The following is a 55,105-nucleotide window of genomic DNA, read 5'->3' on the forward strand; positions in this document are numbered from 1 at the left end:
GTTCCTAAACTCTTAAGTTGTCCAGGTTCTGCTCCTCCACTCCCTTGTAAGGAGTGTCAGGCGCTGCGATCTTGCGATCGCTTCTAAAACCTACAACACCAGCGGATCGCTCCTCTGATCTTGTAAGCACCCACTGACACCTCAAGCTTTCGCCATCAGCATCGCGTGGCCTGCGCTACAGGACTCAGCCCTTTGCGCAGTCCAAAAACATAGCCCATTTCATACCCCTTACGCAATCGTTTCTCAATCGCTCCCATCTCCATAGTTGCTTCCACTGTTGGTCAAGGCTCCCATCACTAGCGTTTGGCAAATGCATTGCAAATCAGTCCATGGCCGGACGCTTAAACCAGCAAAACCAGAGGGTTCGTCCCAACTCCAATGAAGACCAGGTGGTGCAGCAGGTCAAGGAGCATTTCGAACGCACGCTGATCGAAGTAGGCGGCACTGTGGCTGGCAGCGTGGCGGCTCTTGAGCATCAGCCCCATAACAAAGCTCTCAATTACGGCGAGATCTTCCTGCGCGACAACGTGCCCGTGATGATCTACCTACTCACCCAAAAGCGTTACAAGGAGGTGAAGCAATTCCTCAGCGTTTGCCTAGATCTGCAAAGCACCACCTATCAGACACGCGGGGTGTTCCCCACCAGCTTCGTTGAGGAACAAGGCGAGCTCATTGCTGACTATGGCCAGCGCTCAATCGGCAGGATCACCTCTGTGGACGCAAGCCTTTGGTGGCCAATTTTGTGCTGGCTCTATGTCAAGCGCAGCGGCGACAAGAACTTCGGCACAAACCAAAAGGTCCAACGAGGTGTGCAGCTGATGCTCGATCTCGTGTTGCATCCCACCTTCGAGGGCACTCCAGTTCTATTTGTGCAGGATTGCTCATTCATGATTGACCGCCCCATGGATGTTTGGGGGGCACCACTTGAAGTGGAAGTACTGCTCTATGCCTCCCTACGCAGCTGCATCGAGCTGATGGAACTGAGTCGCAAGAATAATGTCAGTCGGCTTCTCGACCAACGTCTCTTACTGACCCGCCAATGGGTGCATGACCTACGTCAATTCCTGCTCAAGCACTACTGGGTCACCAGCAAGACAATGCAGGTGCTGCGGAGAAGACCCACAGAGCAATACGGCGATAACCAGCACCAAAACGAGTTCAACGTTCAACCACAGGTCGTTCCCGACTGGCTTCAAGACTGGCTTGAAAACCGGGGCGGCTATCTCATCGGCAACATCCGCACCGGACGACCTGACTTTCGTTTTTACAGTCTCGGGAACTCCCTGGCCTGCCTCTTTGGACTACTCACCGCCCCACAACAGCGCGCTCTGTTCCGACTGGTGCTTCACAACCGACAGCATCTGATGGCTCAGATGCCAATGCGCATCTGCCATCCGCCCATGGAAGGGGCGGAATGGCAGAACAAGACAGGTTCAGACCCGAAAAACTGGCCATGGAGCTATCACAACGGTGGACACTGGCCCAGCCTGCTCTGGTTCTTCGGAGCCTCAATCTTGCTACATGAACGACGTCATCCTGAGGCCGACGTGCTGCTGATGGGTGAAATGCGCGCCCTGCTGGAGGAGTGTTACTGGAGCCAATTAAACCAACTGCCGCGTCAAAAATGGGCCGAATACTTTGATGGACCAACAGGCACCTGGGTAGGACAGCAGTCAAGGACCTACCAGACCTGGACCATGGTTGGCTTTCTACTTCTCCACCACCTGCTACGCGTCTGCCCCGACGACGTGTTGTGGTTGGATCTCGATGAACTTCTGCCAAATCATGAGGTGGAGCCAACAAAAAACCCGGCGTGAAGCCGGGTTGATTGCAGCAAAGCTTGACTTTTAAAACCCGTTCAGAACAAACCCAGAGTTAGCGACTTGTCGATGGGAAGACAAGCACCGATGCCAAGATAAATCGTAATCACAGTTCCGAATAGAAAGAAAGCCATAGCAATCGGCCTGCGAAATGGATTCTGATACTTATTAAAGCTTTCGATGAAGGGAATAAGCATCAACCCGAGAGGAACAAGGGTCTGCAGAGCGATGCCAAGCAGCTTATTAGGAACGACCCGAAGAATCTGAAACACCGGATAGAGATACCACTCAGGAAGAATCTCTAGAGGCGTTGCAAAGGGGTCTGCTTTATCACCCAACATCGCGGGATCAAGCACGGCAAGACCAACAAGGCAAGCAAACGTTCCCAGAATCACTACTGGGAAAATGTAAAGAAGATCATTCGGCCAAGCTGGCTCACCGTAGTAGTTATGCCCCATGCCCTTGGCCAGTTTCGCCCTCAATTTTGGATCAGAGAAATCTGGCTTCTTAAGAATGTGCATGGGATTTTGGCCGAATAGTTAGCGAATGAAGTAGGTGCTGAACTGAGATATAAAAACGTGAAGTGGGGTAATGAGGATGAATGATTGACGCTTACAACGGGCCCGAAATGCCCTGCTTCCTGATCATCAGGAAATGCATGAGCATGAACACTGCAAGTAGCCAGGGCAGCACAAAGGTGTGAAGACTATAAAAACGCGTCAGGGTGGACTGCCCGACGCTCTCGCCACCGCGAAGCAATTCGACCATGAAGTCTCCAACCACGGGAATAGCAGCAGGCACGCCTGAAACGATCTTCACAGCCCAGTAACCGACTTGATCCCAAGGGAGGGAATAACCGGTGACACCAAAAGAAACGGTAATCACAGCCATCACAACACCGGTAACCCAGGTGAGCTCTCGAGGACGCTTAAAGCCGCCGGTGAGATACACGCGAAAGACGTGCAAGATCAGCATCAACACCATCATCGAGGCGCTCCAACGATGCACAGAACGAATCAACCAGCCGAAACTGACATCTGACATCAGGTAGCTCACAGAGCTATAGGCCTCAGCCACAGTGGGCTTGTAGTAAAAGGTCATCGCGAAACCTGTCGCGAACTGAACCAGGAAGCACACCAGCGTGATTCCGCCTAAGCAGTAGAAAATATTGACGTGTGGAGGCACGTACTTGGAGCTGACATCGTCAGCTATGGCCTGAATCTCAAGACGTTCCTGAAACCAGTCGTAGACAGGTGAGGAGTTCGTCATGCAAATGAGGGTCCGGATTGCGAGAGTCTACTTAACGTCCTGCATGGACAGCGCCCGGGATGAAGCCAATGTTGCCGACTACTAATTCCCGATCACATCCGCTGAGGCGCCTATGGCTTGCGTTGCTGAGCCTGGGTCTTTGCTTGCTGCTGATGGCGACTCCAGCCATGGCATTGAATGATGCCCAACAACTGATCGTTGAAAGCTGGCGCCTCGTCAACCAGGCATATCTAGACCCAGCCAAGTTCGATCAGGTGCACTGGCGAAGGCTCAGAGAGCAGGCATTAGAAAAAGCAATCAACAGTAGTGACGAGGCCTATGAGGCCATCGAAGCCATGCTGCTTCCGCTTGAAGATCCCTACACAAGACTATTGAGACCACAGGACTACACCGCCATAAAAACGACCAATTTGGGCAGCGAGATCAACGGCGTTGGCCTACAGCTGGGGGCACGCGCTGAGGATGGCCAGGTTGTGGTTATCGCTCCTCTTGAAGGCTCCCCTGCGGCCGATGCAGGTGTCACAAGCGGCACGGCCCTACTCAGCGTGGATGGCCAGTCTCCACAAGGCCTTGGACTCGAGGCCACAGCTGCAAGGCTGAGGGGAGAAGTGGGCTCACAAGTTGTAGTAAAGCTGCAACCTCCAAATGGATCCAGCGAAGAGCTCACCCTGGAGCGACGCAGTGTGGACCTCAGACCAGTACGTACTCGCCGTCTTAGAAGTGCCAAACACACCCTGGGCTACCTACGCATCACCCAGTTCAGTGAAGGAGTGCCCGAACAGGTCAAAGAAGCGCTTCAGGAGCTGTCAGAAAAGGAGATTGAAGGCCTTGTTCTAGATCTTCGCAATAACTCCGGTGGGTTAGTGAGCTCCGGTCTAGCTGTAGCGGATGCCTTCCTGAGTGGCTCCCCAATCGTGGAGACACGCAACCGAGAGCGGATCAACGAAGCAATCCCTTCTGCAATTGAAACCCTTTATGACGGTCCGATGGTGACACTGGTCAACGGCGGGACTGCCAGCGCGAGCGAAATCTTGGCTGGTGCCCTCCAGGACAACAGCCGGTCACAGCTGCTTGGCAGCCGCACATTTGGCAAGGGTCTGATCCAAACACTCACCAACCTCAGCGACGGTAGCGGCCTTGCAGTGACTGTGGCCGGATACATGACTCCAAGCGGCCGAGACATTCAAAACCAGGGCATCGAGCCGGATCGGATTCTTGATCCTCCGGAACCCCTCAATCCTGGAGGGGAAGAAGACCGTTGGTTGCATGATGCTGAACTCTGGATGGAGGCCCAAATCGACCGCGATCAGGAGGCCCAGTTAGAGAAAACAGAAGATGTTCAGCTGGATAGTGCTGAAGATGTTCAATCCAAGACTCAGCAGAATCGTGATGATTCATGAGTGTGCGCACATATCACGACCCTCTCCATCGCGGTATCACCCTCAATGCCAGCGATGCAGCAGAGGCCATGGTGATGCAGTTGATCGATGCGGCGCCATTCCAGCGGCTGCGGCGCATCCGTCAGCTTGGACCAGCCTTCCTCACCTTTCATGGAGCTGAATCCAGTCGCTTCACCCATTCCCTTGGGGTCTTCCATCTCGCACGCCTTGCTCTGGAAAGGTTGCTGCAGTTCGACTCAGGCCTACATGAACATCGCGGACTGCTCTATGGAGCAGCACTACTGCATGACCTTGGCCATGCCCCACTAAGCCATACCGGAGAGGAAATATTTGGTCTGGACCATGAGACCTGGTCGGCGCGTGTGGTGAGAGAACATCCCGCCGTGCGTGCGCCACTTGAGGCCTACGCCCCGGGCACTGCTGATGCAGTAGCCGATCTTCTCGAACGGGGAAGTACACCCCGCAGCGTGATCAAGGCTCTAGTTAGTAGCCAGCTGGACTGCGACCGACTCGACTATCTCTTACGAGACAGCTACAGCACAGGCACCCATTACGGCCAGCTCGACCTCGAGCGAATCCTCTCCGCCCTAACCCTGGCGCCTGATGGAGCCATGGCCATTCATCCAAAAGGCCTAATGGCAGTTGAGCACTACCTGGTCGTACGCAACCTGATGTACCGCAGTGTCTACAACCACCGTCTCAATGTTGTTTGCAACTGGCTACTTGAGCAGGTGGTGCGCACCGCTCGCCAACTCGGAGCTGCTCATGTTTGGGCCGACAAGATCATGGCCACCTGGCTCTGGAGCCTCAATCAACTCGACCTCGACACATTCCTCGCCAATGATGACCTGCGCACCGGCTATCACCTACTGCGTTGGCAAGACGAGGGACCTGCACCTCTGGCCGAACTCTGCAAACGCTTCCTCAATCGCCACCTACTAAAAGCCCTTGCAGTGGAGCATCTGAGCCATAGCAACCAGCTAGAGGTACTCACTCTGACTCGGCAACTTGCTGAACGCCAAGGCTTCGATCCAGCGCTCTGCTGTGGATTACGCCATCAGCAACAGCGCGGTTATCACCCTTACAAAGGAGGGCTACGCCTTTGGGACGGAAAGCAATTGCGAGCCCTCGAGCAAGCCTCTCCTCTCGTCGCCAGCTTGATTACCCCAGCCGACTCTTCATGGTTGATTTATCCCCGAGAGATCCATGGGGAGCTTCAAGCTGAGCTGGCAACCTAGACAGACGGACTGACTGGCCTAGCCTCCTCATCTGACCAGGGTCATGGAGATAAAGGTGGGCGAGCCTGAAACACAACGACTCACACTCCCCTGGTGCCGAGAAGCACATTGGCGAGAAACATTGCCGGCCAAGCTCAATGAACTTGACCTTGGGCCCACCGAACTCGATTGCCGCGACTGGCAACTTGGTTGCCGGGACCTGCATCAGCTGACGGAGCTGCTGAACAGAGCAGGGGTGACGCTGACCAGAATTCACGCCAACTTGCGAGAAACCCTTGTCAGCGCTGCTGCTCTGGGTTATCCAACGCATATGGCCTCTCCACAGGGACACAACTCCAAAACACGCTCGGGCGATGCACAACCCAAGCCCAAGACACCCCCAAAACTGCTCTTCCACCAAGGCACTCTGCGATCAGGAGACCATCTGAGCGCAGAAGGAGACGTGCTGCTACTCGGGGATGTCAACCCCGGCGCACGCATATCAGCTGGAGGCGACGTGATGGTTTGGGGCCGACTACGCGGCATTGCTCATGCCGGACAGGACGGTGACACAAAAGCAAAAATTGTGGCCCTACAACTCAGGCCACTTCAGCTGCGTATTGGCGACGCAGTTGCTCGAGGCCCTGAAGATCAACCCCAACCTGGCTTAGCGGAAGAGGCCCGGCTTGAGGGAGGCGCAATCATGATCGAGCCTGCTAGGGCTAACAGATTCAACGGTTAATTCTTCAGCATCAAAAGGCAAACACACTGAAGAATGATGCCTCCTGCTAACGCCCCGTTGAACAAAGCCCATTTGTTCCATTGCAAACCTTGGACCATTTCACTTGGGCCTATTACCTACGCCACTTAAGCTGACCGAACTTTTCAATGGCCCGTGGCGCCAACGACACGCACCATTCTGATCTGCTCAGGGAAAGGAGGCGTCGGCAAAACCACCCTCACCGCCAACCTGGGCATTGCTCTTGCCAAGCTTGGAGTTCACACCGTTGTGTTGGATGCCGATTTCGGCTTGCGCAACCTCGATCTACTACTGGGCCTGGAGAACCGAATCGTCTACACCGCTCAGGAAGTGCTCTCAGAGAACTGCCGGCTTGATCAGGCTCTGGTGAAACACAAGCAAGAGCCAAACCTCTCCCTTCTACCCGCCGGAAACCCCCGCATGCTCGAGTGGCTCAAACCTGAGGACATGCAACGCATTGGCGCGATGCTGGCCAAGCAATTCGACTATGTATTAATTGATTGCCCCGCGGGGATCGAAGACGGCTTCAAAAATGCTGTTGCTGCTGCCAAGGAAGCAATTGTGATCACAACCCCTGAGGTTTCGGCAGTGCGCGATGCCGATCGTGTCATCGGCTTACTGAACACCCATGGTGTGCACCCTGTTCAACTGGTACTCAATAGGGTGCGTCCAAAGATGATGGCCAATCAAGAGATGCTGGCTGCAGACGATGTGACCGACATCCTGGCCCTGCCCTTGCTTGGTTTAGTCCTAGAGGACGAACAGGTGATTGTGAGTACCAACCGCGGTGAGCCGCTCACCCTCAGTGCCAACAACTCTCCAGCCGCTCGTGCCTACTCCAACATTGCGCGTCGCCTTCAAGGGGAAGATGTTCCTCTGATCGATCCGGCCAAGGAGGGACTTGGACTACGCGAAAAGGTGTGGCGTTTGATGCAAACCAAGATCTTTTGAAGTAATGGCAACCACTCTGCGAGACATCCTTGACAAATTGCTGGGCCGCCAACCAGCCAGTGCCAAAACGGCAAGGGAGCGCCTTCAGCTGGTGCTTGCCCATGACCGCAGCGATCTAAGCCCTGAACTGCTCGATCAAATGCGCCGCGAGATCTTTGAGGTCGTTGCCAAGTACGTGGAGATTGACATTGAGGGAGGGGACGTAAGCCTTGAAACCGAAGATCGCATGACGGCCTTAGTGGCTAACTTGCCGATCAAACGTTCCAAATCCAAAGCTGTCAGCAGCCAAGAGATGGCTATCAGCAGCCAAGAGAAAGCTGTCAGCAGCCAAGAGAAAGCTGTCAGCAGCCAAGAGAAGGTTTCCAACAGCCAAGAATCCGTCTCAACTCCTGGAGCAATGGAATAGGACGGAGAAGAGGGGGAATCCTTAAGGAAATTGCTTTGCTGCTATGCAGCCAAAAAGTCAATCAAACTCTTTTCCATTGCCTCCATCAGCTGAACCGCAACGACTAAGCCCAGCGGAGCAATCCGTGGTGACTTTGTTGCTTGAGGGTCTCAGTAACAAAGCCATCGCACAAAGACTGATCCTTAGTCCACGAACGGTGGAAAGTCACATCAGCCATGCCCTCGCCAAAACCGGCTGTCAAAGCCGACTCGAACTCACGTTGTGGCTGATTGCCAACTATCAGCCAGAAGCACCCACATCCGTCGTTACACTTCCGGGATTGCCGGCTTAGCTCAGTGGTAGAGCAGCGCTTTTGTAAAGCGAAGGCCATCGGTTCAAATCCGTTAGCCGGCACTTCAGAATGATGAATGTCAACAGCCAAGCTGCCAAACAAGAAGATCAAGGGAGCACAAGAGCCCTTCCTTTTTGACACACTTGTCGAACTTCCTGTCCTAAAGAACTCTTCAAACCTCTCAACCATCAGCCTGATCCTTCACCTTCCCTGCGAGCAACCAAGCTCCAAGCAGCAACAGCACCCAACCGAGACCCCGTAATTCAAAGATCGGTGTAGTAATCACAGTCGCCTGCTCTAACAGCCAATGGAAACTGGCCTGAAGAAGCAATACCAAGCCGATCAGCCAGAGCATGTGGGAGAAGGCAATTTAGGCATCAGAGCCACTTTTAGGTGACTGGCAACATTGTGAAGAGTTGATGGTAACCATCGTTGAACAACAGACTAATTTCTATTCGCCACGATCAAAGCACCTGAAGCTTACAAAGAGGTTGTAACCCTAAGCTCGCGGGAATGCCACCACCCAACCAGAAGCATCGGCAGCAGTGAACATCTGGGCAACGACCAAAACAATTGCAAGGAGACCTTGGCAAGCGGAAAAGATGCAATAGCAAAACATGAAAGCAAACAAAATACAAAACAGCCGCTGAAGCATCTATAAGGTCAGTAAAGCTACACTGCTACAGGAGATTGCTCAATCCCATTTAATGAGAGGGAAAGGTTTCAACGCATATAAAGCTGAAGATCTTGCTTCTATCAGAAGACAGTCATCCCTTCAATGGTGAAAACAAAGTTTATCAATCTGCTGCCTATGCAGCAGCTAAGAAGTCTAGCTATCAATAAAGTTCTATCTCCTTTAAGAGATGCGAGATCACTACGGAATACTAACTACTTCTAGCCAAGCACTTTCAGGTCCACATCTTCTGAAGCTTGCATTTGCAATCACCAAGCCACATCAGCAGTTCCAACAAGACCTAGCCATCCAAAGACCACTGGCTGGCTACTTAGCAAGCCCAATGTGAAGTTCCTAATCTTATATGAATCAGATAAGTTTATGAAATCTACCTATCAAGCATCAGCCAATGTGCCAAACTACTCCTTGACATCAAGTAACTCTTTGAAGCAATTTCAGAATTAAATCTTGAAAAAGACTTAATCACTAGCGAAGCGCTAAGGCGATCACAAAAACAACACAGATGGATGAAAAACAAACATTGAGGGTTCCCAATCAAGAGCTCAATCATGCTTCTCGTCGGATCAGAAGCTGTCTACTGAAAAACGTCAAAGGATTGATGGCCCCAATGGTATTTGGGCCTAATAGAGAAGCTATTGCTAGGATCATGCTAAAACAAGAGACAAGGCAATGAGATTTATAGAATTCCTGGACCAGCGCTTCTGCAATTCACAAGAGATTAGAGAGATTAACCATCGAGGCATATCTGCAGGATTTGACGGCTTCAGAGAAGTATGGGAACTCGATTATCTTTACGAGCATTTTGAAGCCGATATCCATGAGATAATAGAGGAGACTGGATATATAGACTCTGACTTGAAAGACGAATTCGACAACGAAGAGACACTTAGGATGAAACTCGTATGGTTTGCAGTGAGCACATATTGCCTAAGTAGAACTGATGCTCTTGTCGAGGTAAAAGGTCAAGGAGTTGAGCAATGATTGGCCAAGGGAAAGTTGACAACATACCAAGCGATTACTCTGAGAACAATGAAATCTCAACAGCCAGTGCAAAAACTATTGCCACTGAAATTCACGACTACTATATCCATGAGATTGTCGTCGCACTAGGTTGCTTACTGAGATGGTCAAGGCCAAATAAAGGATTGAGCGAAGTAGTTAAATGGATTGCTTCAGGCAAATACGCCTTGTCGAAGATCAAATCGATTGCAGTAAGCAAAAAAGATGACGTATCAAGTTTACTAACTGAGTCAATCAGAGAAACCCAATCTCGCCTTGATGTCACTGCCATCAAAGCTTCTATACGAACATTACTTCACTCATCCCAATCCAAAAGGAATGATCTAATGAAGTTTGTTGAGGCTATTCTTGCGGGTGACCCAAGTCAAACAGGTGCAGTAAAGACGTTGAGAGATGATCTAATGAAGAAAACAATCGAACTTGGCTACCCAATTCCAATAATGCCCCAACCTACAAGTGCACAAGTTGCAGAGATCAACAAACAGCAAAAGGATCCTGTCAAGCTTCTGAGTGTTACTGCAACCATCCGAGAACTGGCAATAAAGCTGAATCAAGGTGAGCTGGTGTTCGACAAGCAAACTTTTGAGCTTGGCATCAAAAATGAAGTTTTGAAGTTTTTTACTGAAGAAGAGACTAAGAAGCTGGGCGGCTTATTCCCCAAGCATCTTCAAGAAGGAATCACCTTAGGCTTTCTTAACTTTGGCCTTTGCCGAAAAAATAACGGCTGGCGCAAAGATTCAAATGGTCGGGATATTGTTGATCTAAACAATTCAAGACCTGAATAAAGAGCGCAGGAAAACATTAAAAAAGCCTGATCATCAATCAATCTCACTGTGCTTTACAAGCCTCGCCAACAAGCGGAAAATGAAGGGAAAAGATCAATTCAAAAGGCACACTTTGCCTCTTATTGCATTAGTTAGGCAACATACACCAGTTAATCAGGGCAATTACCCACTGATCTGACGATGCGCTTAACGAAATCAAATAATTCAATGAGCCTTGCGATAAGGTTTCGCAACAGTTAAAAAATGTAGCGATTGTTAAGGTCGTGGCAATTCGGCGCTGGTATTTCTATGTTTAAACATCACATCAAGGTATTGGGTGAAGCTCACAAAACTCTCTCAATCAGAGCTCGATAGAGGCTGTGAGCTCAACAATGTCTTAAAAGAGTGTTGGAAAGCTTTTTACAGCCTGACAGCTCAAATGAATAATGTGGAGACAGATAGCACAAAATATCTTCAACTAGACAGGCTTCGCCAGACTTGTGAAAGAAATATCGGCGAATTCAAGCACGAGCTAGATGAGCTCAACTGGCTGATACGAATAGGGATTCGTGACTAGGCATCAGAGCAGCAAAAGCTTTATAGCCAACCAACAACGGCTCTTCCTAAGCAGCAGCCTGAACAAATCACCCCCTTTGAGACGAGTTTTTTTTACATCCCTCAAGTTGTCTCTGCAATGCACCTCTTATCCGGCGTTGGTTAGACCATTGGAATCGCCATGCTCTAGTGATCGCGCGATTCATTCAAAGCTCAAGCACCACTGCACCACGTCGCAACTCATGCCAACGCCCGGCCCCTTGCCAAGCCAACACCGTGCTGGCCAAACCAGAAGGCGTCGGCCATGGCAATGGCCCCAATAATGGCAATCCTGGGAAGCAAGTAGTAGCAGCCTCTGCAGAGAAAGTGGGAGCAGCACCAGACAAATTGGCGCTCGTTGTGGCTAGCGGCCCGCTCTGCTCCAGCAAGCACCTAATCACTCCACAATCCGGTACTCGCAACCCAAGCGTGAAAGCTCCGGGATTAAGAGCCTCAACAAGCACACCCGAAGCCGGTACAACCAAGGTGAGGGCCCCTGGCCAATAGCGCCTGGCCATCGTCCAGGCATCCTCCAAAGCAAGCGGCGAAGCATGCGCAAGTAACTCTTCAGGATTAGCTCCCATCAGAATCAGAGGTTTATCGGCCGACCTCTGCTTCATGGTCCATAACTGTGCAGCGTGAACAGGAGAGGCCGCCAAAGCTGGCAAGGTGTCTGTGGGCAATAAGGCCGCTGAACCAGCCTCCAATCTGGATGCCAAGGCACTGGCGTCAAGAACAGCCGAAGGCAGAAGTGCCATGGTTCAAAGACTCGTGATGTTCAGGATGCCGAGCAATGGCAAAGCGCCTTACCCCCAGTAAATCTGACTTGTACTCCAGATTCTCCAAACCCTGCTGACGCATCAAAGCCAGCACGGCATCGCTCTGGTCATGGTGGTGTTCCAAGAACAGCCAACCACCAGGCGCTAAGGCCTGCATGGCACCAGCAATGATTTGACGAGTGGCCACCAAACCATCGGCTCCCCCGCATAGAGCCAAATGCGGCTCATGATCACGGACCACAGGTTCAAGTTGAGCCATTACAGCTTCTGGGATGTAGGGAGGGTTGACCAGCACCAAGCTGAACTCTCCCCACCAAGGCCGCAAAGGCTCCCACCAACTGCCCTGATGCAGCTGCCATAAGGCATGGGGCGCAAGCCTTTGCAAGTTCCGTTTCGCCAAAGCCAAGGCCTCGATACTGCAATCCACTGCATGTCCGTGCCAAACAGGTAGAGCGCGAGCCAACGCCACAGCTAGTGCTCCTGAACCTGTCCCCAAATCGGCCCAGCGACCAAAAGGTTGCCGAGCCAATGCTTGCAAAGCAAAATCCACCAACAGCTCAGTCTCCTGACGGGGAATCAATGCCGCCGCACTGACCTCCAGCTCAACGTCCCTCCAAGGGCAGCAACCGATCAAGTGCTGAAGAGGAATGTGATGATCAAGATGTTGCTTCCAGATCATTGCCAGTTGATCAAGGGGTCGCTCAAGCAGCAATGAACGTCGTGGATCGAGATAAAGCTGCTGAAGATCGCTCCAGCGCAAACCTCCACCCAAATCAAGCAACCAGTCAAAATCAACAGCACGGCCTCCTCCCGCCAACTGCAAACGACGCCAGGCCAATAGCTCTGCTGCGGAAATCTCCAGCAATGCCATCGAAACAGGCTAGGCCAAACGCCAATGCAATCCAGGCTCTGCCACCAAAACCCCCTGCAACTCCAACTGAAGCAATTTTTCTGTCAATCGCGCCGAAGACAGATTCAGACAGGTCATCAAATCCTCCAAGGACGCCCCATCGCCAATAGCCTGCAACAGTGCTGTATCGCCATGCTGGCCGGCTCGTGAGCTAGATCGAGAACCAGATAAATCACAAGCAACCGACGGAGAAGGAATCGCCAGCGGACCAGTACCAAGTTGTTTTACAAGAGCTTCAGGGCTTAGCAAAGGGGAAGCCTGATCCAACAACAAAGCATTGCTGCCGAGGGCCGACCATCGCCTTGCATCTCCGGGCACGACCAACAGCTGACATTGCTGCTCTATTGCTCGCCGAGCTGTAATCAAGGCTCCACTTCTCTCGGGGCACTCGACTACGACCACAGCCTTTGCCAAGGCCACCAATAAGCGATTACGGGCTGCAAAACAACCCCGCTTGACCAAAATCTCACGAGGCTGCTCCGTGACCAGCAGCCCTTGAGCCGCGACCAAAGCTTGAAGGCCCTCATTCTGCCGGGGATAGACCTTCTGCAAAGGTGTTCCCAGCACGCCCACTGGCGCACCACCGCCTTCCAAGCAGCCGCGATGGGCAGCCGCATCAATCCCTTCTGCAAGGCCACTGATCACAGGCCAACCCGCTAGTGCCAAAGCACGGCCCAATGCTTCAGCCATACGCAAACCATGGTTCGAAGGCCGTCGTGTGCCAACAATTGCTACCGCCCTATGAGCCCCAAGGCTTACCAAAAGCTCCTGCCGGCCCTGCCAGAAAAGCGCCAAAGGGGGGCGCTTCAAGGCACGAAACCCTTCCGGCCAAAGCAAATCCACAGGCAACAGGACATCCTCCGGCACGTCGACACTTGGACAAGTTCCCCACTTGCTGCGGTGGATGCTCAAGTCTGTGAACAAGGCTGTCGGCCAGGAGAGCACCTTGCGCAACCTTTCCTCAGGCCAAGTCCATAGCTCAGCCAGACTGACCTCGTGAGCATGGCCTACCGCCTCGAGATCCCCCATTCGAGCAACTCCAATCCCTGGACAGCGGCTCCAGAGCCACCACCAATACCGACATTCCACAAGTAAAATGGTACATATGAACCATCAATCTTACAGGTGCAGCTCTGGCCCCTTCTGGAGTTGCCGTAAAGCACTCGCAAGAGGCTCTGGGGGTTGACGTAGAACCCGCCGCCTCAAGTCCATGACATTGACCAGGACAAGATCCACCTGAGCATCAGCGACCCGATCCCCTGCCTCCGTTGCGAAAACTGTGAACCAGGGCCATCGCACCCCATCGCACGGCAGAGACCAACTCTCCAGCACTACCACCTCACCATGGCGAAGCGCACGACGATAGTGAATCTCAAGACGCACCACAGGCATCTCCAATCCGTCTGCCGAGATGCGGTCATAGGGCAAGCCTGCCTGCGCCAAAGCCTCCACTCGAGCCTCCTCCAGCCATGCCAAATAGGCCCCATGCCACATCACGCCAGCGTGATCTGTGTGCTGCGGCAACACCCGCTTACGCAGCGTCCAAGGCTGAGTCTTCTCACTCTTAATCAGCATGCCGAACTCCTAGCTAACTCGCCATAGGCTGCTGCAAAGCCTGGTACAGCTTGCACAAGAACCTAATGACCAAGAACTAACTCGAAGGAATGCTGAAAATGCTCTACCCGAACTGACCTTCCCAAGTTCAAAACAGCTGTTATCTGTCGTCTAAGTCTGATTACTGAAAGCTGTCCAGCTAGATAGCGCAACCCCACCAAAAGAGTTGTGGCCCATTCCCCGCCGAAACATTGGCAAGGTAATGAGAATCAGCCCCAACGCAATCGAAACGCCCATAAAGCAGGGGAGAACCAAAGCGAACGTGGCCCAGATGGTGGTTGAAGTGAACGCAGATCTAGTTTCAATTGCTTAGGAAAGTCGCCAACAAGAACTGATCAAGGGCCTTTTGGACCTCGACAAACTGGTTGGGAGTTCCGGTGAGCAACTTCACCTGAGTTGATGAAACCGCTTCAGTCCTGATTGACCAGGACCAAGAACCCAGTTGAAACTGGCAAGCGGATTGCCTTCAAACCGGCAAGAAGTTGATCAGCTTTTGTTGCTGTTGGTCTGGATATAAAGACCAATCAGAAACAACATCGGAACCGCTACGAACAGAAGGGTGGCTAGGAAGCCGAAGTTGTTTACAGGCATGGTCGCAGAGGATTACTCCGGGAAAGTATCACCCGCAAGCTACCCAAACTGCAATCTGCTCAAGCCTCGTCACCGGGCGTAGCAGCCCACGCCCTTTCAAAACAAGCTGAGATCACACCATCAACCCCTCTGATTCGAGGGGATAGCTGGCCCCTTAAGACAGCTTTTGCGCACGTGCAGCCTCAAGACGACTCTTGGCATTGAGCAGAGTTTCCTGTGGTCGAGTCACGACGATCACTGACGACATGACAATGGTCTGACAAGCAAGGCGCCAATTCTCAGGACGACGCCTGAGCTTGATTTCCTCAACCTCAGTTCTTGGTGAAAGCGCTCCAACTTTGCTCTCCCCCTCAATTCCAACAAAACAAGTAATGCACTGACCACAACCTCCACAGTTCCCCAGCTTTCCTTTCAGCCCGTAGAGCTCCATTCCCTCGCGCAAGGCAACCTCCCTGAGATTTTCGCCCTGCTTGCACTCAACATCTTTGCCTTCCCTAACAAAGCGAATGATGGGCATGGATCTGGAACGCAAAAGACAACCCATTTTGTCTCAAGCGTGGCATTGCAGTTTGTAACCAAACCTCCACATCAGCCAAACCTCACCTTTGCCAAATCGGCAACCCGTTACAACCGCTCCATAAGAGCCGTTCCTGTATCACTACACGTTGCAGCTAGCGACAACCTTGTCCACACTTAATGCTGAACGTCTTACGATCTGCGGGTCTGTCTGCATCAGCAGCTTCGTTTCGTTCCCCCGAACCTGACCCATGGGATTGCCCTGGTATCGGGTGCACACGGTCGTTATCAACGACCCCGGCCGACTTCTGGCCGTGCACCTCATGCACACAGCCCTGTTAGCCGGCTGGGCCGGCTCCATGGCCCTCTACGAATTAGCCATCTTCGATCCTTCGGATCCCGTCCTCAACCCCATGTGGCGGCAAGGCATGTATGTCATGCCGTTCATGACCCGCTGCGGAATTACTGGCAGCTGGGGGGGCTGGAGCATCACCGGTGAAACCGGCGTTGATCCAGGCCTCTGGAGCTTCGAAGGTGTTGCTGCCGCTCACATCGTCTTCAGTGGCCTTTTAATGCTGGCCGCGATCTGGCATTGGACCTACTGGGATCTTGATCTTTGGCTAGATCCACGCACTAAAGAGCCTGCATTAGACCTGCCAAAAATCTTCGGCATCCACTTAACCCTTGCTGGGTTCCTTTGCTTCACATTTGGAGCCTTCCATCTCTCCGGCCTTTGGGGTCCTGGGATGTGGGTCTCTGATCCATATGGACTAACAGGTCATCTGGAGAATGTGGCGCCGGAATGGGGTGCTGCAGGATTCAACCCCTTCAGCCCAGGCGGCATTGTGGCTAACCATATTGCTGCTGGCCTTTTTGGATTCCTTGGTGGCCATTTCCAAATGCTCAACCGCCCACCAGAACGGCTCTACAAAGCCCTTCGAATGGGCAATATCGAAACAGTTCTAGCCAGTGGCTGCGCGGCTGTTTGCGCTATCGCCTTCATCGTTTCAGGAACGATGTGGTACGGATCTGCAGCAACGCCTGTTGAACTGTTTGGACCTACCCGTTATCAGTGGGACCAAAATTTCTACAGAACTGAAATCAACCGTCGTGTTCAGTCAGCCATGGATGACGGCGCTACTCAAGAGGCGGCTTATGCCGCTATCCCTGAGAAGCTTGCCTTCTACGACTACGTAGGTAACAGCCCTGCCAAGGGTGGTCTATTTAGAGTTGGCGCCATGGTGAATGGCGACGGCCTTGCTACTGGCTGGCTCGGCCACATCACTTTCAAAGACAAGGCAGGCAATGATCTGCAGGTACGTCGAATTCCCAATTTCTTCGAGAACTTCCCTGTATTACTCGAAGATCAGAACGGCGCCGTGCGTGCTGACATCCCCTTCCGCCGTGCTGAAGCAAAGAATTCCTTTGAACAGCAAGGCGTGACGGCAACCATCTATGGCGGTTCCATGGATGGAAAAACCTTCACTGATACCGCTGATGTGAAGCGTCTCGCTCGCAAGGCTCAACTTGGTGAGGCCTTTACATTCGACCGTGAGACCTATGCTTCAGATGGTGTTTTCCGAAGCTCACCTCGGGGCTGGTTCACCTTTGCTCACGTCAACTTTGCGCTCTTGTTCCTGTTCGGCCACTGGTGGCATGCAGCTAGGACCTTGTACCGCGACGTGTTTGCCGGTATCGATCCTGACCTTGGCGACCAGGTTGAATTCGGTGTTTTCCAAAAGTTGGGCGACTCTTCTACTCGTCGCGTTCCAGGGCAAACTTAAGCCCTCCACAGGAGCTACACCTTCAGCTGATCGACCCTACGGAGACTCTCAATGGATGCTTTTGCTTACACCCTCTTAATGACCCTGGTGGTTGCCACACTGTTCTTCGCGGTTGCATTCCGTGATCCGCCGAAAATCGGCAAAGACAGTGGCAAATAAAACGCCAATCTCTTCAAAGCCCCGCTTCGGCGGGGCTTTTTTTTCTCTTTAAGCACTTCTGCTGCCAATCTCGTTGATCCAAATAATCATGCAGTCTCATTGCCTCGCAAAGGATTTACAGCACTAACGCCTGAGAATGCAGATCAACAGGTCCTTCTCAAGGCTCGAATTACTGTCTAGACTTAGTTCACTACCTTTGGAGTCTTACGGGCATGCAATGCCCCTCCTGCCAAAACACTGATAGTCGGGTACTTGAATCCCGCGCTGCTGATGCCGGGCGAAGTGTAAGAAGGCGCCGTGAATGCTTACATTGCGACTTTCGCTTCACTACCTACGAACGCGTCGAAACTGTGCCAATCACAGTTTTGAAGCGTAATGGCAATCGAGAGACTTTCAATCGCAGTAAAATCCTTAATGGCCTTACCTTGGCCTGTGAAAAAACCGGTCTCGAGCAAGACAGACTTGAGTCAGTGGTGAATGAGCTTGAACTGCAGCTCCAACAACGAAGTGGGCGTGAAGTTAATAGTGCTGAAATCGGTGAAATGATTTTGGACCAACTATCCGAAATGAGCGAGGTCGCTTACGTACGCTTTGCGTCGGTATATCGTCATTTCCGTGGAATTAATGATTTCGTAGCAGCACTTGAAGGCATTCATGCCAACAAAGAACAGCTCGCAGCCGTTCGCTGAGATTAAGAAGTCAATCTGTAGAGTGATCGATTAATTCCGAAAGGTCGGCGGGCCACTCGGATTTCCCTGCGCACTGCCATAAGGCAGACCGCCATCCAACAATGTCTGCGACTCCAACTGAACAAGTTCAGGACTCTGCTGCTGAAAGCTCTAGCAGCGAGCAGCTAATAGATACCGCTTCTGAGACAGCCGAAGCTGCTAAGCAAGCCTTGGCTGAAGAAGACCTGAGCATTCCAGAGGATGTCCCAACAGCCGACGACCCGAGCAGCCGGGCAGCCAAAAATGACCTGAGTGGAGCTGGATTCACCCTTGATGAATTTGCATCGCTACTGAGCAAGTACGACTACAACTTCAAGCCCGGTGACATTGTCAACGGCACGGTGTTTGCCCTTGAATCAAAGGGCGCAATGATCGACATTGGGGCCAAGACCGCAGCCTTCATGCCCCTTCAGGAAGTGTCGATCAATCGGGTCGAAGGACTCAGCGACGTCCTCCTACCCGGAGAGATCCGCGAGTTCTTCATCATGAGTGAGGAGAACGAAGACGGACAGCTCTCCCTTTCAATCCGCCGCATCGAATACCAACGTGCATGGGAACGGGTAAGACAGCTGCAAAAGGAAGATGCCACCATCTACTCCGAAGTATTTGCGACAAATCGCGGGGGTGCCCTGGTAAGGGTGGAAGGCCTGCGAGGATTCATCCCCGGATCACACATCAGCACCCGCAAACCAAAGGAAGAGCTTGTCGCTGACTTCCTACCTTTGAAATTCCTGGAAGTCGACGAAGAACGCAATCGCTTGGTACTGAGCCATCGCCGTGCTCTTGTTGAAAGGAAGATGAATCGCCTCGAGGTTGGCGAAGTCGTCATCGGCGCCGTTCGCGGCATCAAGCCCTACGGAGCCTTCATCGACATCGGTGGCGTGAGTGGCCTACTTCACATCTCCGAAATTAGTCACGAGCATATCGAGACCCCCCACTCGGTTCTCAACGTGAATGATCAGATGAAAGTCATGATCATCGATCTCGATGCGGAGAGAGGGCGAATTTCACTATCTACAAAGGCCCTTGAACCCGAACCCGGAGACATGCTCACCGATCCCCAGAAGGTCTTTGACAAAGCTGAAGAAATGGCCGCCCGTTACAAGCAGATGCTGCTCGAGCAGGCCGAGGAAGGCGAAGATTCAGAAGTTGTCCCCCTCGACTAATCCTGACAGTTAGCCCATGCCTCAACTGTTGCTGAGGGGGACGCCCATCGGCAAGATCCAAGGGGTGCTGTTCGACAAGGATGGCACCCTTTGCCATAGCGAACCCCACCTTCTCACTCTGGCGAAGGGAAGAATCGAACAAGCCATTCTTAGCTTTCACGGGGGGAATGCCAGCCTCAGTGAGATTTCCAAAATTCAGGAGCTTCTCTCTGCTGCCTATGGACTCAACGCTGAAGGACTCGATCCAGGCGGAACCATCGCCGTAGCGTCAAGGCATCACAACCTAATCTCCACAGCAACGGTGTTCTGTCTGCTCGGAGAAGGCTGGCCACAGGCTCTTGCTCTGGCCAATGAAGTGTTCGCAGCTGTGGATGCTCTTGAGAATGAAGTGCCCTGCCTAGCAACAACCAGAACTCTGCTACCAGGTGCCCTTTCGCTCTTGGAATCGCTGCGACAACAAGGGGTGATCTGCGCCGTGATTAGCAATGACAGCGCCTCAGGGATTGAAACCTTCCTGAACCAAAACAATCTTCATGACACGGTGACCGAACTCTGGAGCGCTGAGCATCAACCAGCTAAGCCCAATCCAAATGCCGTCAAAAGACTGTGCCATTTAATGGGATTAGCCCCGGCCCAGTGCGCCCTCATTGGTGATGCCGATTCCGATTTACAGATGGCTCGCCAGGCTGGTATAGGTCTCAGCCTTGGTTACATGGCCGGCTGGAATCAACCGCCAACATTAACGAACTACCACCACCTCATCCACCACTGGAATGATCTAGTCGTCAAGGCAGACCCTAAAGTTACGCATAACTTCAGTTCTCCATGAGCCGTTACGTCTTCACCTCTGAGTCCGTCACAGAAGGGCATCCCGACAAGATCTGTGATCAAGTGAGTGATGCCGTTCTCGACGCCCTACTCGCTCAAGACCCCAGCAGCCGAGTGGCCTGTGAAACAGTTGTCAATACAGGGCTCTGCCTCATCACAGGCGAAGTGACCTCAAACTCCCAGGTTGATTTCATCCATCTAGTTAGAGACGTGATTCGCGAGATTGGCTATAGCGGTGCTCGTGCAGGTGGGTTTGATGCCACGAGTTGCGCCGTGCTCGTTGCCCTGGATCAACAATCACCAGACATCGCCCAAGGGGTTAATGAAGCCGACGACCATTCAGGTGATCCTCTTGACAAGGTGGGAGCCGGAGACCAAGGGATCATGTTTGGCTACGCCTGCGACGACACCCCTGAGCTGATGCCCCTACCCATCAGCCTCGCCCATCGCCTTGCCCGTCAACTCGCTGCAGTCCGTCATGACGGGTCTCTGAACTACTTGCTACCTGATGGGAAGACCCAAGTCAGTGTGGTCTACGAAAACGACCGTCCTGTCGCGATCGACACGATTGTGATCTCAACTCAACACACCTCGGAGGTAGAGGGCATCTCGGATGAGAATGGAATCCGTGAGCGGATCACTCAAGACCTCTGGACCCATGTCGTAGACCCAGCGACTGCTGACCTCCCCCTCAAACCCAATCGTGAGGCGACCCGCTTTTTAGTCAATCCAACCGGTAAGTTTGTGGTCGGAGGCCCACAGGGGGATGCTGGCCTTACTGGCCGAAAGATCATCGTAGATACCTACGGCGGCTATGCCCGCCATGGTGGGGGAGCCTTTTCCGGCAAAGACCCAACCAAAGTGGACCGTTCTGCCGCCTACGCCGCACGATTTGTGGCCAAGTGTCTTGTAGCAGCAGGCCTCGCTCAACGTGCAGAGGTGCAACTCAGCTATGCAATTGGCGTGGCTAAACCTGTCTCGATCCTCGTCGAATCTTTTGGCACCGGAAAATTGACAAATGACGAACTTACAGCCTTGGTGCAGGAACATTTTGACCTGCGACCTGGTGCCATCATCGAGCAATTCAAGCTGCGACAGCTGCCTCAGCAACGCGGAGGACGCTTCTACCAAGACACTGCTGCCTATGGCCACTTCGGCCGCCCTGATCTAAATCTTCCCTGGGAAGACGTTACGGACAAGGCCTCCACCCTGCTTCAGGCAGAGGCCCAGCAACAAAAGCAGGGAAGTAGCCTCTAGATACCCCATGCCTAACTCGTCCCTGGCGCTCGGCATCGACCTTGGCACCAGCGGCGTACGCCTTGCCGTTCTCAACGAGCAAGGACAGCTGATCCACACAGGCACAGCGGACTATCCAAAAGGGCTTGAGATTCCTGAAGACTGGCAAACCTGCTGCACAGAGCTGATTCGGGCTTTGCCCACCAACCTGCGGCTGTCCCTGAGGGCAATAGCCGTGGATGGCACATCAGGAACTCTGCTGGCCTGCGACCGCACTGGGAAAGCCCTTAGTAGAGCCCTTCCATACCATCTGAGCTGCCCAGAACAAAGGCAAGCACTCATCTCCCTTGTATCCCATGAAGAACCAGCCTCAAGTGTGAGCAGCAGCCTGGCAAGGGCTCTACGACTGATCAGCAAACATGACGACACCGTTCTGCTACGCCATCAAGCGGACTGGATCAGCGGCTGGTTGCTAGGCAATTGGTGCTGGGGAGAAGAAGGCAACAACCTGCGCTTAGGCTGGGATTTGATCAATCAAGCCTGGCCTGCCAGCTTTGCCGAAACAGCCTGGCGGGCAGCACTTCCTGAGATCGTAAGCAGCGGCAAAATATTGGGTTGTGTGTCACCTGAGCAGACCCAAAGCCTTTGCCTACCGAAACAACTCCTCGTAGTAGCAGGAACAACCGACGCCAATGCTGCTGTTTTAACAGCTAATCCAGGTCCCGACGACGGCATCACCGTGCTGGGTAGCACCCTTGTACTGAAACGTTTTACAGAAGGTCCCCTCCGGGGTGCTGGCATCACCAACCATCGAGTTGGCGGACGATGGCTGTGCGGCGGAGCCTCCAATGCAGGTGGCAACGTCCTTCGACAACTGTTCAGTGATGCCGAGCTGAAAGAGTTAAGCCGTCAGATCAACCCAGAGTTCGACAGTGGTCTAATGCTGCGCCCTCTTCCCGGCCCCGGCGAACGCTTCCCAATTGACGATCCCACACTCGAACCACAGCTGGCTCCAAGACCTGTGAGCGATTCCCTCTACCTCCATGGCCTGCTGGAAGGCCTCGCACACATCGAATTCCAAGGCTGGCAACGTCTCAAAGAACTTGGCGCCCCCCCTCCCAAGCAAGTGATCAGCCTGGGAGGGGGGGCCCGCAATCCCCAATGGCGTCGATTAAGAGAACGGATCCTTGGCGTACCTATCAAGACTTGCACCAACCCACCAGCTGCCGGAGTAGCCCGTCTTGCTTTGAAAGCGATCTCTCCACAACACAACTTGGTTAGTACCAAGCAAGAATCGAATCACCAGCTCTGAATGGTGCCAACGAAATGACACAACCACATTCTGACTGGACTTTTTGTCATGAAGATGAGTTCAATGGGCTTCAATTTGATCAAACTACAGACAATCCCTTCTTTAGCAGCGCTTTGACTAACTCCTATTGGTAAGAGCTAACTGCAGTCTCTCCAATTTCTAATCTCAACATTTCCAACACCACTGCTGATGAGCTCCGACCCCCTCACCCCTGATGTCAGTAAACGCATCTGTAGGCACATGAATGACGACCATGCCGACGCTGTTATTAATTATGCGCGTTACTACGGAGGAATTAAAGATCCCCAAACAGCCAAGATGATTTTAATCACCTCGGAAACGATGGAACTTGAAGTGGATGGGGACGTCTTAGAAATCAAGTTCGACCACACCCTTACCGATAGTGAAGATGCCCATCACACTCTGGTGGCCATGCTGAAAGCCATGCCGAAATCATCCTGCTGAGATTGCCTCACAAGAGAGCCCTGCCATAAGAGCGAGGGGAATCCTTGTTTCAGAAGCTGAACTGAATTGCTTGCATCAATAATTCGAGCAGGTCATGACCTGCTCATGCAACCCCAGTGCCCTATCTGCAGGGCAACGATTACCTCAGAGGCCGAGTCTTCAAAGCCTTGCCCGAACTGTTGCATGAAACTCGATCTACCAGCCGATGGGTTAATAGGCCTCAGTCCCCTGAACTGGCGGGCTCTGGGTTGGTACGAAGGGCATCTCCGCCGACTGTTGTTGAATCTGCGTCGCGATCGAACGCTCTCATCGATACATGCCTTAGCAAAACTGCTGACCCCGCTCGTACCCATCAACGCTGTACTGGTACCGATCCCAAGCTGGAAAAACCTAAGACGAGCAAATCCTTTACCCCAGCTTCTGGCCAGTGGCCTATGCCGTCCCTGCCATGGCCTCTTACGCCGCCGCCATGCAACCGTGGGACAACACCATCTCGACCGACAGCTACGCCAGCGAAATCAAATTCATTCATTCGAGGCGGTGCCAGGCCTGATCAACAACGCAACTGACTGGTCATTTCATCGGGTTTGGATTGTGGATGACATCCTCACCACCGGTGCCACAGCTCAAGCAGCCAAAAGTTGCTTGCAAAATCTTGGCATTACTGTAGGCGGTGTGATCTGCCTAGCCAAAACTCCTAAACATCAACCCTCTAAATATTCACAACCATGATCTTCATGTTCAAGCGTGCTTGAAATAATATTTAAGGATGAGTTTTTTGCTGACAGTTCAAGACCATTGCACCCCTAGGCAAATCATCGAGCTGAAAACACTGATAGCCATTTTGATCGCTAATTACTTTTAGATCATTCAAGCGTTTATTCATTTTCGATTTGCGCCCAGATGCTGCCAAATAAAACTGCTCTGGTGAATTACCTTGTGTCAGTCGAGAGAGCAAATCATCCTTATCTCCCCAGGGCTTCTGATTAGACTTGAGAGAACCTGCCGCGACCAGCATCTGATCGCTTGCATTGAAAAGTATAGAACGGTCTGCATAACGCCAAGACTCATCCGCAAGCCGCAAAGATACAGATCGAAAATCAGAGCGTTCTCGCCGAAACTCACCTTGGGGGGGATTGATATCAACAAAGGCAGCATGCCAGTAATGCAATACCACCATTGTCAGAATCACCAATGCGAACCATTCACCTCGATAACGAAGCGACCAATCCGCTGCTGCCGCTGCCAAGGCTGGCACCAACACAGGAACCAAAACAACAAAATAGCGAGAAAATGCAATTGGCTTTAGATAAGACAACCCCATAACTATGAGTACCAAAACACACCCCCCCCATATGCCACTGCGATCTAACAGCTGATTCAAACCTGAACGAGCATCAGCATCTAAAACTTCCATAAACCTCTTCCGATGCCCCCAACTGTTTAGGGCCAAGATCAGCAAGATCAAACCACCCAGCTTCCAAAATGGATACACACCCAATGCCCGAATCAACGTATTGCTAAGCAAAGAAAACTCTGGTGGAGCAATCCAACGATTGGTGGAAGGATTAAAAAGATGTCCCGAGGAATAGATAATCCAAAGCGAACTGGGAACAATTCCGATGAACGCAGCAAATACCAGTGACCAACGTCGACGCAACCCATCCCAAAACAACAGAGCACAAATAAGTCCAAAACCGTAGTAATGGGTGAGGCTGGCTAGGGCGACTGCAAGTCCATAGGCAATGATTAGCGTTGGCCTAAAAGATGCACGGTCAAGAATTAGGCGGCGTATCAAAAGAGCCAACGCCAGCATGGCTACCAACAGGGCATAACCTTTACCCTCAATTGAAAAGCGCACAGGGAAAGGTGTGCAGAAAGCCAACAGAGCAGCAAAAGCAACCGCTCGAGCACGGCACCGAGCCAATCCGGCAGCCTGGGTGATCATGAGAATTCCTCCAACCAAATAGGCCAACCAGGAGAAAAGACGCAGGCTGATCGCGCTTTGCCCAACGGACTGTCCCCAGCCCCAGAGCATCAAGTAATAGAGGGGAGGGTGTGAGTCGGTTTTCAGATAATCAAAGATAAAAAGAACTGAAGGCTGAAATGCCTTGATCACAGTGCGCAGCTCATCACCCCAAAGACTAGAGCGATCGATCAGGCACAAGGCTTTGATAGCAAAAAGCAAGCTCACAATCATCGCCAGGGAGAAGAGAGCAGCTCTTAAGTTCAGATGGCCTTTGACTGCACGCTGAAGCATCATGATCATCGCCCTCAAGGCTCGATTCAGTTTGCCCCAAAGCAAGATCCCCCAGCCCAGCGGCCGAAGGGCATCATTTCATCGCCACCCTGGCAATGGTTAGCCTCACCCTGTGATCTAAGATTCCGAGGTCGCGAAGGCGACGAGCCGGGATAGCTCAGTTGGTAGAGCAGGCGACTGAAAATCGCCGTGTCCCCAGTTCAAATCTGGGTCCTGGCATCAATTTAAGATGCCCAATACCGTGTCTTTCTCTCCGTCCAACGAAAAGAGCGACCGCCTGTTCAATAATGCAGACAATTTTGCGATGATATTTGATGAGGCCTGGAAAAACTATCAGTCTAAAAAAGGAGAGAATAAACTTAGTCAGGAGACGAAACTAAATCTAGTCCTAGATACGATCAAGGACCATCCATTCCTATTGGGGTCACCATCCATTGCCAAAGAAGTGGCTCAATTTCGCATCCGACTTCTTGATCTAATCTAAATAATAGATCAGGCTGAAAGCAGATTTGTTTGCGCATCCTCCAAGCAATGAGTGTCGCCAACATCACCGTCAATAATCCCATCCCCATTCTCAATACCCTGATCAACATTCCCCTCTGCTTGGAAAGCTTCTGTCGCCAAATCAAAGACTTGGGCTGATTAACTATTCTCAGGCTTAACCTCTTAAAGGATCTGACCTTCTAATGAAATGGAGTGAATGACATTGAAAGAAGTTCATCGGTCTGGATCAACATCTAAAAGCCCCTGTAGAGGCCTGACGCGCTCCTGACTATCAACAAGGAGCGACTTAGTGACTTCCTGGCAACCATCATCTATCAAGGATTGACTACTCTCAAGTCTTGCGACCCTTTCTTCGAGCTGAACTAACCTCAAGACCAAGGCCTTACTCAACTGACTAAACCCATGTAGTTGCTTACCAAGCAACTTCTCAAAAGAGGCCTGGTTTTCACTGAACGTCATCAGATATTTCCTCCCAGAAAGAGTCTTGCCGATGGTATCGGTGCCAAGCTGACTGTCCATCTCAGAAGGTTCAACGAGGCAAGATTGCCACGTGACATCTTCTTCAATGCAATCTAAATGCCAAGAAGACCTGGCCATGAAACCAACACAAGGCTGACTGCAGATCAACGGAATCGAGACCATTGATCGCGATGATCAACACAAAACCCAAAAGCACCATTACGGATCAAGCTGCGATCGGTGCAAATTCGAGCGATATCTCGATTGATCAAAAAAAGTTTGGTCGACTGGGCTCGTTCACTACTCCAAAAGGGGTCATAAAGAAGCCATCAATGACTCCCGTTTGCAATGAGCCTCTCTACTGAAGCCAGGATGTATACCTTGCTACAGCATGAGCAAGGTAAATCCGAACTAAAGACTGAAACCATCTCTGGAGTTTTCAGGATTGACATCAAGCCTGAAAACCTCCGCCTTTGGCAAAAGACCCTCCAGAGACACTCCGAACCCTGCAACCTCCTGTTCGCCTGCGAAAGCAACCAAGCAAAACTATCTGAAACCCATTTGACATGGGTTGTCGGCTCGGCCATCCGAGCAAATCGACAGCCCAAGCCATGCAGTCGAACTTCTTGAGACCCTAGGAATCCAAAACAAACTGGCTGAGGTGGCCAAAGAACAATGCCCAGGCCTCGGGAAAGACTTCACCTGGGCCTTCTATCTCGAAAGACATGGATGGCTAACAGCTTCACAAGTACTTACCACTACTCAAATCTTGTCGATCGGACAAATTAATCCTCCAAGCTGAGCCAAGCACCCAAGATCAACACCAACTTTGCGGATTCGGGCAGGATTTCAAAACTCGTCAAAGCGGAAAACGTGCTCAGTCTTCCATCCACAGATGAGCGGCCTAAAGAGTACGCAAGCTTCTAGGTCTGTTTGCCCACAAAAAACATTGGATCCTGGCGAGATAAAAAGCCATCTTTAGCCATAAAAAGGGATGTAGAGCTTCTAGAGCTTCTTGATGAAACTATTCGAGCACTACAAATATGAAATCAACAAGATGGCCACCATGAGCTCATAAAACCAGTCAATGGCCCCTCAGCGGCATCCTGTCAGACAGGCCTTGAGTATTTCTACTCAGAAATCTCCCAATTGGTCTTCTTCTCTCCCTTACTGGCGACTGACGAGGATGAATCTATAGGTTGATGGCCTTACATCCAAGCCGAAAAAATCATGAAACCCTGCAAACTGAAAACAATTAAAGATTTTGTCTTCCACCTCATAGGAAGACACGTCTTGCTTGTTTATCATGGGATAAGGAAGTTGATTTCCCTGCAAACCATTGAGCTGTCGACAGGGCTAGAGCCTAAACTTTCCATCACCGTCTTTCCCCATGCCTCTGTTTCGCCCCCCTTCAAGTGAACAACCGGGTGATCAATCTGCCCAGACCCCCTCAGGGAAAGAAATTCCCATGGCGATGTCGATGATGGTTGACTCCATGGTACGCATGATTCAAAAAGCCAGCGGCAATCAGCCAAGTATTAAAAACGAAGAATCAAACGAATCTCTTGATGAACATTGAGAAGTTCGTTGCTCAAAGTGAAGGCATATGGCGGTCAATGCGAAGTAGCCATTCATTAGCCTTCCAACAATTTGAGGAAGTACTAAGCGAGATTCGCATCCAAAAGGTCAATAGCGAAGAGCCGGAAGTTGTCCAACTCCTAAAATCCAAGACAAGTTTCAACAGAATGCCCGTATCGCCGTTCAAAATGGAATGGCAAGCTGAAAGTGACTGGGAGCCAAATGTAAAATCAGAGGTCGCATCTGGCTCATGCCTTTTAATACCTATCCCAAAAACTCATGAGAAAGGGGTGATATTGAGAAGTATGGGCTACGCAGAAGCTGAAAAAGCTGTCTCAAATTACCAATTCCTATCAGACGGGACTTGCCTGCTGGTGACCAAATATGGACAGTCCATTGCTGAAGAGAGAATCTGGTTTGTTTCCAAACACATTCGTTGCCGAGCATCTGTTATACGAACATCAGAAGGCTCAGGCGTCCTGCAAACATCTTTTGCCTCGGAAGTACGCAGGCTAAAAAACTAAAGTGGCAACAAAAAAAGATGCATCAGAGTTCATTACTACGTTTCGCCAAAACATTAGCTGCTCACTACAGCAACAAGGCTCAGGCTCAGAAAAATCCAATCAACTTTGCTAGAATCAATATCTACTTTAGACCACTATTATGGGATATATTTCAAGGGCCTGGATATTATTCAGAGCAAAGTTATGACTATGATCCCTGGCGTCCTTATCGTCAGGGCGTGCATAAATTAATAGCAAGCAAAGAAGCATTCATATTGGAGAATTATAGTTTGCAAGAGCCTAAGCGCATGGCTGGCGCAGGTTTTTATCCTGACCTGCTCAATCACCTATGCGCTGATACGCTTGTCCCGCGACGCGGTTGCGCTATGCACTTCAAGGAAGTAAAGCCAAACCATTATCGTGGACAAGTTGAACCTGGTAACTATTGCCTAGTTCCTCGCAACAACACAATGACTTATCTGGTCAGCGAGGTGGAGTTTGATGAAAAAACTTGGATTAGTCGTGATCGCGGATTTGACCCCAAAACACATCAACAGCTCTGGGGATCAAAGCACGGTCCCCTTTACTTCCAACGTATTATCAATCTAGGTGATCATCTTAACGAAAGCTGGTTGCGCAATACATCACAATGAGCTAACACATCCAAAACATCTTGATTTGTGGTGAGTCTGAAATGGCAATAGGGAGAAATCCCATTGCAAATCAATGCTTCTATCAACTGCCTATGGACTCACATCGTGCTTTCCAGGCCACTAAGCCATTGACGTTTTTTAGCTTGCAAAAACCAGAGACTGTCGAACACTTCGGGGAAAGAGGCCGAGGGAATTCATAGGCGCAATGTCTTTACAGTTGATCAGTAAGATAATAATAAAGCAAGTACAAAATCTCTAATTAATACTACTGTCGAAGATTCAAGAGCACGGCAACTTAGCAAAGCAGAATAATACCCTTAACTTGCAGGAGGAGAAGCCCCGATATGATTCATCTCAAGACTATTCGCTTTAGCACGAACAAAGCGATGTGGGTCCTCCTTATTGCTAGAAATATTTTCTAACAATGCACCCCATCCTTCTAGATGAAGTAAAGGCTCAATAGCCAATAATGCTGCATAGCGACAGGCCCAGTAAGGAGACTTCTCTGGGTTCAGCCATTGAGACAAATGAGAGCAAGCAATTTCGGGGCTATAGTGCATCAGCGTAAGGATGGAAGCCGGTTTAAATTTAATAAAGTCAGGCCAACGCCTATCAAGTGCAAAGAAACAGAAATCCTGAATTTTCTGTTGTGCTTTTTCAGGCCAATCTGTAATACATCTAAAGAGAATCATAAAGAAATAGATCGCGCCATAATCCTTCTTGGCTCTTTCCCAGCATTTCAACAACAAAGGCCAAAGCTCTTTTGGATTGCGACTACGCAAGGTCTGAACAGCAAGATAACAGCGGCTGAAGTCAGTCCCGAATAGTTCCTCTATCAGGAAGGAGTCTGTAGGAGATTCGTCATAACGATGCACAAGGTCAAGATCATCTGGGTCATCACGCATCAGCGCATCCAAAACAACCAACAGATCAAGATCATTCTGCTGCCCCACCTCTTCAGGCCAAAGAGAATTTAATGCCCGCATTCGAAAGGTCGGAGACACGGGTGCCCTTAAAGTGGCCTTAAGTAAGCCAAACTCACCTGCATCTATAACATCCTGAATTGCAAGATGCCGGTCCACCTGAACAGGAAGGGCCAGATGCAACTCCAGCTCCAGCAAACGATCTCTGTGCCCGCAAAGCCTAAACATTGCAGCAAGAGCAGCCCCACGAACCCCAGGCGTAGCATCATCCTGCAAAGACTTAATTCTTGGTGCCGCTGAAACCACCCCAAGACAAGCCAGACTCTGAATCAACACGCGCCGATGCTGCTTTCGATCATCTAGCAAAGACATCATGACTTGATGTAGATCAGGGTCCTGACAATCCAACTCTTGTAGTGCCCAAGCAGAAATCTCCACCAAATATGGATCACTGCTTGTAAGGCAGCGACCAATGGCAGGAATTGCAGCGATACATCGAAGACGAGCTAAGCCCTCAACGGCCTTTTTACGGGCAATCACAACAGGCAATTCAGAGGATTCTGACTCAACCAGGCGCAACAAGGCTCGTTCCGTCAAGGGTCCAGGGAATTTGCTTAGGTGAAAGGCTGCCTTGTAGTAATCACTGGCCAACTCCAACTTATTGATAGGAGTACAAAGAATTTTGAGTGCCTCTTCCTGACTGAGAGATGGAAGATTGTCGAATGGGCTCTTCAGCTCTTTCACTAGATCAGAATATGAACGAGGAGCAAGGCCGAAAGGTTGGCCAAGTCATTACTCTGGAACACTGCATTCCTATCTCAGTCATCTTTTAAGAAATATAAGGCAATCGCAAACTCTGCTGTTTTGCAAAAGATACTGATATCACATTAGAGGCATGCCTCCTGAATGAAACTGGAATAGAAAAATATCGCTACAAACTGATAATGAATCCGAGAGTCAATAGAGGCAACAGTCATTGAAATATCTAATGAACAAATTGACACTTATAATCTTGCCAAGACTCTCCAAGCCTCTCAATCAATCGTTCTCTCCCATAGCCTCAGTGCTGATTACGGAGGGACTCTTTGCGCCTGACAGGGAAGCGAAATGTTCCTCCCAATTCAGCATGGGGGAAAACTAGCCTGATTTCAGCAAGCACAATGTGATAGATGCGTCGACTGAAGATGCATTGATTAGAGAGGTGCCAACATCATAATGCAATTTACAGGTGAATTGATGAGTTTATATTGCTGACTGCTCAGGGGTAGGAGTCTCTGGTGAGACTAGAACAATAGCTTCAACACTGGTTGACTGATTCAACCAGAAAAGCTTACTGCTATCTCTTTTCCCCAATATGACGAAGCAGAGAAATAACCAATCATGCCCAGGAATCCACAAATAGCTGCTAAAAGAATGATTAGCCAAAGAGCCAAACAGTAAGTTCAAAACCCCGGAAGCAAAAATCTATGCGCTGATTTAGGCAAAGAGGTGTTATCGACTTATCCATTCCTTTTCGGCAAAGAAATCTACCATCATCTACTTAATGCAAATGCCGCACTATTGACTGCCCAATTGAACTCACTTTTGCCGAGCCAACATATTACTAGCTCTAGCCATATTATTACTGACTTATGAATCGCTCACGCGGCTCAGTCTCAACCAAAGAAGCTATTTCCGCCCAGCGCACTATAACCTGTAGCTTTTGATTCATCCATATGAGTCATATTGATCAACAATAAAGCATGTTCTGAGATAGAAAGCCTGTGGGAATAAGCAAGGAATTCCATTCCATGGAAATAGAACGGCGGGCTAAAACTGTTGGCACATTGAGTAATCTACAATCTGGAAAGCACTCGAGACTTGCAGAAGCATTGGTAATAGCCTTAAAAACAAAACCAGCTTTCAAGCATCTAACAAGGGAATTGGAGTGCCTCAATAATCAATGTTGACTCTGAGAGATGAAGCGACACTGCATAGCTTGCCGTTGCTTAACTAATCTATTACATCGACAATTCAATCACCCTAGAAAGGGAAACTCTCAAAGCTTCAGATCAATGGCCTCAAAGACCCTTTTGGCTTATCTCACGATCCTGGGGCTGTTCTAGTTAATAGCAATTATTAAGCTATTGGAATCTACAATCTTCTGAATACCAAAACTTCACTGCTCAGGAAACAAGCTAAACACAATCCCAAGCTCCTTTCAAGGCCCAATAGGTATCACAATGACGCTGACCATGCCTTGAACAAAGACATGGCAGCCAACCTTCACAATGCAATTAGGATGAAAAGGAGTTTCGATAACTTCAACATTAAAGAAACGCAGCGAGAAGCTTCGGCCAGGATCCTGCCTAGAAAAATCCCAAGAGAGTAAAGACACAATTTATAATTAAAGCCAAAATCCTGCACCATTCACAAACGACATCATGGTCTCGTTGTTATCCCCTTAGCTTCTATGAGGCAGGCTTGCATAAGGGCCTGAACCATGAGAACAGTGGATCTCTCGACTCTAGTGATTCCCTTGCTCACATCGATAATGCATGCATTATCAAGTCGATAACATTGACAAAGGAGCACCCCTTCAGCATCAATCCTGACGAGACGTTGCTGAATGAAGGAGAAGCCGCTGAACTGGCCGATGAGTTAAAGGCTCTGCTCAGACGTGGAGACACACCGAAAGCCGATACAGAGCAGATCCAGCGCATGGTGTCTGGTCTTGGCGATCATCGAGGCTTGCTAAGACGTACCTTTGCAGAAAGTCTCGGGGTCGTAGGCAAGGCCGCGGTGCCGGCACTTTGTGAGGCCCTACAAAATCATTCCAGTGCCACGGTGAGGCGCGCCGCCGCAAAGACCCTGAAGTTAGTGGGCGATCCAAGCACCTTGCCAAATCTCCTCGAGGCCCTTCTCAACGATCCAGATCCTGTCGTTCAGGGATCAGCGGCAGGGGCCATGGCGATTTTTGGTGCAGATGCAGTAGAGCTCCTGCTAGAGGTACTCATCAATCCCAACAGCACAGCAATGCAACGTGGATTCGCCTGCTGGGGGCTGGCCTTTGTGGGAGCTCAAGCACCTGATGCTCTTCGCAATGCAGCCCAATCCGACCATGCAGAAATTAGAGCGGCAGCCATCGCCGGCCTGGGAGAGCAAATACAAGCCTTGGGTGATACGGATGCTCGAGAGCTTCTCCTAGGAGCTTTAGTTGACCCTGCAAGCGATGTGCGGGCTGAAGCAACCATATTGCTTGGCAAGCTACACGAACCATCCTGGGCACAGCCAATGTTATTGGCCAGGCTCGATGATTTACACCCTCAAGTCCGAAAGAATGCAGCCTTATCTCTAATGAAACTGAAGGCAACAGAAGCGCTCAATGAACTGCTTGCGAGAAAGTCTGCAGAACAAGATGAAAGCGTCAATAGGATTTTGCAGCTCGCAATTGATCAGCTTTCGAGCGAAGATCCAAAACACCATAATGATGAAAGCTAGTCATTATTGAGAGCTGGGATTGCCTGCATTACGTTGCTCCAATGTATTGAGAGCATCAATCACGCTCCCTCGCAACAAATCATCAATTAAATCGTCCGCCTGAAGCTCTTTCAAGCAAGCTTCAGCTGCAGGATCATCAACTTCCCCAAGAGCAGTTACTGCAATAGCGGCCCGCAAGATATTCTTACTTTTGCAACTCTCTAGCAGAAGTGGAAGCCCCTGCTTGCCGAGAAGAGATAGAAGCGGAACCACTGTAAGTATCAACTCAGGGATATCATCATGTAGAGCCAATTCGACAACCTCCATGGCCTCCTTTGGAAAGGCTTCACCAGGGGACTTAGCTGCCACTTGCACAAAAGCCTTGAGACAACTTGTGCGAACTATTCTGTTCTCACTGGCATGAAATATCTGCGCCAAAGGGAGCAAGGAACGTCTACCAAATACACCAAGGGCTTTTACAGATGATCTTCTAAGTCCAATATCCCCCTGATGCAAGTTTGCCAGCAGCCTAGGCATTGACTCCTCAGGCCAGTAGCGAGCCATTCTCAAATAAGCTTCTTCTTTGATTTGGGGATTTGGATGAGCAAAGTCATCAAATAAATCCTCAAGATCAGGCTTGCAGTTCTCATCCTTGCTCATGTATGTAGGCTCAGCACATCTAAAGTCACTAGCGACAAGAGTAATTCAGAAGAGCTGGATGGAGATCTTCAAATCAAATAGATTCCCAATACTTTTAAAGACAACGCCAACCAACCCAAAAAACAAGATGCAAAGACCTTCAGAGGCAGCCGCCTAAAGGCATTGAGGTTCAGGAGAGAGCATTAATCAGGTAGTTAAGAAGGTCCTTAAACTCGTTGGCAGCTTGCTCATCCATATCACGAGGAACACATACACGCTCACGGATGTAGCTAAAGGCCTCGATATATGCAGAAGTAGGGATACCAAGTGTGCGAAACACTTCTCGAACACCGGCAATACCCCACTCATCAAGAGGTCCAGTGCTACCGGCTATCAAGCAGTAGTTAATCAGGCGCAAGTAGTGGTTGATATCTCTTGCACACTTGTCCCTAGTTGCAATGTCATACTTACCGTCGCTGTAAACAGCTTTAAGTGCATCAGCAGTCACATTGTCTATGCCAGAAGCCAGCTTTTCAGCGGCTTCCATGCGGGCAGCAGCACGATCGAAGGATGCCTTAACAGCTTTAAGGTCGCTTATATCAGGGAAACGACCTGCTGCATCTGCTGCAGTGATCACTGTTGTGACAGCAGATTTCATCGTGTGATTCCTTCTATGGAAATGTGATGCCTAACTTGGAGAAGCGCACGAATGATTCAGCTCAAAGAACTGATCACACGATCAAAATAGGAAGCAGCTTCTGCGGCAATGCCCTGGCAGTCTGAACCGTTACCAGAGATGCCCTGGAAAGCGGAGGGACCAGAATTTGTATCAGTAATGATAGCGACAGTAGCGGCCTTCATGATCTCAACAGCACGAACTGCGTTCTTGATAGGCACGCCCAGCGCGTCGTAGGTCTCTTTAAGACCATTGAGGCAACGATCATCCAGAACAGATGCATCACCAGCCAAGAGGGCGTAGCTGACATAGCGGAGGATGATCTCTCCATCGCGCAAGCAAGCAGCCATGCGGCGAGTGGGATAGCAATTACCTCCAGGCTGGGTCATGCCTGTGTTCTCGCAAACCATGCCGCTCACAGCATCCGCTGCAATACAAGAAATGTGCTGCGCGATTGCATTGGTGGCATCGATTCGAATGTTGGCATCCGCAACGTGTTGACGAAGAGAAGCCAAATCGGCACTGCCGAGGCAAGCCCCTTTGGCATCAGCACCTACTACAGCGCGAGAGAATGCGTCAAGCATTGGCAAGCCAGACAGGACTGGGGGTTAGGGAGCTTCTGAACCATTAAGGGAAGACTCCAAAAGCTAGATGGCGATTACCACTTGCAGATAAACCTCTTAATGAGCGTGACGCCTTAAGAAGCCTGCATTACAGCGGCAAGACCTTTGCGCTAATGGGATTTGCCCCCTTGATTGGGCTGAAGACGAACATAAGCGTAAGCCTCCATACCGAAACCCAGCCAATCAGCAAGCAATCACGCAACGGTTCGTCACTGAAGCATCGACACAGCCAAGAAACACTGCTTGATCAAACTTTTGGGCTTCAGGCACTCAACAGACGCCAAGCCAACAAGAGCAGAAGAAAGCCATGCAAGGCTTCATTGAGTTGCGTTGATCATTTCTCGCAATGCTCGATGATGACCGCCTATACAGGGGTTCTCTTGCTTGAGATGATGCTTAAATATTCAAGTCTAGGATTAAAGATGAGTTATTAAATCCAATGCCTGAAGCCACACGAGCAGAGCTGCAGGAGACCATTGGGGATTTAAACGCCTATCGCAAGCGATTACGAAATGAAATTATTTCGATTGGGCAAAAGCTAAGGATGCCTCAACAAAAGATCGACGCCTCATTAGCCGAACATACCGAATTGCAGCGAATCGACTTGATTCTCACTGAGCTCGTCGCACAGCGTGATCAGGATTAGTCCAGCGTCATTGCCGTTGCATCCTCTTCAAGTGCGAATCCTTCTTTTAAGGTCTTACTGAAACTGCCATTTAGCCTCCTAGGGTCAATCAAGACATCCGACTTCAAGCACCTTGGCGGTAGCCCTTGCGAGCCAACTGAGAGAAGGCACCAAGGCAGCCCACACGATGGCCGAGAACACTGGTTTCGTGAGCTGTTTCCTTAAGGGCGTGGTTGATCAGTCCAGTTATCGCATCCTGGTGGCTGATCTCTATTTCGTGTACTCCGCATTGGAAGCAGAAATCGGCAAGCTGCGTGAGCAAAAGCATCCGGTGGTGGCGCCTGTGGGTTTCCCCGAGCTCAATCGCTGCGAGGCCTTAGAACAAGATTTGATTTTTTATTTCGGGAGCGACTGGAGCAATCTGGCCAAGGCGACGCTGGCTGCTGAGGAGTATGTGGCCCGCATTCACAAGTTGGCTCAGGAGTCGCCTGAGTTGCTGGTGGCTCATCACTACACCCGCTATCTCGGTGACCTTTCAGGCGGTCAGATTCTCAAGACCATCGCCCAGAAGGCCATGAAGCTAGAGGGTAATGACGGCGTGCGCTTTTATATCTTTGATGACATTGCAGACACCAAAGCGTTCAAGACTCAGTACAGCGCCACCCTTGATAGTCTGCCGATCGATCAGCAGACTGCCGAACGCATGGTCGCAGAGGCAAATATGGCCTTTCACTGCAATATGGCCATGTTCAAGGAGTTGGAAGGCAACCTGGTTGCGGCAATTGGAAAGGTCCTGTTTGGATTCCTCACCCGCCGTCAGCGAGGAGGCAGCACCGAGGATGCGGTGGCCTGAGAAGAAAGCAAGAGGTTGACGGAGAATCAACACCTTCAACTGGTCAACACTTTCAACCTGGATGAGGATGAAATGCTTGCGATCACCAGTCCCTTCAAGACCACTCTGGAGACCGAACGATCTGGATTTGTGATTGGCCTATTCATCAAACGTGCCATGAAGCATCAAGCCACTGATATTGAAAAAATCTTCAACTCAGCCCAAAGAAGTGAGGGGTCACATTTAGATGTTTGACCCATTACTTGAGAAACTGCACTCCAGTATCCGAATACAAGGCGGAGAACGTGCAGCAGTTCCTGATGGTCTTAGTGAATGTCGAAACGAGAAAAAAAACAGCTTGATTCGAAGTTGGCTTTGGCAGGTACCAGGGTTCCGTCGCTGGAGGGTCTCGCGACTCGATGCAGGGGAAAGCCTTCAGGTCCTCAACTCAGTGGCCTATCCGGACTACAACATTGATCAGCCATTGATGGGATTGGACCTGTTGTGGTTTGGGAAGAGACAAAAACTAGTAGCGATCCTTGACTTCCAACCCCTGATTCAAGATCAGTCCTACTTAGAGCGCCACTTCCAGGGACTCAAAGCCCTCCAAAATCGTTTCCCTGAAATGAATGGAGAGGAAACGATGCGTTTGTTCGATCCCAATCAATACTTCTCCCCCTGGTTACTTTTCTGCAGAGGCGGCGCCGAAAAAGCCACCAACTCCTTACCTGAAGCGTTCAACGCTTTCCTGCACTGTTACTGGGAGCTTCACCAACAAAACAGCGATAAAGCCTCCCTAATTCCGGCGGCCGAAGTCAAACAACTGCAGATCGCTTATGACATTTACAGCGCTGAGCGGGATCCAGCCCACGGCTTGTTTACCAGTCATTTCGGCAAGGCATGGTCTGATCGCTTCCTACACGAATTCCTGTTTCCTGCCAGCACTAAGCCGGATTCATCTCCTCCGGCAGACGCAGACTATGACCCAGCTCGATGAACCCCTTACGCCTAAGCAGCCTTGATCCAGTCACGATGCCCGAATGGCGATGGGCGCCGTTCCTCTGCCATGCCATCAACGCTTTAATACCACTGAAGCCTGAGCCATACCCAGTGGCTCCAGAGTTCCTGCAAAGAGAAGGGAATACAGGCTCCAAATCTCAACCCATCAAGGTGTCAACATGCACCTGGGCTTGCAGAACCAAAAAGTTCAGACAGGTGCGCGCCGCGTGCGTGGAAGCCGGCAGTTCAGCCTCGGTATTGAATTTCGTGATAAACCCCTATCACACCTTCGATCTTCCCTTCTTCGGTGCAGACTTAGTAACACTTCCATCTGGGCACCTATTAGCACTGGACTTACAGCCAGCAATCACAAATGACGAACGCCATACCAAACAAGTCTGGGAACGACTGATCCCAATCTTTGAACACTGGAGAGTTCGCCTCCCTGAGGGAGGGCCGATACCAGAAGAAGCTAAGCCTTACTTTTCACCAGGTTTTCTCTGGACTCGCCTACCCCTGGGCAGTAAAGGAAAACAGCTGATCGATGAAGTCATCATGCCGGCATTTAGAGACTACCTAAACCTTTACTTAGATCTTGTCGAAATAGCAGAGGAGGTCTCCCCTCAACGTGCCGTCAAGCTGCTGGAAGGTCAGAAGCGATACATGAGCTACAGAGCGAAAAAGGATCCAGCAAGAGCCATGTTGGCACGCTTCCACGGCAGCCAATGGACCGAGTCTTATATCCATAACGTTCTTTTTGACCTCTAAGAGCTCTCTGACCAAGACCCTCCAAAGTTTCAGATAAACTCATTAGAAAGCGAGATTCTTTTGTGCATGGTTGACTTCAACTCAACAAACATGAGCTAAGGCAAGGCATCAATAGACTTCCAAGTGTTTGTAAGTTCAGCCAAAGATGCCTCATTGGTGTGTAAAGCGATTCACTCTCATCCCGCAACGCTTGGAGTCTGAATGAATCATCGGCTGCTGTTCGTTTGCCTCGGCAACATCTGTCGCTCCCCAGCTGCAGAAGGGGTTTTCCTGCATCAACTAAAAAACCAAGACATGGAGGAGCACTTCGTAGTGGATTCGGCCGGCACCAGTGGATGGCACGTGGGCAGGCCAGCGGATTCGCGCATGCGTAGTGCTGCCCAGCAACGAGGGATCCTTCTCCCCAGCCGAGCGCGACAGATCACCCCGGCGGATCTGCAGACTTTTGATCTAATCCTGACCATGGACGCAGATAATTTGGCGACTGTTCAAAGCCTGGCCAGTGAAGTAGGCCCCATGGCAACAGCCAGGATCGAGCCCATGCTCAGCTATGCCACCAAAACATCACTTAAGGAGGTCCCAGACCCTTATTACGGAGGAGATGCAGGCTTCGAGAAAGTGCTCGATCTGCTTGAAGACGCCTGTGAAGGCCTGCTGGTTGAACTCAACTCCCAGGTGTAGGCCAAACCTCCTCGGGGACCTGCACGCGAAAAAGATCCATCAGGACCTGAATCACCTCCTCAATCGACATGCCGTCAGTGATCAACTCAGTGGCATCTTCAGCTTGCCGCAAAGGAGCAACCTCGCGGGTGCTATCCATTCGATCACGTTCCTCGATTTGTGTTTCCAACTCAGCTAGATCAGGAACCGGGAAACCACGATTGTCCAGATCCAGAGCACGACGCCTGGCACGTTCCGCCGGGCTGGCGGTGAGGAACACCTTCAACTCAGCATCTGGGAAAACGGCCGTACCGATGTCCCGTCCTTCAGCAACCAAACCGCCTCGTAAACCCATCCTCTGTTGCTGAGCCGTCAAAGCCTTACGAACACAGCCGTGAGCAGCAACCACTGAAACCGAGGTCGTAACTTTCGGCGATCTGATCGCCTCTGTAACGTCGTGACCATTAATCCGAACCCTCTGTGGTCCTGATTGAGATGACTCAAGCTCAAGCTCAAGATTCTCAAGGATGGTTTTGACTTCCACAGGGTCGTGCGGATCAACATCATGTTGCTGGGTCAACCAAGTGACAGCCCTATACATGGCCCCCGTATCGAGGTAGAGCAGGCCAAGCCGTTCAGCAAAGGCTCGTGTCACGGTGCTCTTACCAGCACCGGCAGGTCCGTCTATAGCAACGATTGGCTGACGAATCATCAGAAAAGTGTGATCGATGAGGCGAGTCTCCCCGCAACGCACGGCCGCCGCCAGAAGGCAAAGCTTCCTACCAGCATGCAAAGGCTGCAGGGTAAAGGCATCTACCGTTTCTACATACTCAACCTCCAAACCAAGTTGCTCCCATGCTGACCGGAGCCCAGCAAGATCAACTGCTCGTCCATCCTGAGACTCCCGAGCAGCAAGGGCTAGTAGCTGAGGCAAGGCCAACGCCTGCTGGCGCTGTTGAGTCATGAGGTAACGATTACGGGAACTACAAGCAAGTCCATCGTCATCCCGCACTGTGGCGACCCCATACACCCGCACCGGCAAACCCAACTGGGCAACCAAATGGCGCAGGATCACCAATTGCTGCCAATCCTTTTCGCCAAGCACAAGCACCTCTGGCCGAACCAGAGCCAAAAGGCGAGCCACCACCGTGACCACACCATCAAAGTGACCGGGCCTACTCGCCCCACACAAATGTGCCTGAAGCTGAGAAGGAACCTGGATCCTGAACTGGGAAGAAGCCCCCCCAGGAAAAACCTGATCAACTGAAGGAGCCCAGAGTGCAGAAGCACCTGATCTTGATGCCAACTCACAGTCGGCCTCAAGATCACGAGGATAACTATCGAAATCTTCAGCAGGGCCAAACTGCAAAGGATTCACGAAAACGCTCACCAACACAGCGGCTGGTTGAACTCTGCCAAATCCTTGAACTGACTTGATCAGCTGGCTATGACCTCGGTGCAACGCGCCCATGGTGGGTACGAAATGAACCGAAGACTCCTGATGCTTACGCCATCGATGTAACTCAGCCGCTGAACTGAGAACAGAAAAACTCAGCGCAACACCTCAAGACGCACTTGGGCAATACCACTCGATACCAAACCAAGCTCATGGGCAGCACCATGAGCAAGATCGATGACGCGATGAGCGATAAAAGGGCCGCGATCGTTGATTGTCACAACAGCAGAACGATCATTCCAAAGGTTGGTCACCCTTACCTTGGTACCAAAAGGCAAGCTGCGATGAGCCGCTGTCATCGTGCCTGGCCTGAAAACTTCACCACTTGCAGTTCGGTTTCCGAAAAAGCCCGGGCCGTACCAGCTTGCTTCGCCAGTGCTCACTTGAACAACAGTGGGAGTTGGCTTGACAGATCGGTTGAGCTTGGCAACTGGAACGATTGGTAACTCTGGTGGTGTCTCAACAACTGAATCAACAGTTAAACCAGTAACGACATCAGCACTGCCTTGATCTGAGCTGCCTTGATCTGAGCTGCCTTGATCTGAGCTGCCTTGATCTGAGCTGCCTTGATCTGAGCTGCCTTGATCTGAGCTGCCTTGATCTGAGCTGCCTTGATTGGCAGAGAAAGGCGTCGCCAGAAGCGAGATTCGTTCAAGCAGGGCTGTCTTTACCTGTTCCCTGGTGACCTTTTTGTCGAGGTCAAGATCAAGGGCAAAGGCTGGTAAAAGTGCAGCACTGCTGGAGCAAACACCAGCAAGAACAAGAAGCGAAACGGAAAATCTCATTACTAGCAGACGACACTTGAATGAGGAGAAAAAATCATCCCCTGCAGGAATACGTCCTTAAGCCAACCAAAGTTCAGGCAAACCGTACGAATTACATCCTCTCTTTAGGAGAGCTCGAACAACACCTCCTCGTCAGATTGATTCATCTTTAACCAGCTAAATAACAGATCCTCACTGGGCTTGCAAGGGCCAGAGCAATGCCGCGCTGATCAGCCGCACTGATGCCATGCAGAGGCCCAGCTAATGCAAGGCAGGACAATCGTGGCATTGGCTAAATGGAAGGCGACAGAGGAGGATCTAGAGAGGGCCAGTCGAAACCATGGACTACAAGACCGCGGGCGTTGACGTCCAAGCCGGTAGGGCATTCATCGAGCGGATCAGATCTAGCGTCGAAGCCACCCACCGCCCAGAGGTAATCGGTGGCCTGGGAGGGTTTGGAGGCTTAATACGCCTCCCAGCAGGGCTAAACAAGCCTCTGCTTGTCGCAGGAACTGATGGGGTCGGCACCAAGCTCGAACTAGCTCAGCAACATCAAGCTCACTACGGAGTAGGGCTGGACCTGGTTGGAATGTGTGTCAACGACGTCATCACCAGTGCCGCTGAACCCCTCTTTTTCCTCGATTACATCGCCACCGGAACCCTCAGTCCAGAGGCCATGGCACAAGTTGTGGAGGGAATCTCAGAGGGATGTCGCCGCAGCGGCTGCGCCCTACTAGGAGGAGAAACAGCCGAGATGCCTGGGTTTTACAACCCAGGTTGCTACGACTTAGCCGGCTTTTGCGTAGCAGTGGTGGAAGAAGACGAGATGATTGACGGTCGCAAGATCAAGCCTGGAGATCAGATTATCGGTGTGGCCAGCAGTGGCGTTCATAGCAACGGCTTCAGTCTGGTGCGCAAAGTGCTCGCCCTTACTGAGGCCAATAAGAACACTCGCTTCGGATCCGACAACAAACCTCTAATCGAAAGCCTGCTAACCCCTACCACCCTTTACGGCCAACTGGTAAAAAATCTCCTAGCAGCAAAAGTTCCACTCCACGGCATGGCACATATCACCGGTGGAGGCCTACCAGAGAATCTTCCCCGATGTTGTCCAAAAGGCCTTGTTACCGTCATAGATCCAAGCAGCTGGACCAGACCAGAACTTTTCCAATGGCTCCAAGATGCTGGCCAGATTCCAGAGCATGACCTCTGGCACACATTCAATCTTGGAGTGGGTTTCTGCCTAGTGGTCGCAGAAGAAGCAGTAAATGCTGCCCTGCAGGTTTGCAACGAACAAGCTCTTCAAGCTTGGCCTATTGGTCAAATCGAAACTGCCTCTCCCTCAACCGGGGAGAGATTACGAGGGCTACCCGCCTAAAGCATTGCATCGCAAGGGCTCTTGAATCGAAAGATCTCTCTAACTAATTACATCGGACTTGTACGACCATATTCTCGAGCCGATCTTCAGACACGCATTCAAGTAATATTTACCTATGCAAGCCGAGAGAATATTTCGGCAACAGCGTCGTCAGATCTCACTTAAATCCAATGCCCTTTGATAGCCCCCAGCGCATAACGCGTCGACGTAGCTCAGCAGGCCCTGTGCCTCCACGACGTCAGATCAACGATTACGACGATCGCAACGCCCCCCACCGCCAGGGTCAGGGTCCGAGGCCAACCTTTTTAGCCCTGAGGGACCACGGCAAGGTTTATGTGGCAGACCTACCCAATCTCTCTGACGGGCAACTGGTACACATCTGCAAAGAAGCTGAGGAAGTTCTTGAAAGCCTGGAGCGTCGCATCAGCGATCTCGAACGCGAAACACACAACGGTTTCGGTGATAGCGACACCTTCATCAAGGCATCCACCAAACGAGATGTGACTCGTCGCTTCATCCGAGCCATCCAAGGTGAGCAAGAACATCGCCTCAGCAATCCAGCCCTACGAAAGGCGGCCGCTGAATCTCTGCCTCGCACTTTCCTCGAGATCTCACGCCACCGCTTGCCTGGAGCAACTTTTGATTCACTGCTTCAAGAAGCATTGGCAGCCTGCGAACTGGAGGGACTGGATTCCGACATTGCTCCAGAGGCACCCGTCAAGGTGGTCCCCATCCGCTCTACTGCAACCAGTCTTCCGGTCGTGGTGACACCTGATCCAAATCTTCCCAGCTCAACCAGCGCCTGACAGGGATTAATCACTCCAAATGGATTGCCGTCACTTAGCTAAATACTGCCAAGTGAGCTAATCGAAAGACTCTAGAACTTGCAACGTAAAGGTTGAGATGCTTGGGCCCACTCCTGTTCCCCCAGCGCTCCCTTCTGAAGGGACATGATCACAAAATCGAATCAAATCGCCATCCTCGCGACCATGACGAGAACCGGCAAATCATCCGATCCATTTCACTCCAGGAAACCTCTAAGGGGAAAGGAGGCAAAAGCGGTTGACACACCAGAGGATGAGGATGTCCTTTGCAACCACTGTCGGCGAACCGCAATCAATGGCATACGTTGTCTGGGAATGTGTGTCGCTGATAGCGACTATTAACTAGATGCGCACTCCGATTTTTTCCCTCTTACTGATCAGCCTGTCCATGGTTGCTGGAACAAGTTCGATCGCCGATCCACTCCAAGCTATCGGTCGCTTTGAAACGATTACCAGCAAATGTAAATACAGATTGGGGAGCGGCTCTCTGCAGACTTGCCATGTTGTTCAGATGGATCGCAAGACCGCGACAGTTACCGGGGTACGCTTCATCGGCCGAGGCGTAGTGCACGGATCCAGCCGTCATCTCACCTTTGTAGCCAACGCGCCGGATCAGACCATCCCATTACGCTGTATATCAGGCAGCTGCACCCTGAAGGGGAAAAGATGGACAGCCACGGTGAGCAGCGTGGCAGAAAGCAAGTTTGATGGGCGAGGGGTTGCAGAAGGACTGCCACAAGCCTGGCCCGTAAACGGTGTTTGTGAGCTCTCTTTGAAAAAACTCCGCTGCAAGGCACGGGCCATGAGTGGAGAGATCTTGACCGGAGAAGCCCAACTTTGAGAGACCAGCAAGAGCGGGCAGCTTCAAGGCGAGGAGCCATATGACTGGCTAGCGAACCTACCTACAAGATTGTCTATCCAGCGCACCACAAGAACTGACTACCCCTTCTGTCCATGATTGCAAGCACCACAAGAAGAGCCAAGGCCAAATCCGGCTCGTTGTAGCTGTAGTGAAGGGAAAGGTTTGCCCCGTTAACAGTCAGAAAACAGCAATGATCCTTTCTAAGCAGCAAAGAAAGCCGCTTAAGAGAGCTCAGCAGAAGCAGCAGAAACTCAGCGAGCAGAATGGCGCAAGGCATATAGAACGGGTTAATTCAATATGCCCTAATCCAGAATTAACAACTTCATTTTACAAGAGAGAGCGCAAAAGAGCATCCATGCAGTTTGACAAAGTGAAGACTTGGAAAATTTCAAGCTTGATCAGCCAAAAGTGAACCAACCTTGCTCCCAAATTGCATTGCGTAGACAGCAAGAACCTAATTTAGCGGCATGACTCTTTCACCCACTTAGCAGCGATTTCATCACCCAATGCGGAGGCCTCTCTCCAATCAGCACAAGCACCTGTTAGGTTGCCATCATTCTCTTTTGAGATTCCACGATTTAGGTAAGCAACCGCAAGTTGAGAATCAATCTCTAGCGCCTTATTATAATCAGCAATTGCCGCTCGATTATCACCTGATTTCCTGTTTGCAACGCCGCGATTATTGTATGCAACAGCATGCCTGGCGTCAATTTCCAGAGCCTTGCTGTAATCATCAATAGCACCTTTGTAATCCTCTAGTTCATCCTTGGCATTACCACGATTATAATATGCAAGGGCATATTGAGGATTAATGATTAATGCCTTGCTAAAATCTTCAATTGATCCTTGATAGTCACCAATCTCATATTTAGCATTGCCGCTTTTAATATAAGCATTTGCATCATTCTCTTCCCCCTCGCTTCTTGCTGAGACCGCCACCCCGGCAACTCCCACAACAGCCGCAGAAACAATCACCAAGGGTTTTCCTACCCGCAAGAACGACAAGCCAACAGCAGTGACAGCAGCTGTGGCAACACCTACAGCAATGGCAGCAGTACGGCGTGGCATCGAGGTCATTCTCCTATTCACTCAGCCTAGACAAAAGGTGCCCCCCTCCCAAGAGGGAAGCAGTTTTTCGGCATCAAGGTTAAAAAGAACACCCTCAACCGACGTCCTTAAACCCAAGACGAATTCTTGGGTATCTACGACCTCAGACTGACAAGCAATTTCAAGCAAGGCGAAATCCAAGCTTCAACAAACAAAGCGGCCCCTCCCTCAGGTGCCTCCATTGCAGAAACGAACTGCTGCAGAGACGCTCTTACCGCTGTTCCTTGTCTCTTCAATACAGGCATTAAAAAACTTTGCTTCCTGCTTAAGCGGATACAACTTGATCGCAATTGCCAAAAGAGCAAATGCTGCTATCCACCTGGCGGCTAAACCTCCAGCCCCAAATGCATACCAAAGGATCCGCCTACTACCGGAGGAGCTCGCGCATTTCTTGGATTTCTTGGTCTTCTTGCCCTTTCCGTTACCGTTGTCCTTTGCCATTGAATCAGTGATGATTAAGCAAACACTAGGCTCTTCGAGCTCAAAGCAGCTTTAGGTCTTCCAAAAGACCGCCAGGATAGTAGAGCAAGACCAGATCAATATTCCTAGCAGCACTTCACTCACTCCTTAACAGCCATGAATTTGCCTTGATGAAATTGGAGTGCTTTGTCCTGACTGATCCAGGTGGCAGTGGGCAGCTCACCAATCCAAACGAAGACCCAGGGGAAGGGCCTCATGCTTTGCAGGAATAAACAAAGATCATGGATTGAGCTATACCCCCTTCAGATCACCATGCAATCAAAGACACACCTGCAAGCAAGAGTGTTGTAACTACAAAGCCAATCCCAAAGATAATTGCCCCTATTCCTGTATTCCAATAAATAGACATGTTTAGCAACTCATCTCCTTCCTTTAAAGATTGATCTGAGGATGAGCCCAACTGAAAAGACACATAGTCATTGATCCATACCTGTGTTGCTGATCGATAGGGTGATTCGGTCGTCACAAAATCGACCACCTCTATGACTCTCTCTTTAATTGTCGCTCGTGTCACTTATACAACCGCCCTTGCAATCAAGGTGATAGCAGCAAACAGAACCGCTGAAACGAGGAATCCAACCGCGAAAATACCTGCAACTATGCCTGTATTCAAATAAACGGAGACAGTCGCTAACTCCTGTCCTTTTTTTTCTGCCACTGCTTTTTTCTCTGCCACTGGATGACGCTGAAGGAATCAATATCCTATAACCCCACCTCTTTGGATTACTTGTGACCCGCTCTGCAGAGCCTTCCCTTAAGGACGCCAGTACTACTAACGCCTTAATCGCATCGTCAATGGCTTAAGCAGAGAAGTAGAGATCTCAAGCAGGGCAATTAGGACTGCATCAAGACTGTGAATGGACCAAGCTGACGCCTTTCTGCAAATGGAGAGGATTTGGACTGCCACTCAAAGAAAGCTAAGGCAAGCAAAAATGAGAACGATCACGGAATCAGCCAGGATTGAACTTTTCATTTGCTTTGCAGCTAAAAAACTGGTCTTTTCCGAGAAGTATCAAAACCTAGGCAAGCTCCTGCGCCCATCCCACCTCCAACTCTCATCGCTTAATCCACTGCTTGCATCGCATGTTGAGATGCTCCCCTTGATTGATGAGTTTTTGATGGACAGGGCAAATCAACAGGGTGATGCACTGCTTGGCACAGGCATAACGGAAGTGGTTACAGGTCATGCAAACGTCACCAGAGCGTGGACATTCAAGTGCTCCGCAGTCGAAATACTCCCAACCTTCCACCTCAGCTGCAGCATCAAGCTCAGGAGCAACTTTTATGTTTCTGACACACCCCAAGAGCAAGCAGGCCCACTAAAGAAGAAACGGCAATCCACTTGGCAAGCACCTTTGCCTCAATGATCATGGCCACCTCATTCGTGACAAGAGAGCTCAACCCGCTTTGAATGCTGACCCTTGCACCACAACACAACAGGTTCTCCCCCCCATAAAGAGCCTTAGGGTCAAGCCTGAAATAGGGCACCGCATCGGATGCCCTATTTCAGGCCTCATTTTCTGAGTATCTGCATCTAGAACTCCTAAATCAATCCTGAGCTGTCGGAATCAAAGCATCAGCAAGTAAAGCCGACCCATTTGATTGACATTCAAGCGCTTAGGCAAAGCCCCCCTGCCAGCACTTCACGTCAGAGCGCCGAGCCTCAAGCTGAGGCATTCAATCAAGCAGAGTGCTGTCTTGCCTTTCACGAGACCATAAGCACTAGGGTGAAAGAAGTTGGCAGACCACAACTGCAAATTGCTTTGGCAGCAATCGATGAAGGTGATGAATTGGTGGTCGTGAAGTTGAACCGACTAGAACGAAACCAAGTGGAGGTGATTGCAAGGCTCCACGACCTTCAAAAGCAAGGCATCCATATCAAAGCACTGGATGGTCTGATCAACACAAGAGCATGAGGCAAGTTTGCGCAAGCCCTTCTTGGACTTCTTTCTGGTCTTGCTGAAGTAGAGCATTCGCTGACCCGTGACAAAACACTTGAGCAGATTCAGCACCGCTTGAAAACAGGAGGGAAAGTTGGAGGACGACCCAAGACAACTGCTGCAAAGGAGAGTTTGGTGCTTAGGTTGAGGGATGAAGGGTGCTCTTTTCGTTCCATCAGAAAACAAACAGGTCTTGCACTCTCATCAATCCGCAGGATCATCATGAAAAAGGAAGCATTAGCAGCATGAACCTGATCGAAGCACACAAGAGATCTATTGAACGTGAAAAGAAGAAGCTTGGGGTTTCTGACTATGGGTTGCTCTGGATTTCCTTCCTAAGAGGAGCATTTGTCGCCCTGATCATTGAGAGGTTAATCGTCCATTAATGAAAACAGTCTTACTTGGCGTCATCCTTGCCCTTCTCTGGTCTTCGCCTCAATCAAGAAACACAACAGCCAATGGTCTAAGGATGGCGGCAAACTGGTTGGATCCAAAGGAGGAACCAACAAAGAACCCCACACACATAAAAATCCCCAACCCCTTATATGTTGAGCAAGAATAAAAATAGAGCTCATTTCTAATTAAGAGATCAAAACTATTCAATGGCCTCTATAATTCGAGATGAGCAAGCTTTAAAAAAGGCGGCAGAGCAAAAACCACCCTCCCCCTACGCTGTTGGAATGGGAATTCTACTTAAACCATTTTCATATTTGCTCTTATTTCCTACCCATTGAATAAATAAGAGCATCAGCGATGTTAGTTTAAGCAAAGTTGGTTTATTGCCCTCATATGAAAGACGCTGATGAGCAAGTTTTAAGCGAAGAGAGGAAAGAGGAATGGCGAGATCATGTTCTTCAAGAAATAGTTAATTTTCTTGGGTCCCGCAAGGAGGAAATTTATGAGAACTACGCCAAGCAGAGCGAAGGAAGACTCTCCAAAGAAGTGATTGAGGATGAAGGATTGATGGACTTTGAACTCGCGATTACTTTCCTACGAGACAAGAAAAAATGGTTTGGACTTGGCTCCGGTTTCTTCAAGGCTAATCTCATTCGTTAAGTTAATGGAATGGTTACAACGTTGGATGAGAAGTAGCCCAACTCCCCTTCCGCTTTTGCAGAGAACTAAGACGAGAACACGCCAGTTACTGCAACTTGCTTGGAGGACATTGTCGAAGGCGGCACCCAGATTCGAACTGGGGATAAGTTTCTAAAAATGCGGATATAACTGGGATTATAGGTAGGAAAAGCGCCGATTCACCTTCCACTCACCTTCCAGTCGCGCTAAAAAGAACACTCCCAGACCTTCACGTTCAGAGGTCTGCAGAAGGTGACTTCAAGGTGCCCCGCTCTCTTCCCGATAACTGGTCGAACCTGAGCGTCTCGGACTTGGGCATCAAGGGTTCGTTCCCCAACAACCTGAAAATCAAGAGGGTCGCGAGGAGCGAAAACCTCTACGCGTCCTGGTTGCCCGACGCCGAGGCGGATACACGTCCGAATCAGGGAAGGAGCGGCAAGACCAACAAAAGAGTGCCGCTAACGGCATCTATGGGGACCTCTGACCCGCTTGAAGCAGGGAAACGGGCAGTTGAGTGGGTTGGCAAGCAGCAGCGCGCTCAAGAGGCGCAGAAGGCGGAGAGAGGAAACAACCTCGGCGTCTATTGGGACAGTTGGTTCGCCAACGAGTGCAGAACCAGAGAGACGAAGCGCAACTTCACCAGGTGGAAGCGTGATGAGCGCCTGAAGTGGGAGGGCGAGGCATATGGGATTAAGCACCAACCCTGGGCGCTCAAATCTGTTGAAGACATCACCGCCCTCGACTTTGAGGACTACTGGCGAGTGCTGGATGCACGCAGAACCGCCAAAAACGATATGGGCGGCACCAAAGCAGCACAGAAGACCCTGATTCGGAAACTGCTGCGGGAAGCAAGAAGCGACCACCCCCGCCTAAGCATTCCCGAGTTTCCGACCATCACCCGTCAGACAGAGCAGGTGGTGCATTTGAAGAAGTCCGACTGGGAGCGCCTGGTCAAAAAGGTGGTGGAACTCTCTGGAGGTGCTGCAAGGAAGCAACTAAGCGCCAAGCAATACGAGGCACTTCAGTTCTCCAAGGCGAAGAGACAGTCCCAACGGAACTGGGTGGACCTCTACGACGCGTTGCACCTGCTCTGGTTCTTCCATCTACGAGCAGAGGACCTCCCACGCCTGCGGGCGGAATGGTTCAGCGACACAGGCGATGACGAAATCATCTGCCTACTGGAGGAGACCAAAGGCAATCGCCACAAGCACGAAACTCGCTCTTATCGGGTCGATGCTCCCTCGAACTGGAGACGCTTGGCACAGAGGAAACCGAGCGGTTATTTGGTCTTCCCTCACATCGTCAGACCCAAAGGAAATCCAGCAGAGAGTTCTGTTCTCGACAACTTCAACGACCTCCTACGCACAGCGATGGATGCCTGTGACCCGCCAATCCCGTCGAAGGGGATGACAGCAACCAACATCCGTCACACAGCATTCCGACTGATGCTTGAGGAAGTTCCTGCACTAGGACGACCTCCACTCATCCATTCCTTTGCAGAAAATGGAATGACCTCAGCAGCGATGCTGGAGAGAACGTATCTGAAATACATCGACCAAGAGAGCACCGCCAAGAAGGTCAGAGCACAAACAAAATCAAGCGAATGGTCCCTTCAAAAGAGAGCAGAGAAGCAGAAGGGCGTGTGACAGTTTTCCCCTCTATAAGAGGGGTTTGAAAAGCGTCAAAACGAACGCCGAGAACCCTTTCCACCACTCAATACCTGCCACTTATTTACGCACAGATATAGGGTCCAAATAAACTGTCCCACACCAGGCAGATTCACCCAATAAACGCCGTATAATATGTCTATCGAAACGAAGGGCGAACACCTTCCTCTGCGGTATATAAATCAAATACACGCCACCGCGCTTGCCGCCCTGGCGAAGTCAATAAACTGACTATAAACCCTACGCAGAAGACTGCGAGAACAACGTACCCATACTGCTTTTCCAGGAAATCAAATGAACGCACAAGAACTCTATTCTGAACTCTCCGCTTGGATGAGAGATTCTGATGTTATTCCAAGTGATTGGGAAGAGGTTATCTGGGAGTATCTAAATGAGGAATACTCCGAAGATGTGGCAGACAACTTCACCGAACAGGTAATGGACCTATTTGGAGTCAAGAAGCAGTCCCAAAAAACTATTCAGGAATGGTTGTCCGAATGTCCCACTTCCTGGAATATGGAGTACCACGAAGATTTTGGCAAAATGTGCTTTTTCATTCGTGAAGAGAACGAAGACGAAAAATCTTTCGTTGAAGCATTCAACTGCTGATGCAGTCACCAGAGCAACTACTGCAGCGCCTTTATGGACGCTTCCCTGGATGGAGAAAGACCCAGGAAAATACTGCCTATCGGTTCAGGTGTCCCTACTGCCAGCACAGCACCGATACGCGTGCTCATAAGCACAAGGGATACATCCATCCAGACCAGGGACGACCAGGAAGGTTTCGCTTCAAGTGCCACAACTGTGGCGAACACAAATCACTACTGGACTTCGTGAAGGAGCAAGCGCCCGACTTGCTTCTGTCGCCTGCAGCACCCTCAGAGACGGTCTCTGAACCCTCTGAGAGCAGCAGTAGCGGTCAGAAGGTGACCAAGTTGCCAAGGGGTCAGAGCGTCTCGGACAACCTCTGGAGGTCCAGGCATATGCCCAGGCATCTTTACAGGGGTAATCCGAGAACCATTAAGAGCAACAACGAAGACAGGGACTGAAGAGTCTCTGTCTTTTTCTTTGCCTCTAACAAAATCATTTATCCTTGTTTGATAACAATCGTTTATCAATGGTCTTTTCTGGCAGATAACTCTTATACATAGAGGTGAAGAATATGATGATTCATCTTCAAGTCCATTCTTGAAGAGGACTTGAAACCTCAGAGACTAAATAGTTGCAAGAGGTTTGACTTCCGCGTTCCATCCGCATAAGAAGTTTTCTGGATACCTTCTGTTCTTATTTTGACCAGAAGTTCATCAAATGGATATTATTGTTGAAATAAAGGGATTTACCTTGTCCCCTTAGTGTGTTGTCTATCAGTAGATTGTTTCATCCAGAACCTCTTTTTTGTTGTATGTATTTCCACTAGAAAGGATTATGAACCAAACAAAGACTCCCTCTTCAAATGTTTCGTTTAACTCTAGAGAGGTTCCTTATTTTCGTGCTTTAGAGCAGGACTTGGTGCGTAAGACAAAGATGACTAAATCCGCTGTCTATAAACAGGCGCTTAAGGAGTATCACGGCAAACACTTTACCCATCAAATGTGAAATGAATATCAATACGCTCGTGAGCATTCGTAAATGGTACGAAGACCAGTTAGAACCATTAAAAGGGTCTCCTGGTCACTCAACTGTTAGGCGATATATCTATCAGCGTATTAATGAAATCAATATGATTTTGTTTTCGCAGGATGAGCAAGAGACCTTGAGGTCACTTGATGCTTTGTTCTTGCTTGAACCGATAAGTAGAAATGCATCCCCAGTCAATCCTGATATCAATACAACCTATGAGGTGACCGATGAAGAGACACCCGATTTCGTTTTCAACCTTTGCAGCAGAAGCAAAGGCGTCTAAGACTAAGCAAGAAAAGCGAAGGAAGAAAATCAGCAAACTCCAGAGCAGAACTGGCGGTTCTGAGGAACTCTGGTCTGGACTTGAAGGCAAGGAATACAGCAATCCAGCAGACCTCAACTGGAAAGCAAAGGACACCTATACAGAGCAGTTCCTGGACCGCTTAAGAGACTTGCTCAGGACTAATACAGAGATGACCCCGCTTGAGGTCACACAGCGTCTCTACATCATTTACGACGAAACTATTGGACAACGATGATGAATATCAAGATTAACCGACTCAACGAACGATACCTCAGAGAGATGATTCAAAAGAACTCTAGATATGGTTCTATGGAGTCCCTTGTCAATGAAGCAGTAGACCAGTTCTATCAGCAAGAAAAGAAACGAAGATTTAAGTGATTTTAGAATGATTGGATGATACAAATCATTTTCAAGTCGGTAAATTCAAAGTAATCTTTGAAATCGTGCTTGATGACAGCGACAGGAATGGAAAAACGCTGTCGCATATGAGGGAACTCATCTTCAAGCATGACAATCAGGAAGATCCAGCATCTGCTTTGAAGGACTTCTATGAGCAATTCCAGGAGATGGCGATTCTCGGGAACAGCGTTAATGATTTTCCTGCACTTATTTTTATAGTATTTGCAATGGGAGAAGTCGGTCGCTTTGAATTTAATGCAAAAGATGCATGGTTTGCATCATTCTTCGCACGAAATCGCCCTAAGTGTATAATAGAATCAAACCACAGTTCAAGTGCATCATGTTAAGAACTCTTGGGAGACTTGTCTCGACCGCTTTTTCGCTCGGTCTTATTTGGTTCGGGTATACCCAGATTAGATCTGGTGTATCGACGATGAGTGGTTCCTCCTCTGCGTCAAATGACAAAGACAAAAAAGAATACTCAATTGACGATGCAGAAATGGTTAAAACTATTGCTGGATTGTCTGAAGAGTTTGAGCAAAATTCTGTTCGAGCAGAGAATGCTTACATGGGTAGAATTATAGCATTCGATGGGATTGTTAATTCGATCGATGACTCTCCCTTTGGAGATAATAGCGCAATAGTTTCGATTCGAGATCCTTCCTCTAGTGAGTACACTTTAGAAGGGTTTGATTGTCGTCACAAGCGTGATGATGTCGCAATTGTAAGTCTAAATAAAGGTGAATTTGTGTCGGTTGTAGGAAAACTAAAGTCAGAAACAATGGGTCTAAGTTTTGCAGGATGCACATACAACTTGGATGGAGTGGGGTCATTTCAAAGGTTTGATGCTGCGGAATACGAAAGGAATCAAAAATTGAGCATGGAGAAAATGGTAAAACTAAGAAATTCTTTGAGTGAATTTACTGTCGACGACGCTTGCGGAAAATCGAAAATTTTGGAGGATTGCGATGGCGGAGTGTCCAAGTCTGCTGACAAAAAGAATTATATGATTGTCTGGAACAGCAAGTTTGCAGATCCTAGGTATAGACAAGACGAAAATGGTATTGAAGTGGCAATAAAAGAAGACGGCGAATTTAAAAGATATATGGGTTCTTGGGAAAACTCGAGAAACTCTTTAAGGGTGTACTTCAACCCTTATGGGAGAGTGGTGGTTTACGCAGATAATAAAGGTGATTTTAGTTTGAGTCCTTCGTCTATGGGACCTGCAAAAATGTCCTTTGGGTCTTCAAATGCAGAAACAGTATTCGTGCACAATCTCGGCGCTCAATAGATTGGTGCAGTTAGCAGTTAAGAGTTTTTATTTAATAGTCCTGCTCTCTTTGTAGATCTTCGAGTGGACCAACTCAAGGAAATGCTTTCGGTTTTCGATGTTCCAACAACCGAACGGTTGCGATAACACCTGGGAAATGAGCAGGCACTGGGATCAGGGTGTTCCAATAACAATGTTCGGTTGCTATGGTTTCACTAACACCCTTTTTGGAACAATGACCGCCCGCAGCGTTGGATATGCCCGCTGTTCCACGGCATCACAGAAAACAGACGCTCAGGTTGCAGCGTTGAAAGAAGCAGGTTGCGCGGTCGTCTTTGAGGAGACCATCAGCACGAGGGTCAAAGAGAAAGACCGACCTCAACTGCAGGCGGCACTGAATGCCGTCGTGGAAGGCGATGAATTGGTGGTGGCGAAGTTGGATCGCCTAGGCAGAACTCAGGTGGAAGTGGTTTCCCGTCTGCATC

The 55,105-nt window shown here is 50.2% G+C and carries 67 protein-coding genes and 2 tRNA genes (1 of these 69 cut by a window edge); 46 read left to right on the top strand and 23 right to left on the bottom strand.

The genetic code is table 11. The features are described from left to right. The first annotated feature begins 329 nt into the window (after positions 1–329). Entirely contained in the window at positions 330–1,817 is a 1,488-nt protein-coding gene (locus EV12_RS01445) for a glycoside hydrolase 100 family protein (protein WP_036911127.1), read from the top strand. Between the two features lie 41 nt (positions 1,818–1,858). On the opposite strand, the gene petD is transcribed toward EV12_RS01445, so the two are convergent. Both petD and petB read right to left on the bottom strand, forming a co-directional pair. Next, the gene (gene petD / locus EV12_RS01450; protein WP_036911130.1) at positions 1,859–2,341 is read right to left on the bottom strand and encodes a cytochrome b6-f complex subunit IV; all 483 of its coding nucleotides are present in this window, start codon (positions 2,339–2,341) and stop codon (positions 1,859–1,861) included. Positions 2,342–2,432: 91 nt separating this feature from the next. Continuing rightward, a complete protein-coding gene (gene petB, locus EV12_RS01455; protein ID WP_036911133.1) occupies positions 2,433–3,089 on the bottom strand; it encodes a cytochrome b6 in 657 nt (218 codons plus the stop codon). 59 nt (positions 3,090–3,148) lie between these two features. Here petB and ctpZ point away from each other — a divergent pair, with 59 nt between their 5' ends. From ctpZ to EV12_RS01485, 7 genes are all read left to right on the top strand, one after another. Then, on the top strand, positions 3,149–4,489 hold the full coding sequence (gene ctpZ / locus EV12_RS01460; protein ID WP_036911135.1) for a carboxyl-terminal processing protease CtpZ: 1,341 nt from the start codon (positions 3,149–3,151) through the stop codon (positions 4,487–4,489). Continuing rightward, complete coding sequence (locus EV12_RS01465; protein WP_036911137.1) at positions 4,486–5,727, top strand: HD domain-containing protein; 1,242 nt, start codon at positions 4,486–4,488, stop codon at positions 5,725–5,727. The genes ctpZ and EV12_RS01465 overlap by 4 nt, the downstream gene beginning before the upstream one ends. Positions 5,728–5,770: 43 nt before the next feature. Further along, a complete protein-coding gene (locus EV12_RS01470; protein WP_036911139.1) occupies positions 5,771–6,448 on the top strand; it encodes a septum site-determining protein MinC in 678 nt (225 codons plus the stop codon). A gap of 153 nt (positions 6,449–6,601) precedes the next feature. Then, positions 6,602–7,417, top strand: a complete 816-nt coding sequence (gene minD / locus EV12_RS01475; RefSeq protein ID WP_036911141.1) for a septum site-determining protein MinD — start codon at positions 6,602–6,604, stop codon at positions 7,415–7,417. A 4-nt stretch (positions 7,418–7,421) separates the two neighbouring features. Beyond that, positions 7,422–7,823: a cell division topological specificity factor MinE gene (gene minE, locus EV12_RS01480; protein ID WP_036911143.1), complete on the top strand. Its 402-nt coding sequence runs from the start codon at positions 7,422–7,424 to the stop codon at positions 7,821–7,823. 76 nt (positions 7,824–7,899) lie between these two features. Beyond that, positions 7,900–8,154: a response regulator transcription factor gene (locus EV12_RS13000; RefSeq protein ID WP_241466524.1), complete on the top strand. Its 255-nt coding sequence runs from the start codon at positions 7,900–7,902 to the stop codon at positions 8,152–8,154. Continuing rightward, a tRNA-Thr gene (locus EV12_RS01485) sits at positions 8,145–8,216 on the top strand. The genes EV12_RS13000 and EV12_RS01485 overlap by 10 nt, the downstream gene beginning before the upstream one ends. Positions 8,217–8,335: 119 nt before the next feature. On the opposite strand, the gene EV12_RS13890 is transcribed toward EV12_RS01485, so the two are convergent. Next, positions 8,336–8,509, bottom strand: a complete 174-nt coding sequence (locus EV12_RS13890) for a hypothetical protein (RefSeq protein WP_193742106.1) — start codon at positions 8,507–8,509, stop codon at positions 8,336–8,338. Between the two features lie 1,008 nt (positions 8,510–9,517). Between EV12_RS13890 and EV12_RS01490 the strand changes: the two genes are divergently transcribed. After that, complete coding sequence (locus EV12_RS01490; RefSeq protein ID WP_036911145.1) at positions 9,518–9,829, top strand: hypothetical protein; 312 nt, start codon at positions 9,518–9,520, stop codon at positions 9,827–9,829. Continuing rightward, positions 9,826–10,653 (top strand): hypothetical protein, encoded by an 828-nt coding sequence (locus tag EV12_RS01495; protein WP_036911147.1) that lies wholly within the window; start codon positions 9,826–9,828, stop codon positions 10,651–10,653. The genes EV12_RS01490 and EV12_RS01495 overlap by 4 nt, the downstream gene beginning before the upstream one ends. Before the next feature lie 740 nt (positions 10,654–11,393). On the opposite strand, the gene EV12_RS01505 is transcribed toward EV12_RS01495, so the two are convergent. From EV12_RS01505 to EV12_RS01525, 6 genes are all read right to left on the bottom strand, one after another. Continuing rightward, positions 11,394–11,984: an L-threonylcarbamoyladenylate synthase gene (locus tag EV12_RS01505; RefSeq protein ID WP_036911151.1), complete on the bottom strand. Its 591-nt coding sequence runs from the start codon at positions 11,982–11,984 to the stop codon at positions 11,394–11,396. Further along, complete coding sequence (gene prmC, locus EV12_RS01510) at positions 11,956–12,876, bottom strand: peptide chain release factor N(5)-glutamine methyltransferase (protein ID WP_036911153.1); 921 nt, start codon at positions 12,874–12,876, stop codon at positions 11,956–11,958. The genes EV12_RS01505 and prmC overlap by 29 nt, the downstream gene beginning before the upstream one ends. 9 nt (positions 12,877–12,885) lie before the next feature. Continuing rightward, positions 12,886–13,944: a DNA-processing protein DprA gene (locus tag EV12_RS01515; protein WP_052039503.1), complete on the bottom strand. Its 1,059-nt coding sequence runs from the start codon at positions 13,942–13,944 to the stop codon at positions 12,886–12,888. Positions 13,945–14,034: 90 nt separating this feature from the next. Then, positions 14,035–14,490 carry an acyl-CoA thioesterase gene (locus EV12_RS01520; protein ID WP_036911157.1) on the bottom strand — a complete coding sequence of 152 codons (456 nt, stop codon included), beginning with the start codon at positions 14,488–14,490 and terminating at the stop codon, positions 14,035–14,037. 525 nt (positions 14,491–15,015) lie between these two features. Next, positions 15,016–15,120, bottom strand: a complete 105-nt coding sequence (psbM, locus tag EV12_RS13005; RefSeq protein WP_011131030.1) for a photosystem II reaction center protein PsbM — start codon at positions 15,118–15,120, stop codon at positions 15,016–15,018. Positions 15,121–15,274: 154 nt separating this feature from the next. Beyond that, positions 15,275–15,637 (bottom strand): 2Fe-2S iron-sulfur cluster-binding protein, encoded by a 363-nt coding sequence (locus tag EV12_RS01525; RefSeq protein WP_036911276.1) that lies wholly within the window; start codon positions 15,635–15,637, stop codon positions 15,275–15,277. Positions 15,638–15,887: 250 nt separating this feature from the next. Here EV12_RS01525 and psbB point away from each other — a divergent pair, with 250 nt between their 5' ends. The 9 genes from psbB (at position 15,888) to EV12_RS01570 (ending at position 24,046) form a co-directional block, all read left to right on the top strand. Further along, positions 15,888–17,420 (top strand): photosystem II chlorophyll-binding protein CP47, encoded by a 1,533-nt coding sequence (gene psbB, locus EV12_RS01530; protein WP_036911159.1) that lies wholly within the window; start codon positions 15,888–15,890, stop codon positions 17,418–17,420. 51 nt (positions 17,421–17,471) lie between these two features. After that, positions 17,472–17,579: a photosystem II reaction center protein T gene (locus tag EV12_RS01535; RefSeq protein ID WP_011131033.1), complete on the top strand. Its 108-nt coding sequence runs from the start codon at positions 17,472–17,474 to the stop codon at positions 17,577–17,579. Positions 17,580–17,791: 212 nt separating this feature from the next. Beyond that, positions 17,792–18,268: a transcriptional regulator NrdR gene (gene nrdR / locus EV12_RS01540; RefSeq protein ID WP_036911162.1), complete on the top strand. Its 477-nt coding sequence runs from the start codon at positions 17,792–17,794 to the stop codon at positions 18,266–18,268. A 101-nt stretch (positions 18,269–18,369) separates the two neighbouring features. Further along, positions 18,370–19,473: a 30S ribosomal protein S1 gene (locus tag EV12_RS01545; RefSeq protein WP_036911164.1), complete on the top strand. Its 1,104-nt coding sequence runs from the start codon at positions 18,370–18,372 to the stop codon at positions 19,471–19,473. A 16-nt stretch (positions 19,474–19,489) separates the two neighbouring features. Further along, positions 19,490–20,302: an HAD family hydrolase gene (locus tag EV12_RS01550; RefSeq protein WP_036911166.1), complete on the top strand. Its 813-nt coding sequence runs from the start codon at positions 19,490–19,492 to the stop codon at positions 20,300–20,302. Beyond that, positions 20,299–21,558, top strand: a complete 1,260-nt coding sequence (gene metK / locus EV12_RS01555; protein WP_036911168.1) for a methionine adenosyltransferase — start codon at positions 20,299–20,301, stop codon at positions 21,556–21,558. Before EV12_RS01550 ends, metK begins: the two co-directional genes overlap by 4 nt. A gap of 7 nt (positions 21,559–21,565) precedes the next feature. Beyond that, positions 21,566–22,849: an FGGY-family carbohydrate kinase gene (locus EV12_RS01560; RefSeq protein ID WP_036911170.1), complete on the top strand. Its 1,284-nt coding sequence runs from the start codon at positions 21,566–21,568 to the stop codon at positions 22,847–22,849. A gap of 189 nt (positions 22,850–23,038) precedes the next feature. Next, entirely contained in the window at positions 23,039–23,314 is a 276-nt protein-coding gene (locus EV12_RS01565) for a DUF2470 domain-containing protein (RefSeq protein WP_036911172.1), read from the top strand. A 183-nt stretch (positions 23,315–23,497) separates the two neighbouring features. Further along, on the top strand, positions 23,498–24,046 hold the full coding sequence (locus EV12_RS01570; protein ID WP_241466523.1) for a ComF family protein: 549 nt from the start codon (positions 23,498–23,500) through the stop codon (positions 24,044–24,046). 31 nt (positions 24,047–24,077) lie between these two features. Here the strand turns inward: EV12_RS01570 and EV12_RS01575 are convergent, their stop codons facing one another. Then, positions 24,078–25,619, bottom strand: coding sequence for a glycosyltransferase family 39 protein (locus EV12_RS01575; protein WP_052039502.1), 1,542 nt, complete (start codon positions 25,617–25,619; stop codon positions 24,078–24,080). A 101-nt stretch (positions 25,620–25,720) separates the two neighbouring features. Here EV12_RS01575 and EV12_RS01580 point away from each other — a divergent pair. Continuing rightward, positions 25,721–25,793, top strand: a tRNA-Phe gene (locus tag EV12_RS01580). 273 nt (positions 25,794–26,066) lie between these two features. Here EV12_RS01580 and EV12_RS14735 read toward each other — a convergent pair. Both EV12_RS14735 and EV12_RS01590 read right to left on the bottom strand, forming a co-directional pair. Next, complete coding sequence (locus EV12_RS14735) at positions 26,067–26,198, bottom strand: hypothetical protein (RefSeq protein WP_275040942.1); 132 nt, start codon at positions 26,196–26,198, stop codon at positions 26,067–26,069. 93 nt (positions 26,199–26,291) lie between these two features. Next, complete coding sequence (locus EV12_RS01590) at positions 26,292–26,597, bottom strand: hypothetical protein (protein WP_152562342.1); 306 nt, start codon at positions 26,595–26,597, stop codon at positions 26,292–26,294. A 288-nt stretch (positions 26,598–26,885) separates the two neighbouring features. Between EV12_RS01590 and EV12_RS13540 the strand changes: the two genes are divergently transcribed. The 4 genes from EV12_RS13540 (at position 26,886) to EV12_RS01615 (ending at position 29,271) form a co-directional block, all read left to right on the top strand. Further along, the gene (locus EV12_RS13540; RefSeq protein ID WP_152562341.1) at positions 26,886–27,167 is read left to right on the top strand and encodes a hypothetical protein; all 282 of its coding nucleotides are present in this window, start codon (positions 26,886–26,888) and stop codon (positions 27,165–27,167) included. A gap of 760 nt (positions 27,168–27,927) precedes the next feature. Further along, on the top strand, positions 27,928–28,116 hold the full coding sequence (locus EV12_RS01605; protein ID WP_036911180.1) for a hypothetical protein: 189 nt from the start codon (positions 27,928–27,930) through the stop codon (positions 28,114–28,116). Beyond that, a complete protein-coding gene (locus EV12_RS01610; protein ID WP_036911183.1) occupies positions 28,106–28,639 on the top strand; it encodes a phycobiliprotein lyase in 534 nt (177 codons plus the stop codon). The genes EV12_RS01605 and EV12_RS01610 overlap by 11 nt, the downstream gene beginning before the upstream one ends. 17 nt (positions 28,640–28,656) lie before the next feature. Beyond that, positions 28,657–29,271, top strand: coding sequence for a chromophore lyase CpcT/CpeT (locus tag EV12_RS01615; RefSeq protein WP_036911185.1), 615 nt, complete (start codon positions 28,657–28,659; stop codon positions 29,269–29,271). 317 nt (positions 29,272–29,588) lie between these two features. Here EV12_RS01615 and EV12_RS01620 read toward each other — a convergent pair whose 3' ends face one another. Both EV12_RS01620 and EV12_RS14740 read right to left on the bottom strand, forming a co-directional pair. Continuing rightward, positions 29,589–30,938, bottom strand: a complete 1,350-nt coding sequence (locus EV12_RS01620) for a HEAT repeat domain-containing protein (protein WP_036911187.1) — start codon at positions 30,936–30,938, stop codon at positions 29,589–29,591. 911 nt (positions 30,939–31,849) lie between these two features. Then, on the bottom strand, positions 31,850–31,981 hold the full coding sequence (locus EV12_RS14740) for a hypothetical protein (protein ID WP_255327641.1): 132 nt from the start codon (positions 31,979–31,981) through the stop codon (positions 31,850–31,852). A 772-nt stretch (positions 31,982–32,753) separates the two neighbouring features. Between EV12_RS14740 and EV12_RS01625 the strand changes: the two genes are divergently transcribed. Further along, positions 32,754–33,674 carry a HEAT repeat domain-containing protein gene (locus tag EV12_RS01625; RefSeq protein WP_036911189.1) on the top strand — a complete coding sequence of 307 codons (921 nt, stop codon included), beginning with the start codon at positions 32,754–32,756 and terminating at the stop codon, positions 33,672–33,674. 3 nt (positions 33,675–33,677) lie between these two features. Here the strand turns inward: EV12_RS01625 and EV12_RS01630 are convergent, their stop codons facing one another. The 3 genes from EV12_RS01630 to EV12_RS01640 all read right to left on the bottom strand — a co-directional run bounded on the left by EV12_RS01630 (position 33,678) and on the right by EV12_RS01640 (position 35,552). Then, complete coding sequence (locus EV12_RS01630) at positions 33,678–34,313, bottom strand: HEAT repeat domain-containing protein (RefSeq protein ID WP_036911191.1); 636 nt, start codon at positions 34,311–34,313, stop codon at positions 33,678–33,680. 169 nt (positions 34,314–34,482) lie between these two features. After that, positions 34,483–34,950, bottom strand: a complete 468-nt coding sequence (locus EV12_RS01635; protein ID WP_036911193.1) for a bleomycin hydrolase — start codon at positions 34,948–34,950, stop codon at positions 34,483–34,485. 56 nt (positions 34,951–35,006) lie between these two features. Next, positions 35,007–35,552 carry a bleomycin hydrolase gene (locus EV12_RS01640; RefSeq protein ID WP_036911195.1) on the bottom strand — a complete coding sequence of 182 codons (546 nt, stop codon included), beginning with the start codon at positions 35,550–35,552 and terminating at the stop codon, positions 35,007–35,009. 478 nt (positions 35,553–36,030) lie between these two features. On the opposite strand from EV12_RS01640, the gene EV12_RS01650 reads away from it, so the two are divergent. The 6 genes from EV12_RS01650 to EV12_RS01675 all read left to right on the top strand — a co-directional run bounded on the left by EV12_RS01650 (position 36,031) and on the right by EV12_RS01675 (position 39,496). Further along, positions 36,031–36,237 carry a hypothetical protein gene (locus EV12_RS01650; RefSeq protein ID WP_036911199.1) on the top strand — a complete coding sequence of 69 codons (207 nt, stop codon included), beginning with the start codon at positions 36,031–36,033 and terminating at the stop codon, positions 36,235–36,237. Positions 36,238–36,349: 112 nt separating this feature from the next. Further along, a complete protein-coding gene (locus EV12_RS01655; protein WP_036911201.1) occupies positions 36,350–37,069 on the top strand; it encodes a biliverdin-producing heme oxygenase in 720 nt (239 codons plus the stop codon). A 15-nt stretch (positions 37,070–37,084) separates the two neighbouring features. Beyond that, positions 37,085–37,303: a hypothetical protein gene (locus EV12_RS01660; RefSeq protein WP_036911203.1), complete on the top strand. Its 219-nt coding sequence runs from the start codon at positions 37,085–37,087 to the stop codon at positions 37,301–37,303. Next, positions 37,296–38,045: a 15,16-dihydrobiliverdin:ferredoxin oxidoreductase gene (locus tag EV12_RS01665; RefSeq protein ID WP_036911205.1), complete on the top strand. Its 750-nt coding sequence runs from the start codon at positions 37,296–37,298 to the stop codon at positions 38,043–38,045. Before EV12_RS01660 ends, EV12_RS01665 begins: the two co-directional genes overlap by 8 nt. Continuing rightward, positions 38,042–38,815, top strand: a complete 774-nt coding sequence (locus EV12_RS01670) for a phycoerythrobilin:ferredoxin oxidoreductase (RefSeq protein ID WP_036911207.1) — start codon at positions 38,042–38,044, stop codon at positions 38,813–38,815. The genes EV12_RS01665 and EV12_RS01670 overlap by 4 nt, the downstream gene beginning before the upstream one ends. 201 nt (positions 38,816–39,016) lie before the next feature. Then, positions 39,017–39,496 (top strand): low molecular weight protein-tyrosine-phosphatase, encoded by a 480-nt coding sequence (locus EV12_RS01675; RefSeq protein WP_036911209.1) that lies wholly within the window; start codon positions 39,017–39,019, stop codon positions 39,494–39,496. Here the strand turns inward: EV12_RS01675 and EV12_RS01680 are convergent. Together EV12_RS01680 and EV12_RS01685 are read right to left on the bottom strand one after the other, a co-directional pair. After that, positions 39,480–41,030 carry a bifunctional pantoate--beta-alanine ligase/(d)CMP kinase gene (locus EV12_RS01680; RefSeq protein ID WP_072014252.1) on the bottom strand — a complete coding sequence of 517 codons (1,551 nt, stop codon included), beginning with the start codon at positions 41,028–41,030 and terminating at the stop codon, positions 39,480–39,482. The genes EV12_RS01675 and EV12_RS01680 overlap by 17 nt on opposite strands. After that, entirely contained in the window at positions 41,027–41,716 is a 690-nt protein-coding gene (locus EV12_RS01685) for a septal ring lytic transglycosylase RlpA family protein (RefSeq protein ID WP_036911213.1), read from the bottom strand. Before EV12_RS01685 ends, EV12_RS01680 begins: the two co-directional genes overlap by 4 nt. Before the next feature lie 319 nt (positions 41,717–42,035). On the opposite strand from EV12_RS01685, the gene purM reads away from it, so the two are divergent. From purM to EV12_RS13895, 5 genes are all read left to right on the top strand, one after another. Beyond that, positions 42,036–43,073: a phosphoribosylformylglycinamidine cyclo-ligase gene (gene purM / locus EV12_RS01690; RefSeq protein WP_036911215.1), complete on the top strand. Its 1,038-nt coding sequence runs from the start codon at positions 42,036–42,038 to the stop codon at positions 43,071–43,073. Positions 43,074–43,243: 170 nt separating this feature from the next. Continuing rightward, entirely contained in the window at positions 43,244–43,879 is a 636-nt protein-coding gene (locus EV12_RS01695; RefSeq protein WP_036911217.1) for a hypothetical protein, read from the top strand. Positions 43,880–44,062: 183 nt separating this feature from the next. Next, positions 44,063–44,239 carry a hypothetical protein gene (locus tag EV12_RS13015; RefSeq protein ID WP_193742107.1) on the top strand — a complete coding sequence of 59 codons (177 nt, stop codon included), beginning with the start codon at positions 44,063–44,065 and terminating at the stop codon, positions 44,237–44,239. A 4-nt stretch (positions 44,240–44,243) separates the two neighbouring features. Beyond that, positions 44,244–44,738, top strand: a complete 495-nt coding sequence (locus tag EV12_RS01700) for a hypothetical protein (RefSeq protein WP_036911219.1) — start codon at positions 44,244–44,246, stop codon at positions 44,736–44,738. Positions 44,739–44,907: 169 nt separating this feature from the next. Continuing rightward, a complete protein-coding gene (locus tag EV12_RS13895) occupies positions 44,908–45,171 on the top strand; it encodes a hypothetical protein (RefSeq protein ID WP_152562340.1) in 264 nt (87 codons plus the stop codon). Between the two features lie 47 nt (positions 45,172–45,218). Here EV12_RS13895 and EV12_RS01710 read toward each other — a convergent pair whose 3' ends face one another. The 4 genes from EV12_RS01710 to EV12_RS13900 form a co-directional block, all read right to left on the bottom strand. After that, entirely contained in the window at positions 45,219–45,836 is a 618-nt protein-coding gene (locus tag EV12_RS01710) for a tetratricopeptide repeat protein (RefSeq protein WP_052039500.1), read from the bottom strand. Positions 45,837–46,034: 198 nt separating this feature from the next. Then, positions 46,035–46,307, bottom strand: a complete 273-nt coding sequence (locus EV12_RS01715; protein ID WP_036911223.1) for a hypothetical protein — start codon at positions 46,305–46,307, stop codon at positions 46,035–46,037. A gap of 286 nt (positions 46,308–46,593) precedes the next feature. Next, positions 46,594–46,860: a hypothetical protein gene (locus EV12_RS01720; RefSeq protein ID WP_036911225.1), complete on the bottom strand. Its 267-nt coding sequence runs from the start codon at positions 46,858–46,860 to the stop codon at positions 46,594–46,596. Beyond that, complete coding sequence (locus EV12_RS13900) at positions 46,861–47,022, bottom strand: hypothetical protein (RefSeq protein WP_193742109.1); 162 nt, start codon at positions 47,020–47,022, stop codon at positions 46,861–46,863. Positions 47,023–47,203: 181 nt separating this feature from the next. On the opposite strand from EV12_RS13900, the gene EV12_RS13905 reads away from it, so the two are divergent. From EV12_RS13905 to EV12_RS01770, 10 genes are all read left to right on the top strand, one after another. After that, positions 47,204–47,713: a hypothetical protein gene (locus EV12_RS13905; protein WP_036911227.1), complete on the top strand. Its 510-nt coding sequence runs from the start codon at positions 47,204–47,206 to the stop codon at positions 47,711–47,713. 231 nt (positions 47,714–47,944) lie between these two features. Continuing rightward, positions 47,945–48,262 (top strand): recombinase family protein, encoded by a 318-nt coding sequence (locus EV12_RS14885; protein ID WP_342626204.1) that lies wholly within the window; start codon positions 47,945–47,947, stop codon positions 48,260–48,262. Between the two features lie 813 nt (positions 48,263–49,075). Then, on the top strand, positions 49,076–49,342 hold the full coding sequence (locus tag EV12_RS01735) for a hypothetical protein (RefSeq protein WP_036911229.1): 267 nt from the start codon (positions 49,076–49,078) through the stop codon (positions 49,340–49,342). A gap of 281 nt (positions 49,343–49,623) precedes the next feature. Further along, positions 49,624–51,006, top strand: a complete 1,383-nt coding sequence (locus EV12_RS01740) for a hypothetical protein (RefSeq protein WP_241466522.1) — start codon at positions 49,624–49,626, stop codon at positions 51,004–51,006. 315 nt (positions 51,007–51,321) lie between these two features. After that, positions 51,322–51,636, top strand: a complete 315-nt coding sequence (locus EV12_RS01745; RefSeq protein WP_036911231.1) for a hypothetical protein — start codon at positions 51,322–51,324, stop codon at positions 51,634–51,636. Continuing rightward, positions 51,636–52,076, top strand: coding sequence for a hypothetical protein (locus EV12_RS01750; protein WP_036911233.1), 441 nt, complete (start codon positions 51,636–51,638; stop codon positions 52,074–52,076). The genes EV12_RS01745 and EV12_RS01750 overlap by 1 nt, the downstream gene beginning before the upstream one ends. A gap of 798 nt (positions 52,077–52,874) precedes the next feature. Beyond that, positions 52,875–53,186 (top strand): hypothetical protein, encoded by a 312-nt coding sequence (locus tag EV12_RS01755; protein ID WP_036911235.1) that lies wholly within the window; start codon positions 52,875–52,877, stop codon positions 53,184–53,186. Positions 53,187–53,340: 154 nt separating this feature from the next. Then, entirely contained in the window at positions 53,341–53,697 is a 357-nt protein-coding gene (locus tag EV12_RS01760; protein ID WP_036911237.1) for a hypothetical protein, read from the top strand. A gap of 86 nt (positions 53,698–53,783) precedes the next feature. Beyond that, positions 53,784–54,641, top strand: a complete 858-nt coding sequence (locus EV12_RS01765; RefSeq protein ID WP_193742111.1) for an OB-fold protein — start codon at positions 53,784–53,786, stop codon at positions 54,639–54,641. 214 nt (positions 54,642–54,855) lie between these two features. Then, positions 54,856–55,105, top strand: partial view of a recombinase family protein gene (locus EV12_RS01770; RefSeq protein ID WP_036911289.1) — the 5' portion only. It continues 335 nt past the right edge of the window; the window shows 250 of its 585 coding nt (coding positions 1–250); the start codon lies at positions 54,856–54,858; its stop codon lies off the right edge, out of view.

Origin of the sequence: Prochlorococcus sp. MIT 0701 (assembly GCF_000760295.1) — a bacterium.
Lineage (GTDB): Bacteria > Cyanobacteriota > Cyanobacteriia > PCC-6307 > Cyanobiaceae > Prochlorococcus.

Coding starts and splice junctions, on each gene's coding strand:
- EV12_RS01750 (WP_036911233.1), top strand. CDS start 51,636: ATGCAGTCACCAGAGCAACTACTGCAGCGCCTTTATGGACGCTTCCCT.
- purM (WP_036911215.1), top strand. CDS start 42,036: ATGGACTACAAGACCGCGGGCGTTGACGTCCAAGCCGGTAGGGCATTC.
- petB (WP_036911133.1), bottom strand. CDS start 3,089: ATGACGAACTCCTCACCTGTCTACGACTGGTTTCAGGAACGTCTTGAG.
- EV12_RS01525 (WP_036911276.1), bottom strand. CDS start 15,637: ATGCCCATCATTCGCTTTGTTAGGGAAGGCAAAGATGTTGAGTGCAAG.
- EV12_RS13015 (WP_193742107.1), top strand. CDS start 44,063: ATGACGAGAACCGGCAAATCATCCGATCCATTTCACTCCAGGAAACCT.
- EV12_RS01765 (WP_193742111.1), top strand. CDS start 53,784: ATGAGTGGTTCCTCCTCTGCGTCAAATGACAAAGACAAAAAAGAATAC.
- EV12_RS01635 (WP_036911193.1), bottom strand. CDS start 34,950: ATGAAATCTGCTGTCACAACAGTGATCACTGCAGCAGATGCAGCAGGT.
- EV12_RS01650 (WP_036911199.1), top strand. CDS start 36,031: ATGCCTGAAGCCACACGAGCAGAGCTGCAGGAGACCATTGGGGATTTA.
- petD (WP_036911130.1), bottom strand. CDS start 2,341: ATGCACATTCTTAAGAAGCCAGATTTCTCTGATCCAAAATTGAGGGCG.
- minE (WP_036911143.1), top strand. CDS start 7,422: ATGGCAACCACTCTGCGAGACATCCTTGACAAATTGCTGGGCCGCCAA.
- metK (WP_036911168.1), top strand. CDS start 20,299: ATGAGCCGTTACGTCTTCACCTCTGAGTCCGTCACAGAAGGGCATCCC.
- EV12_RS01590 (WP_152562342.1), bottom strand. CDS start 26,597: ATGGACAGTCAGCTTGGCACCGATACCATCGGCAAGACTCTTTCTGGG.
- EV12_RS01745 (WP_036911231.1), top strand. CDS start 51,322: ATGAACGCACAAGAACTCTATTCTGAACTCTCCGCTTGGATGAGAGAT.
- EV12_RS01495 (WP_036911147.1), top strand. CDS start 9,826: ATGATTGGCCAAGGGAAAGTTGACAACATACCAAGCGATTACTCTGAG.
- EV12_RS01615 (WP_036911185.1), top strand. CDS start 28,657: ATGCATCAGAGTTCATTACTACGTTTCGCCAAAACATTAGCTGCTCAC.
- EV12_RS01695 (WP_036911217.1), top strand. CDS start 43,244: ATGCCCTTTGATAGCCCCCAGCGCATAACGCGTCGACGTAGCTCAGCA.
- prmC (WP_036911153.1), bottom strand. CDS start 12,876: ATGGCATTGCTGGAGATTTCCGCAGCAGAGCTATTGGCCTGGCGTCGT.
- psbM (WP_011131030.1), bottom strand. CDS start 15,120: ATGCCTGTAAACAACTTCGGCTTCCTAGCCACCCTTCTGTTCGTAGCG.
- EV12_RS14740 (WP_255327641.1), bottom strand. CDS start 31,981: ATGGAATTCCTTGCTTATTCCCACAGGCTTTCTATCTCAGAACATGCT.
- EV12_RS01545 (WP_036911164.1), top strand. CDS start 18,370: ATGTCTGCGACTCCAACTGAACAAGTTCAGGACTCTGCTGCTGAAAGC.
- EV12_RS01465 (WP_036911137.1), top strand. CDS start 4,486: ATGAGTGTGCGCACATATCACGACCCTCTCCATCGCGGTATCACCCTC.
- EV12_RS01520 (WP_036911157.1), bottom strand. CDS start 14,490: ATGCTGATTAAGAGTGAGAAGACTCAGCCTTGGACGCTGCGTAAGCGG.
- EV12_RS01700 (WP_036911219.1), top strand. CDS start 44,244: ATGCGCACTCCGATTTTTTCCCTCTTACTGATCAGCCTGTCCATGGTT.
- EV12_RS01640 (WP_036911195.1), bottom strand. CDS start 35,552: ATGCTTGACGCATTCTCTCGCGCTGTAGTAGGTGCTGATGCCAAAGGG.
- EV12_RS01535 (WP_011131033.1), top strand. CDS start 17,472: ATGGATGCTTTTGCTTACACCCTCTTAATGACCCTGGTGGTTGCCACA.
- EV12_RS13890 (WP_193742106.1), bottom strand. CDS start 8,509: ATGCTCTGGCTGATCGGCTTGGTATTGCTTCTTCAGGCCAGTTTCCAT.
- EV12_RS01505 (WP_036911151.1), bottom strand. CDS start 11,984: ATGGCACTTCTGCCTTCGGCTGTTCTTGACGCCAGTGCCTTGGCATCC.
- EV12_RS01675 (WP_036911209.1), top strand. CDS start 39,017: ATGAATCATCGGCTGCTGTTCGTTTGCCTCGGCAACATCTGTCGCTCC.
- EV12_RS01715 (WP_036911223.1), bottom strand. CDS start 46,307: ATGGCAAAGGACAACGGTAACGGAAAGGGCAAGAAGACCAAGAAATCC.
- EV12_RS01605 (WP_036911180.1), top strand. CDS start 27,928: ATGCCTCTGTTTCGCCCCCCTTCAAGTGAACAACCGGGTGATCAATCT.
- EV12_RS13540 (WP_152562341.1), top strand. CDS start 26,886: ATGAGCCTCTCTACTGAAGCCAGGATGTATACCTTGCTACAGCATGAG.
- EV12_RS01755 (WP_036911235.1), top strand. CDS start 52,875: ATGAAGAGACACCCGATTTCGTTTTCAACCTTTGCAGCAGAAGCAAAG.
- EV12_RS01630 (WP_036911191.1), bottom strand. CDS start 34,313: ATGAGCAAGGATGAGAACTGCAAGCCTGATCTTGAGGATTTATTTGAT.
- EV12_RS01570 (WP_241466523.1), top strand. CDS start 23,498: ATGAAACTCGATCTACCAGCCGATGGGTTAATAGGCCTCAGTCCCCTG.
- ctpZ (WP_036911135.1), top strand. CDS start 3,149: ATGAAGCCAATGTTGCCGACTACTAATTCCCGATCACATCCGCTGAGG.
- psbB (WP_036911159.1), top strand. CDS start 15,888: ATGGGATTGCCCTGGTATCGGGTGCACACGGTCGTTATCAACGACCCC.
- EV12_RS01490 (WP_036911145.1), top strand. CDS start 9,518: ATGAGATTTATAGAATTCCTGGACCAGCGCTTCTGCAATTCACAAGAG.
- EV12_RS01670 (WP_036911207.1), top strand. CDS start 38,042: ATGAACCCCTTACGCCTAAGCAGCCTTGATCCAGTCACGATGCCCGAA.
- EV12_RS01550 (WP_036911166.1), top strand. CDS start 19,490: ATGCCTCAACTGTTGCTGAGGGGGACGCCCATCGGCAAGATCCAAGGG.
- nrdR (WP_036911162.1), top strand. CDS start 17,792: ATGCAATGCCCCTCCTGCCAAAACACTGATAGTCGGGTACTTGAATCC.
- EV12_RS01665 (WP_036911205.1), top strand. CDS start 37,296: ATGTTTGACCCATTACTTGAGAAACTGCACTCCAGTATCCGAATACAA.
- EV12_RS01445 (WP_036911127.1), top strand. CDS start 330: ATGGCCGGACGCTTAAACCAGCAAAACCAGAGGGTTCGTCCCAACTCC.
- EV12_RS01515 (WP_052039503.1), bottom strand. CDS start 13,944: ATGGGGGATCTCGAGGCGGTAGGCCATGCTCACGAGGTCAGTCTGGCT.
- EV12_RS01470 (WP_036911139.1), top strand. CDS start 5,771: ATGGAGATAAAGGTGGGCGAGCCTGAAACACAACGACTCACACTCCCC.
- EV12_RS01610 (WP_036911183.1), top strand. CDS start 28,106: ATGAACATTGAGAAGTTCGTTGCTCAAAGTGAAGGCATATGGCGGTCA.
- EV12_RS01735 (WP_036911229.1), top strand. CDS start 49,076: ATGAAAGACGCTGATGAGCAAGTTTTAAGCGAAGAGAGGAAAGAGGAA.
- EV12_RS01560 (WP_036911170.1), top strand. CDS start 21,566: ATGCCTAACTCGTCCCTGGCGCTCGGCATCGACCTTGGCACCAGCGGC.
- EV12_RS01710 (WP_052039500.1), bottom strand. CDS start 45,836: ATGACCTCGATGCCACGCCGTACTGCTGCCATTGCTGTAGGTGTTGCC.
- EV12_RS13905 (WP_036911227.1), top strand. CDS start 47,204: ATGGACCAAGCTGACGCCTTTCTGCAAATGGAGAGGATTTGGACTGCC.
- EV12_RS01565 (WP_036911172.1), top strand. CDS start 23,039: ATGAGCTCCGACCCCCTCACCCCTGATGTCAGTAAACGCATCTGTAGG.
- EV12_RS01685 (WP_036911213.1), bottom strand. CDS start 41,716: ATGAGATTTTCCGTTTCGCTTCTTGTTCTTGCTGGTGTTTGCTCCAGC.